This is a genomic window from Aggregatibacter sp., assembly GCF_057314075.1.
The window spans coordinates 114,302-171,972 of sequence record NZ_DBHLAR010000011.1; the positions used below are offsets into that span (position 1 = coordinate 114,302).

The following is a 57,671-nucleotide window of genomic DNA, read 5'->3' on the forward strand; positions in this document are numbered from 1 at the left end:
ACGAAACACCAAATGCGGTAGTGAGAAAACTGGGTTTCCAAGGCGAAGTACAAGCCAAACCGCAACCATTAACCGAAGCTGAATTCTATTGGCAACATAACAGTGATGCCATGGCAGTGGAAAAACTGGCCGAGGGTATTCGTAAATTTGCCGTTGACCAAGGCAAATTAGAAGAGATGTTACTGTCTAAATGGTAATGGTTTATTAGTTATGTATTAAGCAAAGTGCGGTGGACATTTTCCGTGTTTAAAAACGCTGAAAAATCTGACCGCACTTTTTTATGAGCACACCCTATTTTGTCAATTTATCTCAATCAGGAGGCACAATGTCAACTCGTCAACAACTCGCCAATGCCATTCGCTTTTTAAGTATGGATGCGGTGCAAAAAGCCAAATCCGGTCACCCGGGTGCACCGATGGGCATGGCGGATATCGCCGAAGTCTTATGGCGTGATTTTTTACATCACAACCCAATCAACCCGCAATGGGCTAACCGCGACCGTTTCGTATTATCTAACGGCCACGGTTCTATGCTGATTTACAGCTTGTTACATTTAAGCGGTTACGATGTATCCATTGAAGATTTAAAACAATTCCGTCAATTACATTCCAAAACACCGGGCCACCCAGAGTTTGGTTATACTCCGGGCGTTGAAACCACCACTGGTCCACTAGGTCAAGGTATCACCAATGCGGTGGGTATGGCGATTGCAGAGAAAACCCTTGCAGGCCAATTTAACCGTGACGGCCACAACATCGTGGATCATCACACTTATGTTTTCTTGGGTGATGGCTGTTTAATGGAAGGGATTTCCCACGAGGCTTGCTCTTTAGCGGGGACGTTAGGTTTAGGTAAATTAATTGCGTTCTATGATGACAATAACATTTCCATTGACGGCCATGTTGACGGTTGGTTTACCGATGATACACAAAAACGCTTTGAAGCTTACGGCTGGCAAGTAATTCCGGCAATCGACGGTCACAACCCGACACAAATTATTGAGGCGATTAAACAAGCGCAAGCGGAAACCAACAAACCGACCTTAATTATTTGTAAAACCATTATCGGTTTCGGTTCCCCGAATAAATCTAACTCTCACGATTGCCACGGCGCACCATTAGGTGATGAAGAAATCGCATTAACCCGTAAAGCACTAAACTGGAATTACGCCCCGTTTGAGATCCCGTCCGATATTTATGCACAATGGGATGCAAAAGCGAAAGGCGCGGAATTAGAAAAAGCATGGCATGAAAAATTCGCTGCCTATGCGAAAGCTTATCCGGAATTAGCCGCTGAATTTACCCGTCGTATCGAGAAAAAATTGCCGGCTGATTGGGCAAGAGAATCTCAAGCCTTCATTGACCATTTACAAGCGAATCCGGCAAGCATTGCCAGCCGTAAAGCATCACAAAATGCCATCGAAGCTTACGCGAAAGTGTTACCGGAATTACTCGGCGGTTCTGCCGACTTGGCAAGCTCCAACCTCACCCTTTGGTCCGGTTCTAAACCGATTCGCGCGACTCAAAACGTAGATGGCAACTACCTCAACTACGGCGTACGTGAGTTCGGTATGGCGGCAATCATGAACGGTATTGCGCTTCACGGCGGTTTCATTCCTTATGGCGCAACCTTCTTAATGTTTATGGAATATGCCCATAACGCGATTCGCATGGCGGCATTAATGAAACAACGCAGCTTATTCGTGTTCACACATGATTCCATCGGTTTAGGCGAAGACGGTCCAACCCACCAACCGGTTGAACAAACCTCCGCATTACGCTTAATCCCGAACTTGAACACATGGCGCCCTTGCGACCAAGTAGAATCTGCCATTGCTTGGAAAGCGGCGATTGAAAGAACCGATGGCCCAAGCGCATTAATTTTCACCCGTCAAAACTTGGCACAAATGGACCGCACTTCTGAGCAATTAGCTAACGTGGCGCGCGGTGCTTATGTATTAAAAGACTGCACTGGCACGCCGGATCTGATTTTCATTGCGACCGGCTCTGAAGTGGAATTGGCAGTGAAAGCCGCAGAACAATTAACCGCAGAAGGCAAAAAAATCCGTGTGGTTTCTATGCCAAGCACGAACGTGTTCGACAAACAAGACGAGGCTTATCGCGAAGCCGTATTGCCAAGTGCGGTGACTAAACGTGTGGCTGTTGAAGCAGGTATTGCCGACTTCTGGTACAAATACGTGGGTTTCAACGGTCGTATCGTTGGTATGCACAGTTTCGGTGAATCCGCACCGGCAGACCAATTGTTCAAACTCTTTGGTTTCACTGTCGATAACGTGGTGGCTAAAGCGAAAGAAATTCTTTAATTTCAGACCGCACTTTAAACAAAAAAACCACCTCTGTATAAGGTGGTTTTTTCTTATAATTCAAATCAATGAAATGAATGACCAGTCGTTTCTTTCAGAATTTTTATTCTAGCCAGGTTTTATGTCTTTAAAAGAATGATTAGACCTTTTTTGAGAGGTAATATGAGGCAAAAGAAATAAAGGGAGGAGGTATGATAAAACGTTGTGCTTGGTCGGAGGAGTTGCCAATTTATCGGGATTATCATGATAACGAGTGGGGCAATCCACAATTTGATGAGCAGAAATTATTTGAAAAGCTATGTTTGGAAGGTCAGCAAGCGGGGTTGTCTTGGATTACGATTTTGAAAAAGCGAGAAAATTATCGAAACGCTTTTTTTCAATTTGATCCGGAAAAAGTTGCCCAAATGACAGCTGAAGATATTGATCAATGTATGCAAAATCCGGGATTGATTCGTTACCGGGCAAAGCTAGAAGCCATTGTTAAAAATGCGCAGGCATTTCTTGCCATGAAAAAGTGCGGTGAGAATTTCAGTGATTTTATTTGGTCTTTTGTGAACCATCAGCCGCAAATGAATGATGTCCCCGATCTTTCGGTTGTTCCGGCGCAAACGCCGACGTCTATTGAAATGTCAAAAGCGTTAAAAAAACGCGGTTTTGTGTTTGTCGGTCCAACCACCTGTTATGCCTTTATGCAATCCATGGGATTGGTGAATGATCACTGGAATCAATGCCACTGTAAATCGCCGGATTAAACAGTGCGATCCCCCTTATTTTCCCGTATAATCACGCCATTATTTGGCTAGAAAAATGGTTGTCCAATGAAGAAAAATGCTTATACCTTAATTTCACTGTCAATTTTGACCGCACTTTATAGCGCAACAAGTGCCGCCGATTTAGCAAAACAATGTTTATCCGGCGTACCGCACTTTAGCGGTGAGGCGGTGTCCGAAAATCCAAATGATTTGCCGATTTACATCGAGGCAGACAGTGCGGAAATCAACCAATCTAACGGCGGTGTTTATAAAGGCAACGTAGATATCAAGCAAGGCGTTCGCCATTTGCAATCTGCGGAAGTGGAGATTCAACAGACAGGTACAGGCGATAACGTACAACGTTATGCGTTTGCGCGTGGCGGTTTTGATTACCGGGACAACCAAATTAATCTTTTGGGTGACGATGCGAAAGTGCATTTAAACAACAAAGATACGGATATTCAAAATGCCAATTATCAATTAGTGGATCGCCAAGGCCGTGGCGCGGCAGAAAGTGTAGAATTGCGTGATGACTATCGTGTGATGAAAAATGCCACCTTTACCTCTTGTTTGCCGGACGATAATTCTTGGTCTATTTACGCCAATGAAATGCGCCAACATGTAAAAGAAGAATATGCGGAAATGTGGCATGCCCGTTTACGCGTACATGGCGTGCCGGTATTTTATACACCGTATTTACAGCTTCCAATTGGCGATCGCCGTCGTTCCGGTTTACTTGTGCCGGTTGTGGGACATTCCAGCCGTGACGGTTATTTCTATGCCCAGCCGGTGTATTGGAATATTGCGCCGAATTTTGATGCCACGATTGCGCCAAAATATATGTCTCGCCGTGGTTGGCAAGTCAACGGTGAATTTCGTTATCTTAGTGCCTTGGGTGAAGGGCAAATTGCCGGTGAATATTTGAATGATGACCGCTTAAGTGATTACGTCAGCGATAATCGTAAACGTCATTTATTCCATTGGAAACACAATGCAGCGTTTGCACAGGATTGGCGCTTAGATATTGATTACACCAAAGTGAGTGATAAACGTTATTTTACCGATATTGATTCCAACTATGGTAGCAGCACCGACGGCTATACGAATCAAATCGCGCGTTTAGCCTATTATCAACCGAACTACAATATTGCCCTTTCCGCCAAACAATTTCAAATTTTTGATGAAGTAGATGTTGGGCCTTATCGTGCGTTACCGCAAATTGACTTCAATTATTACCAGAACGGTTTGCTTGACGATAAACTCGATTTTAAACTCTTTTCTCAAGCAGTACGCTTTGATAATGACAGTGCAAGCATGCCAAAAGCGTGGCGTTTCCACCTTGAGCCAAGTTTAAATAGTACGTTGTCAAATCGTTACGGTAGCGCAAATTTTGAAACTAAATTATATGCGACCCATTACCAACAAAAGCAGGGTAACGCAGCGGACGCCGAGGATGTTGAAGATCATGTGACTCGCGTGATCCCACAATTTAAAGCGGATTTCCAAACCGTATTGGCGAGCAATAAGAGTTTCTTAGACGGCTACACACAAACCCTTGAGCCGCGTGTGCAATATTTGTATCGCCCTTATAAAAACCAAAGCAATATCGGCTCGAAACAAAATTCAGAGTATCTTGGCTTTGGATACGATTCTTCATTATTGCAACAAGACTATTTCTCTTTGTTCCGCGACCGCCGTTATAGCGGTTTAGACCGTATCGCGTCGGTGAACCAAGTGACGGTTGGTGGAACAATGCGTTTCTTTGATGAAAACAAAGAAGAGCGTTTTAATGTTGCCGCCGGACAAACCTATTATTTAGAATCTTCACGCATTGACGATGATCCACGTAATAAAACCTCCGGCTTATCTTCTTCTTGGGCGGTTGAGTCTAACTGGAAGATTGATGAACAATGGCACTGGCGTGCGAGTTTTCAATACGACCAACAGTTAGAACAAATTTCTTTGGCAAATACCGGCATCGAATTTAATCCAACGAACCATAATGTTATTCAGTTAAATTATCGTTATGTAAGTCGAGAATATATCGATCAAAACTTAACATCCAATGCTCAAGGCTACAATCAAGACATTAATCAGTTAGGGATTCAATTCGGTTGGGAATTAACGGATAACTGGGCAATCGTTGGGCGTTATTACCAAGATCTTTCTTTGCAAAAACCGGTAGAACAATACCTTGGTCTGCAATATAACACGTGCTGTTGGAGTGTTGGTGTGGGAGCAAGACGTTATGTCACAAGCCGTCAAAATCAAAGAAACGATGATATTTTTTATGATAATGCCATCGGCGTGACCTTTGAATTACGTGGTTTCGGCAATGATCACCAAAGCGGTATCGAAAATATGATGAGACGCGGCAAATTGCCTTATCTACAAGCGTTCAGCTTATATTAACCGTATGAGATAAATAAAAAACGTGAGCCATAAGCTCACGTTTTTCATTTTTAGATGGTATTAAAGTGCGGTCGTTTTTCTCTGTGTTTTTACGTTGCCAGAGCGCTCTGTAATCGCCCTTTGTTCTGCGCTAAAACAGTTTCTGCCTGCGCTTTATCTAATCCGCTCAACAGTATCATAATCGCTAATTTTGCATTGCCATTGGTGGTGTGTAAGGTTTGTTCGGCGGTAGTTTGGTCGCAATCAGTGGCTTGCATGACGATACGAATGGCGCGCGCTTTGAGTTTTTGGTTAGTGGCTTGTACGTCCACCATGAGATTTTGATAGCACTTGCCGAGACGAATCATGGCAGCGGTGGTGAGCATATTCAGCACCATTTTTTGCGCTGTACCGGATTTTAAACGGCTGGAACCGGTGAGCGCTTCAGGACCGACCGCAGTGGTGATGGCAATGTCTGCGATCTCGCTCATGATAGCGTTTGGGTTGCTGACCAAAGAAACCGTGGTAGCGCCGAGCTGTTTGGCATACTGCAATCCGCCGATGACATAAGGTGTACGTCCACTGGCTGCAATCCCAACCAACACATCTTTGCGACTAAAATGAATGTGACGTAAATCCTGTTCACCTGCTTCGCGATTATCTTCTGCCCCTTCTACGGCGTTGCGTAAGGCGGTTTCGCCACCGGCAATTAATCCCACGACCATGCTTGATGGCACGCCAAACGTTGGCGGACATTCAGATGCATCGAGTACGCCAAGGCGGCCGCTGGTGCCGGCACCCATATAAACCAAGCGTCCGCCGGACTGAAATGCCGCTACGATGTGTTCTACTGCCTGTGCGATTCGTGGCAGATTTTTCTCCACGGCGAAGGCCACTTGTTTGTCTTCATGATTTAACAGCGTGACAACCTCTAACGATGACAAGGCATCAATGTGCAAGGTGTTTGGATTGCGTTGTTCGCTTAACATCGTTTCAAGCGTTTTTAATAAATTGTGTTCGCTCATGCCTGTTTCTCCGCAGGAAAAATTGCGCCTAAACTGACTGCCCGTTGGGCGCCTGTCACACTTGGCAAATTAGACGGTTGGTTGTGTAAACGACGATAGGCAAGCCAAGCAAAGGCAGCGGCTTCCACATAGTCTGCATCCAAGCCTTCATCATTGGTCGGGCGGCATTGCCATTGCGGTAATAGCGCTTGTAATCGCGCCATCAGCAAGCCGTTTTTTGTACCACCGCCGCAGACCAATACACGGCGTGGTAATGACGTTTCAAGTTGATTTAATGCGATTACAATGCTTTGTGCGGTAAATTCTAACAAGGTTGCTTGTACGTCTTGTGGTGGTATCTCGCCTAAAAGTGCGGTGGTTTTTTTTAATGTTTTTTCAAGCCAAGCAAGATTGAATAACTCACGCCCGGTACTTTTTGGCGGAGGTAGTTGGAAATAAGGATCTTTCAGCATCTCCGCCAATAATTCTGAACGCACTTTGCCACTACGCGCCCATTGCCCGTCAGTATCATAAGATTTTCCTAGATGGCGTTCGATCCAAGCGTCCATCAGCGCATTGCCTACGCCAGTGTCGTAGCCAATAATCGGTTGATGGGGAAAGAGGATGGAAATATTACTGATACCGCCAATATTCAGCACCACCGTCGCCCAGTTGTCATCATAAAACCACGCTTGATGAAACGCCGGCACTAACGGCGCGCCTTGCCCGCCAAATGCCATATCTTTACGACGGAAATCTCCAATAACATCAATACCGGTGAGGGCGGCAAGCAGATTCATGTCGCCTAATTGCATGGTGAACGGAAAATTACCTTGTGGCGCATGCCAAACAGTTTGTCCGTGGCAACCGATAGCGCGAATTTGCTGTGGTTGCAGTTGGTGACGGGTGAGAAAATGATTAACCGCCTCAGCGTAAAGTAAGGCTAAGCGCTGATCTAATTCGCCCAGCTGCTGCAAGGTGGCGCTGCCTTGAGAAATTAATTGCAATAAATCTTGCCGCAAATCTGCCGGCATCGGGGTGAATTGTGCTGCGATAAATTGCGTTTTTTCGCCAAATGTCATCAGCGCGATATCTACACCGTCCAAACTGGTGCCGGACATGATGCCGAGATAATATTCTTGTTGCATGGCGGCTTATCCTTAACTTAACTCGAAATGGCAAGAATGATATACTAGCGCGCAATTTTTAGCGAACAAAAGAGACATTTTTATGACAACTCAAGCACTCAGCGTCGTCATTTTGGCGGCCGGCAAAGGCACCCGCATGTATTCCGATTTACCCAAAGTCTTACATCCGATTGCGGGCAAACCGATGGTAAAACACGTTATCGATACGGCGAAACAACTTGGCGCGCGCAATATTCATTTGGTTTACGGACACGGTGGCGATTTGATGCAACAACGCTTAGCCAACGAACCTGTCAACTGGGTTTTGCAAACAGAACAGCTCGGCACAGGCCATGCCATGCAACAGGCCGCACCGTTTTTTGCGGATGATGAAAATATTTTGATGGTGTACGGCGATGGACCGATGATCACGCCTGAAACCTTGCAAAAGTTGATTAATGCCAAGCCTGAAAATGGCGTTGCTGTTTTAACGGTGGTATTGAATAACCCAACAGGATATGGCCGAATTTTACGTGAAAACGGTAAAGTCGTTGGCATTGTGGAGCAAAAAGATGCCTCACCGGAACAACGGGAGATTCGTGAGATCAATACGGGGGTTTTGGTTGCTGACGGCGCGAGTTTTAAAAAATGGCTTGCTCAGTTAGACAATAATAATGCGCAAGGCGAGTATTACATTACAGATGTCATTGGGCTAGCAAATCGTGATGGGCGTGCTGTTGTTGCAGTACAAGCTGAGGATTTTATGGAAGTTGAAGGTATTAATAACCGTCAACAATTAGCGCGCATGGAGCGTTATTTTCAGCGTAAACAAGCGGATAAACTGATGTTGGCAGGCGTGATGTTGTTAGATCCTGAGCGTTTTGATTTGCGTGGCAACTTGACTCACGGCAAAGATGTTGAAATTGATGTTAACGTGATTTTAAACGGCGAAGTGCGGTTGGGAAATCGGGTGAAAATCGGTGCCGGTTGTGTGCTGACAAACTGTGACATCGGCGATGACGTAGAAATTAAACCGTATTCCGTACTTGAAGATGCTACCGTGGGTGCCAAGGCGGCTATCGGTCCATTCTCCCGCTTGCGTCCGGGCGCAGAACTGGCAGAAAACACCCATGTGGGCAACTTTGTGGAAATTAAAAAAGCACAAATCGGCAAGGGATCCAAAGTGAACCACTTAACCTATGTGGGCGATGCGGAAATTGGTCAAAATTGTAATATCGGTGCAGGCGTGATTACCTGTAACTACGATGGTGCCAATAAATTTAAAACCACTATTGGTGATAACGTCTTTGTCGGCTCCGATAGCCAACTTATTGCGCCGGTGACGATTGAAAGCGGTGCAACAATTGGCGCTGGTTCCACCATCCGTTACGATGTTAAACGCGACGAACTGGTCACCACCCGTGTACCACAAAAACACGTACAAGACTGGGAAAGACCGAAGAAGAAATAGTTCGGTTTAATCTAAGTATTCACAAGAGCAATATGGCTGCGCTGTATTGCTCTTTTTTATTTATGGTATTTGAGGAATAAAGTGCGGTAGGTTTTTACGGTGTTTTTGTCAGCGAATGTACTGGGTAAAACATGCAACCTACACAAGAAAACCACCAGAATCGGTAGTTTTGATAAAAAAGTGCGGTTAAAAACGTTGATGTTTCCAACCGCACTTTACCCCGGGATGTGACCCATCGCATGACAGACATTCATTTGTCATGCACCGCTATTAAAACATTGGCAACCCATTGTTTTAGGCTGTCACCGAAATTCCCAGTAAAGAGTTTGTCTCTACTTTGACATGTCTTTAGTGTACAAAAATAAAATTTAAAAACAGGGAAGCCGATCACATTTTTGAACATTAACGTCTAAAAAAACATCATTAAATGCCTATTTTCCCTCGATTACAGCGTTCTTTTCGTACAAAATTTGACGGTCTTATTTAGGGTGTTATACTCCCGCCACCTTAATTACAGAGAAGAATAAAATTATGCTAAAAAAAGCAACATTGACAGGTTTACTGTTATTTGGCATGTTTTTCGGTGCGGGAAATTTAATTTTTCCGCCAAGTCTAGGTGCCTTGTCCGGAGAGAATTTTTGGCAAGCCATTAGTGGCTTTGTGTTGTCCGGCGTGGGCATTGCCATTCTCACCTTGGTGATCGGTGCACTTAACCCGAAAGGTTATGTGTATGAAATTTCCATAAAAATTGCCCCTTGGTTTGCTACCTTATATTTGGTTGCGCTTTACCTCTCTATTGGACCGTTCTTTGCGATTCCGCGTACGGCAACGGTGGCATACGAAGTGGGTGTGGCTCCTATGTTGCCGACATCATTTAGCGCTACCGGGTTGGTTATTTTTACGGTGATTTATTTTATTGCAGCCTATTTGATTGCGTTAAATCCATCCAACATTCTCGACAGTATCGGCCGTATTTTGACCCCAATTTTCGCCCTTCTTATTGTGTTGTTAGTCACATTAGGCTTCTTCCAATATGGCGATACCACACCGTCTTCTGCTCTTAGCGACTATGCGACTTCTGCGTTTGGGACCGGATTCATTGAAGGGTATAACACCCTTGATGCCTTGGCTTCTGTAGCATTTAGCGTGGTGGCGGTACAAACCTTGAAGCAGCTCGGTTTCCGAAATAAACAGGAATATGTTTCTACGGTGTGGCTAGTGAGTCTTGTGGTGGCTTTAGGTTTTAGTTTGCTGTATATCGGTTTGGCGTATTTGGGCAACCATTTCCCTGTGCCTGCGGATGTGATGGCATCTGATGCGAACAAAGGCGTGTATATTCTTTCTCAAGCAACACAAGCGATTTTCGGGGCTAACGCGCAAATTTTCTTGGCTGTGATGGTGACCATGACCTGTTTTACCACGACAGCCGGTTTAATTGTTGCCGTTTCCGAGTTTTTCCGTGAGCGTTTCCCTCAGTTGGGTTACAAAACCTATGCTACGCTGTTTACCTTGATTGGGTTCGGTATCGCAAATTTAGGCTTGGGCGCAATTATTCAATATTCTATTCCGGTGTTGTTGGTGCTCTATCCGATCACGATTGCCATTGTTCTGTTGATTATTGTGAATAAATTTGTGGCGTTATCTAAAATCGGCATGCAACTTACGATTGCGTTGGTGACGGCAATTTCTCTTGCCGGCGTCATTGCAGATCACTATCCATTGGCATGGTTAACAGATTTTCTTCATCATTTGCCGTTTGCGGAGTATTCCCTTTCTTGGCTTACGCCGGCACTGGTGGGGATTGGGCTTTCTCTGGTGTTACCGCAGCGACAACGCAGTGAAACTTTTGAAATGGACTAATAATAGTGACGGCGAATTAAAAAGATTCGCCGTCTTTTTCTGAAAAACGTTTTTAAAATCGACCGCACTTTGGGCAATAGACTGAAAGTGCGGTCTGTTTTTTCTGTGTTTTTATTTTGCTTTTACTGCTGCAAACGCCTGTTCCATGTCGGCGAGGATGTCATCAATATGTTCTAATCCGACGCTGATACGAATTAAGTCAGAGGTGACACCTGCGCGGTTGAGCTCTTCATCGCTTAATTGGCTATGCGTGGTGGTTGCCGGGTGGCAGGCAAGAGATTTTGCATCACCGATATTTACTAACCGTAAAATCATTTTGAGTGCATCGATAAATTGGGCACCGGCTTCGCGACTGCCTTTAATACCGAAGCTTAACAAGCCGGATGCGCGTCCACCGAAATCCCGTTGAATCAATGGATTACGAGGATCTTGTGGCAATGCAGGATAGTTAACCCAAGTGACTTGCGGGTGGTTTTGCAAATATTCAGCGACTTTTAAAGCATTCTCGCAGTGGCGTTCTAAGCGTACGGAGAGCGTTTCCAGCCCTTGTAATAATATGAAAGCACTCATTGGGCTGATGACGGCACCGGTATTGCGTAAGCCGACAACCCGCACGCAACCGATAAATGCCGCGGCACCGAGTGCGTCAGCATACACAACGCCATGATAGGATTCGTCCGGCTGGGTCAGCGTTGGGAAACGTTTCGCTTGGGCTTTCCAATCAAATTTACCGCCATCAATAATCGCGCCGCCTAAGGTGGTGCCATGACCGCCCACGTATTTGGTGAGGGAATGGACAACGATATCTGCCCCTAATTCTAATGGGCGACAAATCATTGGGGTCGCAACCGTATTATCTACCACTAACGGCACGCCTGCCTGATGGGCAAAATCTGCGAATTTCGGCAAATCTATAACATCAATGGTTGGGTTACAGATGCTTTCACAGAACACCAATTTGGTTTTGGTATCGGCGAGTTTCATAATCTCTTCCGGTTTGCTAGGATCCACAAAGCGGACTTCAACACCTTTGCGTTTTAGGGTTTGGGTGAAATAGGTGACAGTGCCGCCATAAATACGGTTAGAGGAAATAATGTTATCGCCGGCTTCAGTTAAAATTTCGAGCACATAGTTAATTGCCGCCATGCCGCTTGAAGTTGCTACTGCACCGATACCGCTTTCTAAGGCGGCCATACGCTGTTCTAACACATCGGTAGTTGGATTCATTAAACGGGTATAAATATTACCCGGCACTTTTAAGTTGAATAAGTCGGCACCGTGCTGAGAATTGTTAAACGCGTAACTGGTGGTTTGATAAATGGGCACGGCCACAGCATTGGTCGTCGGGTCTGCATGGAAGCCTTGGTGTAACGCAATCGTATCAAGTTTCATAAAACATCCTATTGTTAATATCTTGTTAAGTAACTCGCAAATACTAATCCTGTGGTGTGAATAAGTCCAACCGAATTTACGATACGGTTATTTTCTTCTCCGCACTCATTGGCATAGAAACTCTGTGCTATGATATCGCGCTCTCACGCCAATGTGTTTTAGATATGATGAAAAAGAGGGAAGGTAAAACGCTTTCTATGAAAAAGAAAAACCAAATTTTAGTGACATTATCCGTGGTGGCGCTGTTAGGTGGCTGCTCGGAAGATGAAGTGCAACGGGATGTGTACAACAGTCTGGACGATTGCATCGCGGACTGGATTAGACCGGAATTATGCGAACAGGATAAATCTCAAAGCGCAAACACGGACCCTGTGGCAAATAACAATGGCAGTGTGGCGAGCAGCGAAAATAACGCGGTTGCCGGCGACAATAATGCAACGCCAACGACCACAGCCAGCGGCGATGAAGGCCCTTCTATCGGCAGCGCCATTGCGGGGGCTGCAGCAGGTTATATGATCGCCAAAGCCATGAGTGGTTTTCTAGGCCCGAGTTACAATCCCAATAACCGTGCCGTTTCAACGCCAACAGGGCAAATTATTCGACCGCAAGGCAACCATTCTGTGGGCAAGCCGGTGTTGGTTAAGGGTGGTGCCGGCAGCGCAAACAGCAAACCGATTTCGCGCGGTGGGTTTAGTAGCAGTAACACCAGTAAAAGTGGCGGTGGTTAATCATGAAACGTATCACCGGTATTCCAACCCGTCCCGACATGGTGCAACAGCTACTTGAGGTGGGCTTTGATTATTACAATCTGCCTTCTACCGATGGCTCGCATTATTGGTCGGACAATGTTGCCTACGAATTTACGTTGGCGGAAATCGACAAAATCGAAGATGCTACTAACGAATTACATGCCATGTGTATGGATTTCGTTGCCGATGAAGTGAAACAAGGCGATTACGAGCATTATCGGTTTACCGATTTACAAAAAAATCTGATCGAACAATCTTGGCGTGAAAACGCACCACACTTATATGGCCGTTTTGATTTCGGTTATGACGGCGACAATCTCAAAATGTTTGAATATAACGCCGATACGCCGACCTCTTTGCTAGAGGCAGCAGTGGTGCAATGGCAGTGGTTGGAGCAAGTGGAAGGCTTACCGAATCGTGACCAATTCAACTGGATTCACGAAGAATTGATTACCCGTTTTTCCGTACTGCAACAGCAAAGCGGTAAAACCGGTTTTCATTTTGCCGCCATGGCAGATGCCGGACGGGAAGATTGGGGCAATTTGGATTATCTTGCCGATGTGGCGTATAACGCCGGCTGGCATATCCACCGCTTGACCATTGAAGACATTGGCTACGACAACGACACGCAACAATTTGTCGATCTCAACAATCAACCCATTGAAGCGTTGTTTAAATTGTATCCGTTAGAATGGATGACGACCACTGAATATGCCCCACATATGCTAAACAGCGCCACACAATTTTTTGAACCGGCATGGAAATTATTGCTGAGCAACAAAGCGCTGCTTGGAAAACTGTGGCAAAAACACCCGAACCACCCGTATTTATTGCCGACCTATTTTAATCGACATGACATAACGGATCGTAAATCCATTTGGATGAAAAAGCCGTTATTAGGGCGCGAAGGTGCCAACGTGTTTTATTATGAAAAAAGCAACGGCTTGGAGTTTGCCGCCAAAGGTAGTGAACATTCAAATTTCTATGCCAATGCCGGTTATATTTATCAACAGAAATTTGAGTTACCGAATTTTGATGGGATGTATCCGGTTATCGGTTCGTGGGTGGTAGGCGATGTGGCCTGCGGCATGGGCTTGCGGGAAGATTTCACCGCCGTCACCGGCAATGACAGCCATTTTATCCCCCATTATTTTGTGGAATAAAATGGCTTAGTCGTGTTTTACATACACGTCAAAACGGTGATTCTTCGTTTCGCGGGAAAAGTGCGGTGCTTTTTGTGCGAGAAAATCAGCGTAGTCGGGGCGCTTGACCACGACGCGCTGACGGGCGAGTTGAAGCGCAGGCGCAAGCAGTTCGTCCGCATCTAAATCGGCACCGACCAAATGTTGAAACACACGCATTTCTTTTTTCACCAAGGCGCTTTTGGCTTTGTGCGGGTACATGGGATCGAGATACACCACATCGGCGAAATCTGAGTCAGGATTTAGTTGATTGATATGTTGATAAGGCAACAGTTGCATGTTTTGTTGCATCCACGGGCCGATTTCTTCGTCGGCATAAGCGCGTTGCAAGCCATCTTGTAACAACAAACGCACCACCGGATGGCGTTCAACGAGTTTCACTTGGCAACCGAGCGCCGCCAATACAAAGGCATCACGCCCTAAGCCTGCCGTGGCGTCAATGACTGTCGGCAGCTTGTCTTGTTTAATGCCTACTGCTTTTGCCACTGCTTCGCCACGCCCGCCACCAAATTTACGGCGATGTGCCATGGTGCCGCCGACAAAATCCACAAATACCGCGCCTAATTTTGGCTCGTCTAATTTGCGTAATTCTAAGCGCGTCACGCCTTCCGCTTCCGTCCACACTAACGCCAACGGGCTGTTGGGATCATGTGTTAAGCCAGCTTCCGCAAAAAGTGCGGTAGAATTTTGCAGTGTTTGGGTTTCGCAGAGGAGTTGGATATTCATGTTTATCCCTTTCTCACCAACCAAACGCCCGCTTCCATGTGTTCCGTGTAAGGAAACTGATCGAACAAGGCGGCTTTTTCAATGTGGTGGGTTTGGCTGAGCGTTTTCAGGTTGTCGCACAACGTATGCGGGTTGCAGGAAATATACAAAATACGCTCATATTGTTGCACCAGTTTAACGGTCTCCGCATCTAAGCCGGCACGTGGCGGATCAACGAAAATGGTGTTGCATTCATAGGCTTTCAAATCAATGCCTTTTAAGCGATTAAATTCGCGCACGCCTTGCATGGCTTGCGTGAATTCTTCCGCTGACATTCGGATGATTTGTAAATTGTTTATCTGATTCGCTGCGATGTTAAATTGCGCGGCGGCTACCGAAGGCTTGGCAATTTCTGTGGCCAATACTTTGCGGAAATTTTGCGCTAGTGCGATAGAAAAATTGCCGTTGCCGCAATAGAGCTCTAATAAATCCCCATGGCTGTTACGCGTGCAATCCACCGCCCATTCCAACATTTTGCTGTTTACTGCCGCGTTTGGTTGCGTGAAGCTGTTTTCCACTTGGCGATAAATGTAGTCTTTACCGTGAACGTTTAGGATTTCATCTACATAATCCTGTTCCAGACAAATTTTCTGCTTGCTGGCACGTCCAACAATTTGCACATTAAAACCTTGCTGTTGGAGTTGTGAACGCAAGGTTCGCGCTGTGGTTTGCCAATCTTCATCCAAGGCTTTGTGATACAATAAACTGACGATAATCTGTTGGCTTTGTGTGCTTAAATAATCAATTTGAAACAGGCGGTGGTGTAATACCATTTGCTGTTTTAACAACGGTAACAACGCCGTCATCATGCGATTAATCAGTTCGCTGGCGATAGGAAAATTGTCCACCCGATAACGTTGTTTGCTCTGTTGATCGAACATGATGTGATAGAAATCATCGCCTTCGTGCCAAATTCGAAACTCTGCCCGCATGCGGAAATGCTGCTTTGGCGAGGAGAACACCTGTAAATCAGGTGCATTAAATGGCGATAAAAGTGCGGTCAGTTTTTGCTGCTTTTCTGCGAGCAATTCGGCGTAACGATCAACGGGTAAATTAAGCATAGCATTCATGGAATTGGCGGTCGTAAAAACAAAAGGCTCGGAATCCCAAGCCTTCTGATTGTTGTTTAAGTCATTAGTCTGCCGAGTAGTCGTCCAGATTATCCACACCAACCACGCCGGATAAGGTGTAAAGGCGTTTGTTGGTAGAGATGCGACTGCGGTATTTTTGCCAGGTTTTTTCGAAGAAGGTTTCCGCTGCACGTTCACCGCGGCAGAAAGCAACAAAGCTTTTTTCTTCCTTGGTTACCGGCTTACGTTCGCCTGAATCTAATGCGCGGAAGGCTTGTCCGTATTGTTCTAAAGTTTGTGCTTCTTTGATGGTGTAATCACCGTGACGGGCAAAACCACGTGGATAGTTTTTGTCGTCAAAAAAACGACGGGTTACGCTAAAACTCTCAGCCATATAATCCTCTAAAAATAGGTATCGAAAATAAAATCGGCAGGCATTAAACCAATTTTTGTTTATTTTTGCAATAAACCTTTTACGGTTTCGACATATTCGCTCACAAAAGTGTTTTCATCATGTGCCAAGCCTTCCATATTCACACGATATTTACCGTTTACATAGAAATCAGGTACGCCACGTACTTGGTATTTTTCGACTAAATGTTGTTGTTTGGTGACTAAACCGTTTACTGCAAAGCTGTCAATACCACCGTCGAATTGTTCGGCAGATACACCGTTATCAATAAAGATTTGGCGAATGTCGTTCATCGAGTTCAGCATATTGGTTTGTGCCGCTTTAAATAATGGCATTTTCACTTTTTCTTCTGCTTTAATTGCAATGGCAAGCGCCCAAGCACGCGTTAGATTTTCAGATTGGCGACCTAAAAAATCCACGTGATATTGTTTGAATAACGTGCCTTCCGGCAGGCTCTCACTAATTTTTTGTGGAATGTGAAATTGTGTTTCAAAGTGATAGCAATGTGGGCAATAAAAAGAGAAAAATTCTAATACTTCCGGTTGCGCGCTGTGTTGTTGCCCTTCTACCACAACATATTGTTTACCTTCCGTTAAGTTAGCCGCTTGAACAGAAACAGATAGCGCTGCTGTCAGCGCTAAAAATAACCATTTTTTCATTTGTTATCCTTAATAATCGATTTATTTAATAATACCGCGCGCTTTTAATAGCGCGGTTTTAAAGTCTTCTTCGTAATCTTTTTTAATGCCGGGAATCGGCTCGAATTTGTCTTTGCCGGCCATTTTTAAGTGATAAATAACGACTTCGTCAGGCAGTTCCGTAAGCGGTTTGTCAAACCCGGCTTCATCAGCGATTTTTTGTAAAATCTGCATTAATGAGAGATCGGCGTCTTTAGACCAATAAGGTTGTAAAAGTTCCAACATTTCATTCAGGCGATGACATTTCATTCGCATTTCCTTATTATTGAAAAATAATTAGGCGAGATCATACTGTAATTAACCTCGGAAGAAAATATGACAATTTCAATTAGTGCCGTCATTCTAGCCGGCGGACAAGCCAAGCGAATGGGGGGAGTGGATAAGGGATTGCAATTATTGCATAGTAAGCCGCTGTTTCAATTCATTTACGATCGCCTACATTCGCAGGTGGAACAGGTTTCGGTTAATGCTAATCGCAATCAGGCAATTTATGCAACAGCCGGGTTACCGGTATTTAGCGATAATATCGAAGGCTTTCAAGGGCCGTTAAGTGGGATTTTGGCCGCGTTGGAACGTGCTGACACGAATTTTGTGTTATTTGTCCCTTGCGATAGCCCCTTCTTCCCGGACAATTTACTGGAAAAATTGAAAAGTGCGGTGGATTTTCACGGCGTTTCTATTGCTTACGTGCATGATGGCGAACGTGAACATCCTACGTTTTGTTTAATGGCGCGCAGCCTAAAAGACAAGTTGGCGGCTTATTTAGCTTCAGGCGAACGCAGAATGTTGCAGTTTATGCGCCAAAACGGGGCGGTAAGTGTGGATTTCTCAGAAAATAAGGCGGCGTTTACCAATATCAACACATTGGATGAGTTGCAGCAGTGTAACGTGCAATAATCGTGAGCTATTTATTGCATGCTAGAGAAACAGTATAATGAGTGCTAGGCTTGAGTTAGTTTGTTTTCTTCCACCGAGATTCAAGGATTTTTATGATTAAAAAACTTTCCATTCTTTTTTTAGCCTCCTTGTTGAGTGCTTGTTCCCTTTCCTCGTATGTGCCTTTCATGGGCGACAAAAAAACGGTCATTGACTTAGATGAAGATAAAATCGACCAAAAATCTTACGCTACCGCGTATGAGGCTACCGTCGCGACCTACCAAGGGCGTGTGCACAGCGATTTTAATGTTAATTCTTTCGCCAGTGGTGCTAATGATTGGTATTTAGGCCGAATTCTTGTACCTGTTGAACAAATTAAAGAAAGATTGTATAGCCCACAGGGTCAGGATTCCGATGTTTATGCCTACTACAGTGGCGTTGTACATGCCTCTGCGTTGCAAAATAATTTCGGCAAACTAAATGCAAAATGCTGGAGTCACCTCGATGTGCCGAGTGTGACACAAGGTATTTATGACGCCATGTTAGATTTGAAAAAAGATAAAGTGCGGTCTGAAAATGACGAATATATCATGCAAGGTTCCGAGCAATTACTTAAGTTATGCACCGGAAAATAATTTACAAAACTGTCGGTATTTACCGGCAGTTTTTGTATTTTAAGTCCTAGCTGAAAGGTTTTTGTGGGGGGTAGGCACCCCATTGATACCCTCGTAGAAACAAGGAGACAGAATGTTTAATTTACCCGAAAGCAACATTCATTTAGCGGCTCAAGCTGACAATAAGCAACAAGCCATTACGCTGGCAGCCAATGCCCTTGAACAGGCCGGTTATGTGGAAAGCGGTTATTTACAAGGCATGTTAGGGCGCGAACAACAAACACCAACTTTTTTAGGCAATGGCATCGCCATTCCGCACGGCACGTTAGACACCCGTGGTATGGTAAAAAACACCGGCGTGCAGATTTTCCAATTTCCACAAGGGATTGAATGGGGCGAAGGTAACATCGCTTATGTGGTGATCGGCATTGCGGCACGTTCTGACGAGCATTTGGCATTATTACGCCAGCTAACTCACGTTCTCGGCGATGAAGACACGGCAGCCAAATTAGCCACGCTCACCGATGTGAAAAAATTCCGCGCCATTTTAATGGGCGAAGCGGACGAATTTAATGTGGCTGATGAAAACATCAGCTTGGATGTGGACACCAGCAGTTTGCTCACCTTAATCGCCATTAATGCCGGCAAATTAGAACAACAAAGTGCGGTCAATCATCAGTACGTTTCGGAAGTCATTGCCAATCCAGCATTGCCGTTGGCGCAAGGCCTATGGGTGACCGATGCCGCCGTAGGAAACCAGAAGAATGGGTTGGCGTTCAGTCGCGCAAAACAGCCGTTTAATGTGAATAATAAAATGGTGCATGGCGTGGTAACGGTGGCATATGCCAACGAGCAAATTGATGAAACGTTAGCTCGTCTGTTAGATGCCGAAGTACAGCAAATCTTGTTAAACGGTGGCAGCGATCAAATCGTGGCGGCATTAAATGGCAAGCGGATTCCGCAAGTCGCGACACAGACAACATCAACCATTTCTGTCATGCCATCTGTCACGGGAAGTCGTGTTGTCGGCACCTTTACCATTCGTAACGAACATGGCTTACACGCCCGTCCTAGTGCCATTTTAGTGAACGAAGTGAAAAAATTTACTTCTCAAATGACCGTGGAAAACCTCACGCGCGGCAGTGCGCTGGTGAGTGCTAAGAGCTTGATGAAAATTGTCGCTTTGGGCGTAACGCAGGGGCATCGTTTACGTTTTGTGGCAGAGGGCGAGGATGCGCAAGCCGTAGTGGAAGCTATTGGCAAGGTGATTGCGTCAGGACTTGGCGAAGCGATTTCTGCCGTGCCACCAAGTGAACCGGACACCATTGAAGTGATGGACCAAGTTGCACCAACCACTTCTGAGCCAACAACTTCTGCCCCAAGTGGTGAAAGTGCGGTGGAAAATCTGAGTGAATCTGTAGAAGGGGTTTTTGAAGTCAAAAATGAACATGGATTGCATGCGCGCCCGGCGGCGATCCTCGTCAGTGAAGTGAAAAAATATAACGCCAATGTTGCTGTACAAAATCTTGATCGCAATACGCCATTTGTCAGCGCAAAAAGCTTAATGAAAGTGGTGGCGTTAGGTGTAGTGAAAGGTCATCGTTTACGTTTTGTGGCCACCGGCGAGCAAGCACAACAAGCTATTGAGGGTATTGGTGCAGCAATTAACGCAGGATTAGGGGAATAATGATGGCAAAAGTCGCAACTATCACCTTAAACGCCGCATATGACTTGGTTGGGCGTTTAAAACGTATCGAATTGGGCGAAGTCAATACCGTGGAAACCCTTGGACTTTTCCCTGCGGGCAAAGGCATTAACGTGGCGAAAGTGTTAAAAGATTTAGGCGTTGATGTCACGGTGGGCGGTTTCCTTGGTGAAGATAACCAAGGGGACTTTGTTACGCTTTTCAACAAACTGGGATTACAAGACAAATTCCAGCGCGTGTCGGGCAGAACCCGTATCAATGTGAAAATTACCGAAACCGACGCGGATGTGACCGATCTCAATTTTTTAGGCTATGAAATCAGTGACAGCGCATGGCAACAATTTGTGGTGGATTCTCTCGCGTATTGTAAATCTTTCGACATCGTCGCTGTGTGCGGCAGTTTACCGCGTGGCGTGACGCCGGACTTGTTCGCCGATTGGCTAAAACAACTCCATCAGGCGGACATAAAAGTGGTGTTAGACAGCAGCAATACAGCGCTAGCCGCGGGGTTGAGCGCACGGCCTTGGCTGGTGAAACCGAATCATCGCGAATTAGAGGCCTGGGTGGGTTATACCTTAAATTCACTGGAAGAAATTGTGTCTGCCGCCAAGAAATTAAAAGCACAGGGCATTGCCAATGTGATTATTTCCATGGGCGCTCAAGGTTCCGTTTGGTTAAGTGACGAGGCTGTGATCCAAGCACAACCACCGAAATGTGAAAATGTGGTGAGTACTGTAGGTGCAGGCGATTCTATGGTGGCGGGCTTGATTTACGGCTTAATTAACGGTCTTCGACAAAAAGACACCCTTGCCTTTGCCAGTGCGGTGTCTGCTTTTGCCGTGTCGCAAAGTAACGTGGGCATTTCTGACCGCACGTTGCTTGAACCAATTTTAAACAATGTCAACATCACTGCCATTGAGGGATAATCTTATGCATATTTATTTGACTCCATCCGCGAATTTGGGTAACGCCAAAGCCTTTTTATTGCGCGAAATGCTAAGCAAGGCCGCGCAAGCACAACATCAAATCGTGGACAGTGCCGAGTCGGCAGATTTAATCATCGTTTTGGGGAATATTTTACCCAATAACGCTCAATTCAATGGCAAAAAAGTGTTTTTGGCAAACATTGACGAGCATTTCAACGCCCCTGAGAACTTGTTGGATACCGCCATTCAACAGGCGCAGGATTATGCTCCGCCTGCTGAAAGTGCGGTCGTTTCTAACAGTAAAATGAAAAATATTGTGGCGGTGACCGCTTGCCCGACAGGCGTTGCGCATACGTTCATGTCTGCCGAAGCCATCGAAACCTACGCCAAACAACAAGGCTGGCAGGTGAAAGTGGAAACCCGCGGACAAGTGGGGGCAGGCAATGAAATCACGGCGGAAGAAGTGGCGGCAGCTGATTTGGTGTTTGTGGCGGCGGATATTGACGTGCCGTTGGACAAATTCAAAGGCAAATTAATGTATCGCACCTCCACGGGGCTTGCGCTGAAGAAAACTGCGCAAGAATTCGATAAAGCCTTTAAAGAAGCCAAAATTTACGAAGGCGGCGCAACGTCCGCGGCGAAAGCCGAAGAGCACGGCGAGAAGAAAGGCGTCTATAAGCACCTGATGACAGGTGTATCGCACATGTTGCCGTTGGTGGTGGCGGGCGGTTTGCTTATCGCCATTTCCTTCATGTTCGGTATTGAAGCGTTCAAAGACGAAAACATCGCGGGTGGCTTGCCGAAAGCCTTAATGGATATTGGTGGCGGCGCGGCATTCCACTTAATGATCGCGGTGTTCGCCGGTTATGTGGCGTTCTCTATCGCCGACCGTCCGGGGCTTGCCGTGGGGTTAATCGGCGGGATGTTGGCGACGACCGCAGGCGCGGGGATTTTAGGCGGAATTATCGCCGGCTTCCTTGCAGGTTATGTGGTGAAAGGGCTTAATGATGTGATTAAATTACCACCAAGCCTAATGTCCCTTAAACCGATCTTAATTTTGCCGTTATTGGGGTCTTTCATTGTCGGCTTAGCCATGATTTATCTCATTAACCCGCCTGTCGCAAAAATCATGACGGCGTTGAGTGAGTGGCTAAAATCCATGGGCGATGTGAATGCCATGGTGCTTGGCGTGATTATCGGCACCATGATGTGTATCGACATGGGGGGGCCGGTAAACAAAGCGGCTTATACCTTCTCTGTGGGCATGATCGCCTCTCAGGTTTACACCCCAATGGCAGCGGCAATGGCAGCAGGCATGGTGCCACCAATCGGCATGGCTATCGCCACTTGGTTAGCGCGCAGTAAATTCACCTCCAATCAACGTGATGCGGGTAAAGCCTCTTTCGTACTTGGCTTCTGTTTTATCTCCGAAGGGGCATTGCCATTTGTGGCGGCAGATCCGCTGCGCGTGATTATCAGTAGCATCCTTGGTGGTGCCACTGCGGGGGCGATTTCCATGAGTTTAGGCATTACCTTGCAAGCGCCACACGGTGGTTTATTTGTGGTACCGTTTGTTTCTGAGCCGTTGATGTATCTTGCGGCTATCGCCATAGGTTCTGTCGTCACCGGTGTAATTTATGCGGTGATTAAACCGAAGGCGGAAGCATAAAGTTGAACAAAGTACGGTAGATTTTTACCGCATTTTTTATCTTATGAGGAAATCGTATGCCATTGAGTGAATCAGAAAAGCGCAGCCTTTTAGCTGAAAAAGGTATCGGCGCAACGATCTTAAAGCGTTTAGAAGAAATGGGATTAGATGATGTCAAAATACTGGCGGTGACGAGCCCTGATTTTATTCTTCAAAGAGGTGCCGAAATCACGGGGTCAACCTGTTGGCGAAATAGCCCACAAGCCAGAAAGGCCATTGAAACAGCAGTGAATTGGGCAAAAAGCAAGGTTTAGCCCTAAGGTAGTAACTTACTCTGATGGCGTGCGTCTCCTGATGCGTGCCAACCAGAGTAATGTATTACTCACGGTCGAGTCTCAAAAACGTTTTCAAAACCCACCGCACTTTTTATCCCTAATCCTGCTAATTCCTGCTATGATTTTCGCCGTTCATCAATATATTATTTCCTGAGGACCAATATGAAAAAATACGTTGCTTTAATCGCTCTCTGTTTCGCTTTTACCGCACAAGCCAACGACAGCATGGGGTTTGTGTCCACTGGTGGCGTGGAATACATCAAAAATGACAATATTGCCATGCAAAAAGAGAATCTGTTTATCAGCCTCGATAAAATTAAGGTGGACTACGAATATCAAAATCTCACCGACAAAGACATTACGGAAACTGTGCTATTCCCATTACCTGAGGTTTATCTTTATGATTACGGAGACTTTGCGGATACAGCAGGGTTAATTAATACCTTTAAAATCTACGCTAATGGTAAGGAAATTAAACCGCAAGTGCATGTGCGGGCGTTTCTTTATAAAACAGAAAAAGAAGGGACAGAGGAACAAAAATTGGTGCCTCATGATGTGACGGCGATTTTCAGAGATTGTGGTTTAACCGAGGAAGAATTGATGGAACCTTGGTTGCGCAAATCGGCATCGGCAGAGAATAAAATTTTGAAGTGTAAAGATCCTCGTTTAGCCAAATTTGAATTGGAAAAATATGAAGGTGAACTGTTTTGGGGCGGGCAAATTATTTATAGTTGGCAGCAAACCTTTAAAGCCTCCGACACGACTTACATCAGCCATGAATATGCCCCTTTGGTCGGTGGTGGCGTGTCTATCTCGTCTATATTAGAACTCGGTGAGGAGACACTGTTTACCGAGCAATATTGTATTGGTCCTGAATTTAAACATGCCATTAAAAAATTAATTCCTGAGGGCGGTGGTTCTTATCGTCAGTTGGGCTATATTTTAAAAACTGGGGCCAACTGGGCAAAACCAATCACCGATTTCACCTTAACCATTGAGCGACCAAAAGATCAGTTGGTGTCATTTTGCTGGAAAGGCAAAGGAGAAGTGAAGAAAGTCTTGCAAAACGACAAGGTGGTACAATTCCAAGTACAGGAAAAAGATTTCCTGCCACAACAGGATTTAGATGTGTTGTATGCACCGTAAAATAGTGAATGAGGAGTAAAAATATGCGCAAACTTATGGTGATGATGGCAATATTTTGGAGCATATTGAGCTATGGGAAAGAAGAGCGGGTTTATCCGCCTCAACCGCCTAAATTAGACTTTCCTATGCATTGGAGCGTCATTGCGTATAATCCGCATACCGGTGCCTTTGGTTACGGTGACAATAATATGAGCAAAGCGGCTGAAAGGGCTGCCTTGCAGGGATGTGTGCAGGCATCAAACGATGACAAAACCCAAGATTGCCGCGTTGTCGCTTCCGGCAATCATGTTTGTGTAGCACTCGCCGTCGGGCAGCAACCCAATATTTATGGCACGGCACAAGTCGGCTATCGAGACCCGGAAAAAGCGGAAGAGAAAGCTTTGTAGCAGTGTCATGTTCATGGGGAAAATTGTTCCGTGGTACTGTCTGCTTGTGGTAAATAAAAGGAGCAATCATGCCTCAACTCAATATAGAAAACGCGCAATTTCGACTGCATGAAAAACGTTTGCTAAATCTACCGCACTTTTGTGTCAAGACTCGGGATTATTGGGTCGTGGTGGGCAGTAACGGCAGCGGGAAAACGGCGTTTTCATTAGCGTTACAAGGGACATTGCCGCTTGAGGCGGGCGAATATCACTGTGATTTTGAACGCATTGGGTTGTTTTCTTTTGAACGGCAACAGCAAATTCTGGAACAAACTTTTAAAGATCGTAACAACGACACTGTGAGTCCAGACGATTTCGGCAAAACCGCACGTCAGACCATTTTGAACAGTAGTGATAAGGAAACCTTGTGTGACTCTTATGCGGCGCTGTTGCATATTACGTCGTTGTTGGATCGTCCGTTTATGTTGCTTTCTACCGGCGAGAGCCGCAAAGTGTTGTTGGCGCAGGCATTGGTTGCCGAACCGCAATTATTAATTTTAGATGAGCCTTTTGAAGGGCTAGATCAACAGTCTGTGTTGGATTGGCAACAATTGCTACAACAGCTCAATGAAAAAATGGCGTTGGTGTTGATCGTCAATCGCTTTTCCGACATTCCTTCTGCCGCTGATCATGTGGCGTTGTTAGATCACAACCAGTTAATTTTGCAGGGAGGGCGGACGGAGGTTGAGCAACAAAGTCTATTTCAACAAGTACAATATGCGGAACAAAACGTTGATGTGCCGTTGCCGGAAAGTGCTGTATCGCCGATTAAATTACCGCCGAATCAATCCCCTTTTAAACTAAAAAACGTTACTGTTCAATATGGTGAGAATGTCATTTTAAATCGGCTTGATTGGACAGTGGCGCCTGAGCAAAATTGGTGGATTAAAGGGCCGAATGGTGCGGGGAAATCTACGCTATTGTCGCTTATTTGCGGCGATCATCCGCAATCTTATGCTAATCATGTGGTTTTATTCGGTAAACAGCGGGGAAGTGGCGAAACCATTTGGGAGATTAAACGCAACATCGGTTATGTCAGCAGTCAGTTACACATGGATTATCGGGTCAACTGTTCTGCGTTAGAGGTGATTCTTTCGGGCTTTTTTGACAGCATCGGCGTATACCAAAGCGTTCCCGGCGCACTGCGGATCAAGGCGATGCAATGGCTTACGCGCTTGAATATGGAGGCGTTGGCAAATCGTCCGTTTCGTTCCCTTTCTTGGGGGCAACAGCGCCTGTTGTTGATTACCCGCGCGATGGTGAAACACCCGCCCATATTGATTTTAGATGAACCGTTGCAAGGCCTCGACGGCATGAATCGCAAACTGGTAAAGCACTTTATCGAACAACTGGTGAACAATAGTCAAACCCAACTGCTCTTCGTGTCCCACCAAGATCAGGACGCGCCGAATTGCATTACGCATGTGTTTGAATTTATCCCGCAAGGCGATGGATACGTTTATAAACAAAGTGCGGTGTGATTTTTAATTATTTTGACGAAGAACAACTATGGATATCGCATTCATTCTCGGCACGAAAATCGTTGAACTGACCCTTATTGTGTTGATGGGCTATGGGTTGGTGAAAAGCAAATTGCTTAAATCGGAAGACAGTAAGCCGCTGTCTATTATCGGGTTATATATCATCAGCCCCGCCGTCATGATTGAAGCTTTTCAGATTTCGTATACGCCGGAAATTCTAGAGGGATTAATGCTGTCTTTTGGGATGGCGGTGTTTTTACATGGTATGCTGGTGATTATCGGTGCAGTGTTAAAAAGTACACTGAAATTGGACCCTATCGAGCATGCGGCATCGATTTATGCCAATTCAGGCAATCTGATTATTCCCCTAGTGATGGGATTATTCGGTAAAGAGTGGGTGGTTTACGCCAGTTGTTTTATCATCGTGCAAACGTTTATGTTTTGGACACATTGTCGCCTGATTATTGCCGGAAAGGGCAATTTAACGCTGAAAATGGTGCTAAAAAATATCAATATTTGGTCGATCATGATTGGTTTAGTGATGTTTGCTTTGCAAATTAAACTGCCTGATACCATCAATGGTACGTTATCTTCCGTCGGGATGTTTATTGGGCCGAATGCCATGTTGATTGCCGGTATGCTGATTGCTTCTATTCCACTGCGGGATCTTTTCTCCTCTAAACGTATTTATTTGGTGACCTTCCTGCGCTTGTTGGTGATCCCATTGTTTTTAATGGTCATCATCAAACTTTGTGGTTTTTCCGGTTGGGTGCAAAACGGTGAAACGATCGCTTTGATTAGTTTCCTTGCAACAACAAGCCCAGCGGCTTCGACGGTCACCCAAATGGCGTTAATTTTTGGTAATAATCCACAAAAAGCCAGTGCCATTTATGGGGTTACTACCCTTCTTTGCATGTTTAGTATGCCCTTCATTATCGCACTGTATCAGTTGTGGTAAAAAGTGCAGTGGATTTTGAGGATGTTTAAAAACACGCTGAAAAACGACCGCACTTGTGTAAATGCGCAATTTTTAATTGTGAAACTGGAAAATTAGCTGTTATAATTCTGCGTTCGAAAAAGGATCCCTATTTTTTAAAGTTACATAATGGATAAATTTTTATGGCATTAGAGATTGAGAAAAAGAAAAATGAATCTGAGGCTTCCGTTGAAAAGTCTAAAGGATTAAACATTTTTTTATGGTTGTTAACCGTTGCAATCATTGCGGCGAGTGCATTTGGTAATATCTATTTCCAAGATCAATATTCCACCCCAATTCGCGTTGTTGCGGTTATCGTGTTGTTGTTGATCTCTTTAGGGGTTGCAGCGACAACCAATCAAGGCAGAAAAGCCCTTGGTTTCTTTCAAGATGCCCGTACTGAATTACGTCGAATTGTTTGGCCAAGCCGTCCGGAAGCAACGCAAACAACTTTTATCGTTGTTGGTGTGACCGTATTTGTGTCTTTAATTCTTTGGGGCTTGGATTCAATCATCGTTAGCATCATTACCTTCTTAACCGACTGGAGATTCTAAAATGACCGAAACCGCAAATAAAAAACGTTGGTATGTGTTGCAAGCGTTCTCCGGTTTTGAAGCGCGCGTAGCGACCACATTGCGTGAATACATCAAACTTCACAATATGGAAGAACAGTTTGGTGAAGTATTAGTGCCGACAGAAGAAGTTGTCGAAAATGTGGCAGGTAAACGTCGCAAAAGTGAACGTAAATATTTCCCGGGTTATGTGTTAGTACAAATGGAAATGAACGATGACACGTGGCACTTGGTGCGTAGCGTGCCACGCGTGATGGGTTTCATCGGTGGTACACCGGATAAACCGGCACCAATTAGCAATCGTGAAGCGGATATTATTTTAAATCGCTTAGAGCAAAATAGTGATAAACCGAAACCAAGAACGACTTTCCAACCGGGCGAAGAAGTCCGCGTCACCGAAGGACCATTTATGGATTTCAACGGTACAGTCGAAGAAATCGACTACGAAAAAGGCCGCTTGAAAGTCTCTGTATCTATCTTTGGTCGTGCGACACCGGTTGAGCTTGAATTTGGTCAAGTGGAAAAGAATAGCTAGTTAAAAATGTTCAAAATTTTGACCGCACTTTAAATCAACTAGGATAAAGTGCGGTCACTTTCTCAAGTATTTTACTTGAAAAACCGGTTGCGTTTGATTAGAATGCAGCCCTTTTTAACAACAGGGGAGCTAGCAATAGCGTTATCACCCATTTAGAGGAAACTAAAATGGCAAAAAAAGTCCAAGCCTACGTTAAGTTGCAAGTCGCAGCGGGTATGGCAAACCCATCACCACCAGTTGGTCCGGCATTAGGTCAACAAGGTGTGAATATCATGGAATTCTGTAAAGCGTTCAACGCTCGTACTGAGAGCTTAGAAAAAGGTTTACCAATTCCGGTTGTTATTACTGTCTATGCAGACCGTTCATTTACGTTCGTTACAAAAACCCCACCGGCAGCAGTTTTATTGAAAAAAGCAGCAGGTATCAAATCTGGTTCCGGTAAACCGAACAAAGATAAAGTGGGTAAAGTCACTTTAGATCAAGTTCGTCAAATCGCTGAAACGAAAGCAGCAGATATGACTGGTGCGACGATCGAAACCAAAATGAAATCAATTGCTGGTACTGCTCGCTCAATGGGCTTAGTGGTGGAGGAATAATACGATGGCTAAATTGACTAAAAAAATGAAAGCAATCAAAGCTGGCGTAGATTCTACTAAAGCATACGAAATCAACGAAGCAATCGCGGTGTTAAAACAATTCGCAACGGCTAAATTCGTTGAAAGTGTTGATGTTGCAGTAAACTTAGGTATCGATCCTCGTAAATCTGACCAAAACGTTCGTGGTGCAACTGTGTTACCACATGGTACAGGTCGTGAAGTTCGCGTGGCTGTGTTCACCCAAGGTGCGAATGCCGAAGCAGCTAAAGCAGCAGGCGCTGATTTAGTCGGTATGGAAGACTTAGCAGAGCAAGTTAAAAAAGGCGAAATGAACTTTGACGTTGTAATCGCTTCTCCTGATGCAATGCGTGTTGTTGGTCAATTAGGTCAAGTATTAGGCCCACGTGGTTTAATGCCAAACCCGAAAGTGGGTACTGTGACACCAAACGTTGCGGATGCTGTTAAAAATGCGAAATCCGGTCAGGTTCGTTACCGTAATGATAAAAACGGTATTATTCACACCACTATCGGTAAAGCAAACTTCTCTGAAGCGCAATTAAAAGAAAACCTTCAAGCGTTGTTAGCCGCTTTAACTAAAGCAAAACCTGCAACTTCTAAAGGTATCTTCATTAAGAAAGTCAGTCTTTCTACGACAATGGGTGCTGGTGTAGCTATCGACCAAGCTTCACTGTAATTCATCAAAGTAAAATGAAATATGACCGCACTTTTGTTAGTGCGGTTATTTTTTCCGGTGTTTATCATTGTTGAGTGGTGATTTTTTGTCATCGAGCATTTACAAACGATATTTCGACCGTTATAATCTTTGACCTTTTTAGATCGTAATTTATTTGCGGTTTAGTATTTCTGGTTGGTGCTTGACCTCATTCAAGCCCCGTCCAAGACCGTAGGGGAGCAATCTTAATCATCCTACGTAGATGGTGAACAGAATAAGAATTTTCTTGCTTCTGTGCACCGAATTCGTCCTAATAGTTGTTTTATTAGGTATTTAAATTCCGAGCAATCGGAGTGTATTCAGGAGCTAACAGCCAATGGCATTAAATCTTCAAGACAAACAAGCAATTGTTGCCGAAGTAAATGAAGCAGCCAAAGGTGCCCTTTCTGCTGTGATCGCGGATTCCCGTGGTGTAACAGTAGACAAAATGACCGAATTGCGTAAATCTGCACGCGAAGCCGGTGTTTCTATGCGCGTTGTTCGTAATACTTTATTACGTCGTGCGGTAGAAGGCACTGAATTCGAATGTTTGAAAGACACATTTACCGGTCCAACACTTATCGCATTCTCTACTGAACATCCAGGTGCTGCAGCACGTTTGTTCAAAGAATTTGCGAAAGCAAACGATAAGTTTGAACTTAAAGGTGCAGCCTTTGAAGGTAAGATCCAAGATGTTGAATTCTTAGCAACATTACCGACTTACGACGAAGCAATTGCACGTTTAATGGGCACAATGAAAGAAGCTGCGGCAGGCAAACTTGTTCGCACTCTTGCGGCATTACGCGACAAATTACAAGAAGCAGCTTAATCATTAAGCGTTTCTTACTTCATCTAACTTTATTTATTTTAGGAATTGATTGTTATGTCATTAACTAACGAACAAATCATTGAAGCGATTGCTTCAAAAACTGTAACTGAAATCGTTGAATTAATCGCAGCGATGGAAGAAAAATTCGGTGTTTCAGCAGCGGCAGCAGTAGCAGCAGCGCCAGCAGGTGGTGCAGCAGCGGCAGCAGAAGAAAAAACTGAATTCGATGTAGTGCTTGCTGAAGCGGGTGCTAACAAAGTAGCTGTAATCAAAGCAGTACGTGGTGCAACCGGTTTAGGCTTGAAAGAAGCTAAAGACTTAGTTGAATCTGCACCTGCTGTATTGAAAGAAGGTATCGCTAAAGCAGAAGCAGAAGCACTTAAGAAAGAATTAGAAGAAGCTGGCGCGAAAGTAGAAATCAAATAATTTTGATTTTATTTTGTCCTGTTTCTCAGGCTAAATGGCTGGTGGGTGACCATCAGCCATTTTGTGCTATCAAAAACAGAAGTAAATTTGCCGTTTAATTACTTTTGTTTCCTCAGATTAAATTCAGCATTTTAATTTGAGTCACCCACTCAAGAAGTAAGGTTCATAGTGCGGTCATCTAAAACGGTATCTAATATGTTATCACCAATTTTTGCCCAAATTATTGTGTGTTGATTGTGGGTCACTGAACAGCAAACAGAGGAACCCTATGGTTTACTCCTATACCGAGAAAAAACGAATTCGTAAAGACTTCGGCAAACGTCCGCAAGTTTTAAATATTCCTTATTTATTAACAATCCAGCTTGATTCTTTTGAGAAATTTATTCAACGAGATCCGGATGGTCAGCAAGGCTTAGAGGCCGCTTTCCGTTCAGTATTCCCTATTGTCAGTACCAATGGAAATACCGAATTACAATATGTTAGCTATCAATTAGGCGAGCCGGTATTTGATGTGCGTGAATGTCAAATCCGTGGCACCACCTATGCAGCACCATTACGCGTGAAATTACGCTTAGTAAGTTATGACAAAGACGCTGCACCGGGTACGATCAAAGATATTAAAGAACAAGAAGTTTACATGGGGGAAATCCCCTTAATGACCGATAACGGTACTTTTGTGATTAACGGTACTGAACGTGTTATCGTGTCTCAATTACACCGTAGTCCGGGCGTATTCTTTGATAGTGACAAAGGTAAAACGCACTCTTCAGGTAAAGTGCTATATAACGCACGTATTATTCCTTACCGTGGTTCATGGTTGGATTTTGAATTTGATCCAAAAGATAACTTATATGCGCGTATTGACCGTCGTCGTAAATTACCGGCAACCATTATCTTGCGTGCGTTAGGTTACACCACTGAACAAATCCTAGATCTTTTCTTTGATAAAGTTGTCTTTGAAATTAAAGATAATAAATTGCTGATGAATTTAATGCCTGAACGTTTACGTGGTGAAACGGCAGCATTTGATATTGAAGCTAATGGCAAAGTGTATGTTGAACGTGGTCGTCGCATCACTGCTCGTCATATTAAATCCTTAGAAAAAGACAAAGTTAGTCAAGTTGAAGTACCGACTGAATATATTGTTGGCAAAGTTGCAGCAAAAGATTATGTGGATCTTGAAACCGGTGAATTGGTTTGCCCTGCCAATATGGAGCTTTCCCTTGAGTTATTGGCTAAATTGGCACAAGCCGGTTATACACAAATTGAGACTTTGTTTACGAATGATCTTGATTATGGTCCGTATATTTCTGAAACCCTACGTGTTGACCCTTCTTATGACCGTTTGAGTGCGCTAGTCGAAATCTATCGCATGATGCGTCCGGGGGAGCCGCCGACAAAAGAAGCAGCTGAAGCGTTATTTGATAATCTATTCTTCTCTTCCGACCGTTATGATTTATCTGCGGTAGGTCGTATGAAATTCAACCGCTCTTTAGGCATTGAAGAAACTACCGGCAGTGGCACATTAAGTAACGAAGATATCGTTAATGTCATGAAGAAACTGATCGAAATTCGTAACGGTCGTGGTGAAGTGGATGATATCGACCACTTGGGTAACCGTCGTATTCGTTCAGTGGGTGAAATGGCAGAGAACCAATTCCGTATTGGTTTAGTGCGTGTTGAACGTGCGGTGAAAGAGCGCTTGTCTTTAGGTGACCTGGAAGCGGTTACACCACAAGATTTAATTAATGCGAAACCGATTTCTGCTGCGGTAAAAGAATTCTTTGGTTCATCTCAATTATCCCAATTTATGGACCAAAACAACCCGTTATCAGAAGTCACACACAAACGTCGTATTTCTGCATTGGGTCCGGGCGGTTTAACTCGTGAACGTGCCGGCTTTGAGGTGCGTGACGTACATGCAACTCACTATGGTCGTGTGTGTCCGATTGAAACCCCTGAAGGTCCGAACATCGGTTTGATTAACTCGCTTTCCGTTTATGCACGTACTAACGACTACGGTTTCTTAGAAACGCCATATCGTAAAGTCGTCAATGGCCAAGTGACTGAAGAAATCGAATACCTTTCTGCGATTGAAGAAGGTAAATACGTTATTGCACAGGCGAACTCAAACCTTGATGAAAATTTCCGTTTTACTGATGCGTTTGTTACTTGTCGTGGTGAACATGGTGAATCAGGTCTGTATAAACCTGAAGAAATTCACTATATGGACGTTTCTACCCAACAAGTGGTTTCTGTGGCTGCAGCTTTGATTCCATTCTTGGAGCACGACGATGCGAACCGTGCCTTGATGGGTGCGAACATGCAACGTCAAGCAGTACCAACATTACGCGCAGACAAACCATTGGTCGGTACTGGTATTGAGAAAGCGGTAGCGCTTGACTCCGGTGTTGCGGTTGTTGCAAAACGCGGTGGTACGATTCAATACGTGGACGCTTCCCGTATCGTGGTGAAAGTCAATGAAGACGAAACCGTTGCGGGCGAAGCCGGTATTGATATTTATAACTTAATCAAATATACCCGTTCTAACCAAAACACCTGTATCAACCAAATTCCTTGTGTGGAACTAGGTGAGCCGGTTGAGCGTGGTGAAATTTTGGCGGATGGTCCTTCTACCGATTTAGGTGAATTGGCGCTCGGTCAAAATATTCGCGTGGCGTTCATGCCATGGAACGGTTATAACTTCGAAGACTCCATGTTAGTTTCCGAACGTGTAGTACAACAAGATCGTTTCACCACTATTCACATTCAAGAGCTTTCTTGCGTGGCACGTGATACCAAATTAGGTGCGGAAGAAATTACCGCAGATATTCCTAACGTCGGTGAGGCAGCATTAAGTAAATTGGACGAATCCGGTATTGTGTATATCGGTGCAGAAGTGAAGGGCGGCGATATTCTGGTCGGTAAAGTGACACCAAAAGGTGAAACCCAATTAACTCCGGAAGAAAAATTATTACGCGCGATCTTTGGTGAAAAAGCGTCTGATGTGAAAGACTCTTCTTTACGTGTACCAAACAGCGTTTCCGGTACTGTTATTGACGTACAAGTGTTTACCCGTGATGGTGTAGAAAAAGACAAACGTGCGTTAGAAATCGAAGAAATGCAATTAAAACAAGCGAAAAAAGACTTGAGCGAAGAGTTTGAGATCTTGGAAGCCGGCTTGTTTATGCGTGTCCGCAACCTATTGTTATCTGGTGGTTTCGATGCGAAATCCTTAGATAAATTAGACCGCACTAAATGGTTGGAACAAACCTTAGATAACGAGGAAAAACAACACCAATTAGAGCAGTTAGCGGAACAACACGAAGAATTGCGCAAAGAATTTGAACGTAAATTGGAAGTTCAACGCAACAAGATTATCCAAGGCGACGATTTAGCACCGGGCGTGTTGAAAGTCGTTAAAGTGTACTTGGCGGTGAAACGTCAAATTCAACCGGGTGATAAAATGGCGGGTCGTCACGGTAACAAAGGGGTTATCTCCAAAATTAACCCTGTGGAAGACATGCCATACGATGAAAACGGTCAACCTGTTGAAATCGTATTGAACCCGCTGGGCGTTCCGTCCCGTATGAATATCGGTCAAATCTTAGAAACTCACTTAGGTTTGGCGGCGAAAGGCATCGGCGATCAAATTAACGCGATGATTAAACAACAACAATCTATCGCGAAATTGCGTGAATACATGCAAAAAGCCTATGACCTTGGCGGCGGTTCACAAAAAGTGGATCTCAGCACCTTTACTGACGAAGAAGTGATGCGTTTAGCACAAAACTTGCGTAAAGGCTTGCCGATTGCGACACCGGTATTTGATGGTGCCCATGAAAAAGAAATTAAAGGCTTATTAGAGCTTGGTGGTTTACCGACTTCCGGTCAAATTACCCTTTATGATGGTCGTACAGGTGAGAAATTTGAGCGTCCGGTAACAGTAGGTTACATGTATATGCTCAAATTGAACCACTTGGTTGATGACAAAATGCACGCGCGTTCAACCGGTTCTTATAGTCTTGTTACTCAACAACCGTTGGGTGGTAAGGCACAATTCGGTGGTCAACGTTTCGGTGAGATGGAGGTGTGGGCACTTGAAGCTTATGGTGCGGCTTATACCTTACAAGAAATGTTAACCGTGAAATCCGATGACGTGAACGGTCGTACGAAGATGTATAAAAACATCGTCAGCGGCAACCAACAAATGGATCCGGGCACACCGGAATCTTTCAACGTAATTATGAAAGAAATCCGTTCACTTGGTATCAACATCGACTTGGACGAAGAATAAGTCAGGGTATTGACCCCTATTGAGCCCAAGTGCGGTCGATTTTAAAAACGTTTTGAAAAACGACCGCACTTGAATAAGTTTAACTCCGACAGGAGCAAATCTGTGAAAGACTTAGTTAAGTTTTTAAAAGCACAATCAAAAACCGCTGAAGATTTTGATGTGATTAAAATCGGTTTAGCCTCACCTGACATGATCCGTTCTTGGTCATACGGTGAAGTTAAAAAACCTGAAACAATCAACTATCGTACCTTTAAACCGGAACGTGACGGTCTTTTCTGTGCCCGTATTTTCGGACCGGTAAAAGATTACGAATGTTTGTGCGGCAAGTACAAACGTTTAAAACACCGTGGTGTGATTTGTGAAAAATGTGGCGTTGAAGTCACCCAAACTAAAGTTCGTCGTGAACGTATGGGGCATATCGAATTGGCCTCACCGGTAGCGCACATTTGGTTCTTAAAATCCCTGCCGTCCCGTATCGGTTTATTGTTAGACATGCCGTTGCGTGATATTGAACGCGTGCTTTATTTTGAATCTTACATTGTGATCGAACCGGGTATGACCGATCTTGAGCGAGGTCAGTTGTTAACCGAAGAACAATATCTTGACGCGGAAGATCGTTGGCAAGATGAGTTCGATGCCAAAATGGGTGCGGAAGCTATTCAAGCCTTATTGCGCGGTATCGATTTGGAAGCGGAATGCGAAAATTTACGCGAAGAATTACAAGAAACTAATTCCGAAACCAAACGTAAGAAAATCACTAAACGCTTAAAATTATTGGAAGCCTTCTTACAATCCGGCAACAAACCGGAATGGATGGTGATGACCGTATTACCGGTGCTTCCACCGGATTTACGTCCGTTAGTGCCGTTAGACGGCGGTCGTTTTGCGACTTCCGACTTGAACGATTTATACCGTCGTGTCATCAACCGTAACAACCGCTTAAAACGTTTATTGGATTTAATCGCACCGGATATTATCGTGCGTAACGAAAAACGTATGTTACAAGAATCCGTTGATGCGTTGTTAGACAACGGTCGTCGCGGTCGTGCAATCACCGGTTCTAACCGTCGTCCGTTAAAATCATTAGCGGATATGATTAAAGGTAAACAAGGTCGTTTCCGTCAAAACTTGTTGGGTAAACGTGTTGACTACTCCGGTCGTTCTGTAATTACCGTAGGTCCATACTTACGCTTACACCAATGTGGTTTGCCGAAGAAAATGGCATTGGAATTATTCCGTCCGTTTATCTATGCGAAATTAGAAAGCCGTGGTTATGCAACGACAATTAAAGCCGCGAAGAAAATGGTGGAGCGTGAAGACGCCATCGTTTGGGATATCTTGGCTGAAGTCATTCGTGAGCACCCGATTCTATTGAACCGTGCGCCAACATTGCACCGTTTGGGTATCCAAGCATTTGAGCCGATCTTAATCGAAGGTAAAGCGATTCAATTACACCCACTTGTTTGTGCGGCGTTCAACGCGGACTTCGATGGTGACCAAATGGCGGTACACGTACCGTTAACCTTGGAAGCGCAATTAGAAGCGCGTGCGTTAATGATGTCTACGAACAACATCCTTTCTCCGGCAAACGGTGATCCGATTATCGTTCCATCACAAGACGTGGTGTTGGGTCTTTACTACATGACTCGTGAAAAAGTGAACGGTAAAGGTGAAGGCATGTTATTGCAAGACCCACGCGAAGCAGAAAAAGCCTATCGCACCGGTCAAGCAGAATTGCATTCTCGCGTGAAAGTACGTATTACCGAATATGTGAAAAATGAAGCGGGTGAGTTTGAATCAAAAACCACATTAACAGATACGACTATCGGTCGTGCGATTTTATGGATGATTGCACCGAAAGGTATGCCATTTAGCTTGTTTAACCAAACACTCGGTAAAAAAGCGATTTCTAAGTTAATTAACGAAAGCTATCGTCGTTTAGGTTTGAAAGCCAGTGTTATGTTTGCTGACCACATTATGTATACCGGTTTTGCTTATGCTGCACGTTCTGGTTCTTCCGTTGGTATTGACGATATGGTCATTCCGGCGAAGAAATATGAAATTATTTCTGCAGCGGAAGAAGAAGTGGCTGAAATTCAGGAACAATTCCAATCCGGTCTTGTGACCGCCGGCGAACGTTATAACAAAGTAATCGATATTTGGGCTGCTGCCAACGAGCGTGTTGCTAAAGCCATGATGGAAAACCTTTCTACGGAAGAAGTGATTAACCGTGAAGGGAAACCGGAAAAACAAGCGTCCTTCAACAGCATCTTTATGATGGCGGATTCCGGTGCACGTGGTTCTGCAGCACAGATTCGTCAGTTAGCGGGTATGCGTGGCTTGATGGCACGTCCGGATGGTTCCATTATCGAAACCCCGATTACGGCAAACTTCCGTGAAGGTTTGAACGTTTTGCAATACTTTATTTCTACCCACGGTGCGCGTAAAGGTTTGGCGGATACCGCGTTGAAAACAGCGAACTCCGGTTACTTAACTCGTCGTTTGGTTGACGTCGCACAAGACCTCGTTATCGTAGAAGATGACTGTGGTACACACGAAGGTATCGTGATGACCCCGTTAATTGAGGGTGGCGATGAAAAAGTGCCTCTACGCGAACAAGTTTTAGGTCGTGTTGCGGCAGAAGACATCTTAAAACCAGGTACAGAAGAAGTATTAATTCCACGCAATACCTTATTAGATGAAAAATTGTGTGACGTATTAGATGCAAATTCTGTGGACAGCGTGAAGGTACGTTCTGTTGTAACCTGTAATACCGACTTTGGTGTGTGTGCAAAATGTTACGGTCGTGACTTAGCGCGCGGTCACTTGATTAACCAAGGTGAAGCCGTGGGCGTTATTGCGGCACAATCTATCGGTGAGCCGGGAACACAGTTAACCATGCGTACGTTCCACATCGGTGGTGCGGCATCTGCAGCAGCCAAAGAGTCTAGCGTACAAGTGAAAAACAACGGTACATTGCGTTTGGCCAATGCGAAATTCGTGACCAATAACGAAGGTAAATTAGTATTAACTTCTCGTAACACGGAATTAACCGTTGTGGATACCTTCGGTCGTACCAAAGAGCACTATAAAGTGCCTTACGGTGCTATTTTGAACAAAGGCGATCAGCAAGAGGTGAATGCCGGTGAAACCATTGCGAACTGGGATCCGCATACTATGCCGGTTATCTCTGAAGTGAGCGGTTTCGTAAAATTCGTGGATATCGTGGATGGTTTAACTGTTACTCGTCAAACCGACGAATTAACCGGTCTTTCTTCTATCGTGGTGCAAGACGTGGGTGAACGTGCAACAGCAGGTAAAGACTTACGTCCGGCGATTAAACTGGTTGATAACAAAGGTAACGATATTTTCGTGCCGGGTACCGATGTTGTAGCGCAATACTTCTTACCAAGTAAAGCTATCGTGACCCTAGATGACGGCGCAGAAGTGCATATCGGTGATCCGTTAGCACGTATTCCGCAAGAATCTGTGGGAACGAAAGATATTACCGGTGGTCTTCCTCGCGTGGCAGACTTGTTTGAAGCGCGTAAACCGAAAGAGCCTGCGATTTTAGCGGAAATCTCCGGTATCGTGTCCTTCGGTAAAGAAACCAAAGGTAAACGTCGCTTGTTGATTACCCCGGCAGAAGGCGAAGTGTACGAAGAAATGATTCCAAAATGGCGTCAATTGAACGTATTCGAAGGTGAAATGGTAGAACGCGGTGATTTAATCTCCGATGGCGCAGAAACGCCACATGACATCTTACGTTTACGCGGTGTACACGCGGTAACCGAATATATCGTTAACGAAGTCCAAGAAGTTTACCGCTTACAAGGGGTAAAAATTAACGATAAACACATCGAAGTTATCGTTCGCCAAATGTTGCGTAAAGCGATTGTTACCAAAGCTTATGACTCAGAATTCCTTGAAGGGGAACAAGTGGAAGTAGCTCGCGTGAAAATCGTTAACCGTAAACGTGAAGCGGAAGGCAAGCCACCGGTGGAATTTGAACGTGAATTATTGGGTATTACCAAAGCGTCCTTGGCAACTGAGTCCTTCATCTCTGCGGCATCCTTCCAAGAAACCACTCGTGTGTTAACGGAAGCAGCAGTAGCAGGTAAACGCGATGAATTACGCGGCTTGAAAGAAAACGTCATCGTGGGTCGTCTGATCCCGGCCGGTACCGGTTTTGCGTATCACCAAAATCGTCATAAAAATGCGTCAGTTATCGCAGATGAAGATGTGCCGGTAAGACTATCGGCGATGGATGAAGAAGAGATTGCTTCTGAATTCGTCATGACCTCTGAAGATGCCGAGGCCAGTTTAGCTGAAATGTTAAATATGGTAGAAGAAGACGATCACGTAGAATAATATTTCTGCAAGAAGAAACCCGAGCAAAGTCTCGGGTTTTTTTATGGGGATCATTCGCTAAATGAACAAATACCTTTTATAATGACCGCACTTTTTTCTTCTCAGAACCACAAAGTGCGGTAGAAAATGGACGTGTTTTCCGCGTATTGCAGCAGGTGTTAAAAATGAAACGAATTGAGCCTGACAAACGAGGCTTTTGGCTTTTTACGCAAGCGTCATCGATTCATTGGGTGGATGGCAAACTTCCTTTTGGTCGTGCCGATAAGTTAGGATTAACCGGACTTCACGCCATGCGTATTGGCGAGTGGGCAGGACAACCCCTGTATTTGGTGGAATCCCAAATGAATGATGGGCGTGCGTATTTTTCCTTGCGTGATCAGCTATCATTGCCGTTGGAACAATTTAATTTGCTCAGCCGTGGCGTGGAACTCAATCATTTTTACCAAACGCATCAATTTTGCGGCAAGTGCGGTGGAAAAATGGAACAAATGTCGGATGAATGGGCGGTACAATGCCAAGCTTGCGGCTTTCGGACTTATCCTGTCATTTGCCCATCCATTATTGTTGCCGTTCGGCGTGGTTCACAAATTTTGTTAGCAAATCATAGTCGCCATAAAGGCGGTATGTACACAACGCTGGCAGGCTTTGTGGAAGTGGGGGAAACCTTTGAGGAAGCCGTGCAGCGAGAAGTTTACGAAGAAACCCATATTCATGTGCAAAATTTGCGCTACTTTGGTAGCCAACCTTGGGCATTTCCCAATTCGCAAATGGTCGGGTTTTTAGCCGATTACGCCGGCGGTGAGATTCAAATTCAGCCGGAAGAAATTCATGACGCGCAATGGTTTGCTTATGACAAGCCGTTACCTGAGCTGCCACCCCATGGCACGATTGCGCGCAAACTCATTGAAGCGACACTGGCATTGTGTCAACAACATCATAATCACGAGAGATTTTATGACCACATTAAAAAATGACCGCTATTTAAGAGCCCTTTTACGTCAACCTGTGGATATGACGCCGATTTGGATGATGCGCCAAGCCGGGCGGTATTTGCCGGAATACAAAGCCACTCGTACGCAAGCCGGTGATTTTATGTCCTTGTGTCGCAATGCAGATTTAGCCTGTGAAGTGACATTACAACCGTTGCGCCGTTATGCATTAGATGCGGCAATTTTATTTTCCGATATTTTAACGATTCCCGATGCCATGGGGCTTGGCTTAAGTTTTGGCGCCGGTGAAGGGCCGAAATTTGAACGGGTTATCGACAGCAAAAGTGCGGTGGAAAATTTACCTATTCCGGATCCGGAGCAAGAACTGCAATATGTGATGAATGCGGTGCGTACGATTCGCCGTGAACTCAATGGTGAAGTGCCTCTTATCGGCTTTTCCGGGAGTCCGTGGACATTGGCTACTTACATGGTGGAAGGCGGTTCTTCTAAAGCCTTTACGAAAATTAAAAAAATGCTGTATAGCGAACCACACTTATTGCACGCCTTGTTAGATAAACTGGCTGACAGCGTGATTCTTTATTTAAATGCGCAAATTAAAGCTGGTGCGCAGGCGGTTATGGTGTTTGATACGTGGGGCGGCGTGTTGGCGCATCGTGAGTATCCGGCGTTTTCTTTGCGTTATATGCACAAAATCGTGGACGGTTTGATTCGTGAACATGAAGGACGCCGTGTGCCGGTTACCTTATTTACCAAAGGCGGTGGATTATGGTTAGAAGCCATGGCTGACACAGGCTGTGATGCCGTGGGATTAGATTGGACGGTGGATATTGCGGAGGCACGTCGTCGCGTTGGGCATAAAGTGGCATTGCAAGGCAACATGGATCCAAGCGTGCTCTATGCGCCAGCCGGTCGAATTGAAGAGGAAGTGCGGTCGATTTTGGCAGCGTTTGGTGAAGGGAGCGGCCATGTATTTAATCTTGGGCATGGCATTCATCAGGACGTGCCGGAAGAAAGCCCGAAAGTGTTGGTGGATGCGGTACACCAGCTATCCAAGCCTTATCATCTCTAAAGTGCGGTAAAAATAATATGCGAAATCCGATTCATAAACGTTTAGAAAATCTCGCCACTTGGCAGCATTTAACTTTTATGGCGTGCCTATGCGAACGAATGTATCCCAACTATCATTTGTTTTGCCAAATCACAGAACAACCACAAAACGCCAAGGTGTATCACAATATTTTGAATTTGGTGTGGGAATATTTAACGGTTAAAGAGGCCAACATTAATTTTGAAAATCAGTTAGAAAAACTGGAAAACATTATTCCGGATGTGAATGACTATGATTTTTACGGTGTTGTGCCGGCATTAGATGCTTGTGAAGGGCTGGCGGAAGTGTTGCATACCATCATTGCCGGCGCGTCATTGGAGCAAGCGGTGAAAGTGAGTCAACTGTCATTGGGAACGGTGGCTGATTTATTAGTCGAGCAAAATGGGCGTGAATTATCCGAAGTAGAATTAAAGGAAACGGAAGAAATTCAGCAGGAATTAGACGTGCAATGGCAAATTTATCGTACATTAAAAGAGGCAGAAAAATACAGCATTGAATTGATTTCTGACTTGAAAAATGAGTTACGTGAGGTGGGGATCTCAAATATTTGTATAAAAATTAATCAATAGTGTGATTTTTTCCACAAATTTTAAAAATCCTGCTTTGTTTTCAAGGCAACTTAGATTAAGCTTTGCCTGCACTCACTGCAGTGATTCTGGTTTATTGAATAAGGTATCTTAAAATACTTATTCAGCCACTGTTAAATTTCTTAAAAAGAAGGTACTAATCCATGAACAAAACAGACTTAATTGATGCTATTGCAAGCGCCGCTGAATTAAATAAAAAACAAGCTAAAGCAGCTTTAGAAGCAACTTTAGACGCAATTACCGGTAGTTTGAAAAAAGGTGAAGCTGTACAATTAATCGGTTTCGGTACATTTAAAGTAAACGCGCGTAAAGCTCGTACTGGTCGTAACCCACAAACCGGTGCAGAAATTAAAATTGCTGCTTCTAAAGTGCCAGCATTCGTTTCTGGTAAAGCATTAAAAGATGCTGTTAAATAATTAGTTCTGATATTTAATTCTCAAGCCCTGTTTCCTGTAAACAGGGTTTTTTGTTGCCTATCTTTTTATTTACATCCTTCCTAAATCGCTATAAACTTTCGAACCGAAATTTAACTGGAACTATTTTGGCTTGGAAATGACTAAACGACACATTCAGCCTCGCAATACCCAACAACGTCGTCATGGCATCATGCAATTATTGCTGGAGCGTGGGGAAGTTAGCGTTGATCAGCTTGTTCAGTTGTTTGATACTTCGGAAGTCACGATTCGTAAAGACTTAACGGTATTAGAAAATAACGGTTTCTTAGTGCGTCGTTACGGTGGTGCGATCTTAATGCCGCAAGAACTCATTGAGGACGAACAGGAAGATTTTCTTTCGGAACGAAAGTTGGCCATTGCTAAACGGGCAGCCGAACGCATTTTAGATCACAACCGTATTATTATTGATAGCGGGACGACCACGGCGGCATTGATTAAACAGTTGAACAACAAGCAAGGGTTGGTGGTGATGACCAATTCTATGTATGTAGCGAACGAGCTGCGTTCCCTCGAAAATGAGCCAACGTTATTAATGACCGGTGGCACATGGGATAAGGCTTCTGAGTCTTTTCAAGGCAAAGTGGCGGAGCAAGTATTGCGTTCCTATAACTTCGACCAGCTGTTTATCGGTGCCGATGGAATTGATTTTGATCGGGGAACAACCACATTCAACGAATTGGTTGGCTTAAGCCAAGTGATGGCCGATGTGGCGCGCGAAGTGATTGTGATGGTGGAATCTCAAAAGATTGGGCGAAAGATGCCTAACGTTGAATTGGTGTGGCAGCAAATTGATGTATTGATTACCGATAATTTGTTGTCGGAAGACAGTAAGAAACGCATTGAAGCCCATGGTGTAGACGTCATTTGTGCTTAAAAATGCGGTTATTTTAAATAATGTTTTTTTAGCTTATTTCAGGAGAGCAAAAAGTTATGTGTGGAATTGTTGGTGCCGTCGCACAACGTGATGTGGCAGAAATTTTAATTAATGGATTACATCGCCTTGAATACCGTGGTTATGACTCCGCAGGATTGGCAGTAGTCAATTTACAACATGAATTACAACGTGTACGTTGCTTAGGCAAAGTGAAAGCGTTGAATGAGGCAGTGGAAAAATCACCGCTTATCGGTGGCACCGGCATTGCGCATACTCGCTGGGCCACTCACGGCGCACCTTCCGAAGATAACGCCCATCCGCACGTTTCCGGTAATTTTGCGGTGGTGCATAACGGCATTATCGAAAACTATGAAGAATTGCGTGCGTTATTGAAAGCGCGTGGTTATGTGTTTACCTCCCAAACAGATACGGAAGTCATTGCGCATTTGGTGGAATGGGAAATGCGCAGCACAGGCAGTTTATTGGAAGCCGTGCAGAACGTCGTAAAACAATTAACCGGTGCCTATGGCATGGTCGTGATGGATCGTATGCATCCGGAACATCTTGTGGCAGCGCGCTCCGGCAGCCCATTGGTGATCGGTTTGGGCATCGGCGAAAACTTCCTGGCTTCTGACCAACTTGCTTTGTTAAGCGTTACCCGCCGTTTTATTTTCTTAGAAGAGGGCGACATTGCAGAAATTACTCGCCGTTCCGTGGATATTTACGATCGTGATGGTCATAAAGTCGAGCGTGAGGCGCATGATTCCAATTTAGAAAACGATGCGGCGGAAAAAGGCAAACACCGCCACTTCATGCAAAAAGAAATTTACGAACAACCAACCGCACTTATCAACACGATGGAAGGTCGTGTAACCCACAATAACGTGGTGGTGGAAGCGATCGGTAACGGCGCGAAAGATATTCTCGAAAAAGTGGAACACATTCAAATCGTGGCTTGTGGTACATCTTACAATTCCGGTATGGTGTCTCGTTATTGGTTTGAAAGCGTGGCCGGCGTGAGTTGTGATGTGGAAATTGCCTCTGAATTTCGTTACCGCAAATTTGTAGTACGCCCAAACAGTTTATTGATTACGATTTCCCAATCCGGTGAAACGGCGGATACCCTAGCCGCCTTACGTTTAGCGAAAGAAAAAGGCTATATGGCAGCGATGACGATTTGTAACGTAGCCGGCTCGTCCCTCGTGCGCGAATCGGATCTGGCATTCATGACCCGCGCCGGCGTGGAAATCGGGGTAGCCTCCACCAAAGCCTTTACAACGCAATTAGCCGCATTGTTAATGTTAGTCGTGGCGGTTGGTAAAGCCAAACAGACCCTTTCCACTGAGAAAGAACAGGAAATTGTGAAAGCATTGCAAGCGTTGCCGGCGGAGATTGAAAAGGCTTTAGCATTCGATAAACACATTGAAACCTTGGCGGAAGATTTTGCCGAAAAGAACCATGCGTTATTTTTAGGTCGCGGCGAGTTCTACCCCATTGCGATGGAGGCCTCGTTAAAGTTAAAAGAAATTTCCTACATTCATGCAGAAGCCTATGCCGCCGGTGAGCTAAAACACGGTCCGTTAGCCTTAATTGATGCCGATATGCCGGTGATTGTGGTCGCACCAAACAATGAATTGCTGGAAAAAATCAAATCCAACATAGAAGAAGTGCGCGCCCGTGGCGGTCAATTGTATGTGTTTGCCGATAAAGAGGCTGGTTTTAGTGAGGCGGAAGGCATGAAAATCATCACTATGCCAACGGTAAATGATATTACCGCACCGATTTATTACACCGTGCCGATGCAGCTGTTGGCTTATCACATTGCCCTGATTAAAGGCACCGATGTGGATCAGCCTCGTAACTTGGCGAAAGCGGTTACCGTGGAATAATCTCTCAAAACGCCTGAAATTCTGACCGCACTTTGAATGATAAAATCAAAGTGCGGTCTTTTTTTCCTCAAATTTTAAATAATCCGATACCGTAAGAATCGATAAGATTTGCGGGCTTTGGGGAATATCCACATGATGGCGGCTTTCAATAAACCAATGCGTTTCCAAGCCGGAAAGTCGAACATATATTTTGCTGAAATCAGTTGCAAATTATTTGCCCAAGGCTCCATTTCATGATCATTATCGCAACCATAATCAAACTGTGCCCGCATATGTTTTATTACGTCATGATGTTTTTTCGAATTGCGGCTCATCCAAGTGCTACCGATATCAAAAGCGATTTCACCACCGCTAAAACGGGCGGCTAAATCTTTAAATAGTTTTTTTACTAGTGCTTCATTGAAATACATCAATACGCCTTCAATAACAAATAAAAACGAAGCATACGGGTATCGTGTTTTTAATCCGTCCATCCAATCCGTTTCAAAAGCTGAAGCGGGCAATAAAATTTCGTTTTCCGCCGGAGGCATCATTTGCTTGCGTAATGCAATGACATCAGGCAAATCCAGTTCATAGAAAGGAATGTTTTTGCCGATATCACCAACACGTTCGCATCGTGCATCTAACCCGCAGCCGATTATAACAATAATCGGTTGTTGATGGTGTTGAATAAAGTCTTTAGTCACGTTATCCAGATATGTAGCGCGAATTGCTGAACCGACGGAACTGTGCACAGCAGTATCAAATTTACTGAAATCATAATCGATTTGCGGTACTAGACGCAGAGCCGATTCATCATGAATAATCGGATTGGGTTTTAATGATTCTTGATAGCGCATATATAGCGGAATAAGCAGGGTTTCACTGACCGCATCTTGAATTTGAAACATAGTTACTCCTTATGTTTATCCTGCTTGTTTGCAGTGAAATAAAGCTATGGCGCGCAGTACGACGTAAACTGCCGTCGAGGGAAAGTTGTTTCTCTTTAATAGTTGTGATTATAGGTGAGAATTATTCTTAATTAAAGACTGGGTAATGAAGGGTGAAAAACATTAAAAAAAATGACCGCACTTTTTAAGTGAATATTGTCAGTGAATATTAAAAAGTGCGGTGCTTTTTTCGGAGGAATTTTATTTCTTAAATGCGCCTAAAATTCCTCGCATAATTTGTTTGGTGATTTGGCTGCGGATGTTGCGTCCTACGGCTTTGGCGACACCGCTGACTAATTCTTCCGTCACGGTTAATTGCTCACCGCGTTTTTTCGTACCGAAAATCATACGGCTAAGGCTACCCATAATGCCGTTTTCTTCTTCCTGCTTGGCTTGTTCTGCTTGTTTTTGCGCCACAGCGGCTAAATCCGCTTGTTGGTTTAACACTTCAAAAGCAGATTCGTTATCCACGTAATCTTTATAGAAAGCGTATAAATCGTCGTCTTTCACCCAAGCGGTGCGCTGTTCGGCAGTAATTGGCGCGAGTTGGCTTTTCGGTGGGAAAATGTAAGCAATCTCCACCGGTGTTGGCATGCCTTTTTCATCTAAGAACGAGACTAATGCCTGGCCTACGCCGAGTGTTGAAATGGTTTCAACCACATTAATGTTCGGGTTAGAACGGAAGGTTTCCGCGGCTGATTTCACGGCCTTTTGATCGCGCGGTGTAAAGGCGCGCAAGGCGTGTTGTACGCGGTTGCCTAATTGACCGAGCACGGTGTCCGGTAAATCCAATGGGTTTTGGGTCACGAAATAAATGCCCACGCCTTTGGAACGAATCAAACGCACAACCTGTTCCACTTTATCCACTAATACACTTGGTGCGCCGTCAAACAGTAAATGTGCTTCATCAAAGAACATCACAAACTTTGGTTTATCAGGGTCGCCCACTTCCGGCAATTGTTCAAACAATTCCGCCATTAACCAAAGCAAGAACGCGCTGTACATGCGTGGGGAGTTAATTAATTTTTCCGAATTAAGCACATTGATGACGCCGCGTCCGTCACGGGTTTGTAGCCAGTCATCTAAGTTAAGCGCCGGTTCGCCGAATAAATTTGCCGCGCCTTCGTTTTCTAAGGTTAATAAGGCACGTTGAATGGCGCCTACGCTGGCGGCGGACACGTTGCCATATTCCACTTGGAAGGTTCTGGCATTTTCTGCCACATATTTCAGCATGGCACGCAAGTCTTTTAGGTCGATAAGCAATAAGCCTTTGTCATCCGCAACGCGGAACACAAGATTGAGCAAGCCTTCTTGCGTCGCGTTGAGGTTTAATAAACGGGAGAGCAACAACGGCCCCATTTCGGAAATGGTGGTACGGAGCGGAATGCCGGTTTCGCCGAACACATCCCAGAAGGAGACTGGGTAGCCGCTTAAATAGCTTTCACCGCCTAAATTGAATTGTTCAATACGCTCAGCAATTTTGCCTTGCATCGCACCCGGCTGTACTAAACCAGAAAGGTCGCCTTTCACATCCACTAAAAACACCGGCACGCCATCGTCACTAAAGGCTTCCGCCATTTTGCGTAATGTGACGGTTTTTCCTGTACCGGTGGCACCGGCAATTAAACCGTGGCGGTTGGCCATTTTCGCGGTAATACCAAGTTGTTGGTTTTGGCTGGTTTGGGCAAGTAAATATTGCATATTTTCATTCCTAATTGATTGCGTATTAAGCGAGGCATGATATTTAAAAAACACAGTGCGGTCAAAAATTTCAGTATTTTTACGTTATAATCTGCCACATTTTATTAGTTTATTAATTTATTAGTGCGATTTGGAGTGAGGTATGTCAAAAGCAGAAGTTTTAATCATAAAAATTGGGGAAGTTGCACAATTGACCTTTGCCGATGGATCGCAATATGAAAGTGCGATTCGTAAGCAGCCGGTCGCGTCGGTGAAAATTCATGCGTTGGGGGCGGAAGGCAATGATGTTGGGTTAAAAGCGCATCATGGCGGGCCGGATAAAGCCTTATTTTTTATGTCTGACGTGTCTTTTCCGGCATTAAATGCCTTGTTAGGCGAAAATTTTACTTACGATAATACGGCAATTTATGGCGAAAATTTTGTGGTATCGGGATTTAGTGAAGATTCTGTGTGCGTGGGCGATCGATTTAAAATCGGTTCGGTGCTATTGGAAGTATCTCAACCGCGTAAACCTTGCGAACGGTTGTCGAAAAATACCGAAAATGAAAATACGCAGAAAATTGTGCATCAATCAGGTTGGACGGGCTGGTATGTCCGCGTAATTGAAACCGGTGAGATTCACAAGGGCGATGAGATAATTTTGCAACAGCGTCCGTATCCGCAATTTACCATTCGTTATTTAAATCGTTTATTATCCGATAAACCGAGCATGGCGGAATTGGAACAAGCCCTCGCTATTGAAGAATTAGCCCCGGCATTTAAGCGTTCGTTAAATTCAAAACTGATGAAATTACAAGAAAAACAGAGCTAAATATGACCGCACTTTTAGATTCAGCTTGCCCTTGTCAATCGAATAAATCTTACGAGGATTGTTGTGGGCGTTTTCATACACATGCGCAATTTCCGGAAACCGCCGAGCAACTCATGCGTTCCCGTTATGCCGCTTATGTACTGAAAAATGTGCCTTATATTGTGGACACTACCGTACCGAGTCAACAGGCGTTACTCAACGTACAAGCCATTCAAGCTTGGGCAGAAAATACCCAATGGCTTGGTTTGCAGATTTTAAAGACAGAGACGTTGAGCAAGTTCCAAAGTGTGGTGGAATTTAACGCCGTTTTTCAAGGGGAGGAAGGGGAGCAGACGCATCATGAACGGTCGATTTTTGTGAAAATTGATGATCGTTGGTATTTTGTCGATCCAACGGTGCCGCTACCGACGATGAAACAACCTTGCGTGTGCGGTTCCGGCAAAAAATTTAAGCATTGTTGCGGAGGCTTTTTATGATTGACTGGAAAACGTTTGGTACGATCTTTTGGCAGCGTTTTAATCAGAATAAATTAACCCAAGCCGCCGGTTATTTAACTTACAGCACCATGCTTGCCATTGTGCCGTTAATTATGGTGGTGTTTTCTATTTTCTCGGCATTTCCGGTGTTTAATGAAGTAACGGGAGCATTGAAAGCGTTTATTTTCACCAATTTTGCCCCGTCGGCAAGCGACATGGTGGGACAGTACATTGATGAATTTGTGAATAATTCCAAAAAAATGAGTGCGGTGGGGATTATCAGCTTGATTGTCGTGGCACTGATGTTGATTAATTCCATCGATCGCACATTAAACAGTATTTGGCATGACACCGAAACGCGACCAATTTTTACGTCTTTTGCGATTTATTGGTTGATTCTGACGCTTGGCCCGCTGTTAGTGGGTGTCAGTATCGCTGCCAGCACTTATGTTAAAACCATGTTTGAGAGCGCAGCCAGTTTTTCTTTTGGACTGAAACTGTTAAGTTTTGTGCCGTTTTTATCCACGTGGTTTATTTTCACGATGATTTATATGGTGGTGCCGAATAAAAAAGTCAGCATCAAACATTCTGCTGCCGGTGCGCTGATTGCCGCGGTGTTTTTCACCTTGGGTAAGCAGGCGTTTGCTTGGTATATCGTGACGTTTCCCTCTTATCAGTTAATTTATGGTGCGATGGCCACCCTGCCAATTATGTTGCTGTGGATTCAGTTAAGCTGGACGGTCGTGTTGCTCGGCGCGCAATTAGCCGCCGTGTTGGCGGAAGTGCGGTCGAAAAAAATGATGAATTTAGAACAAAGTGAGGAAACAAAATGATCGCATTAATTCAGCGCGTCTCCAGTGCAAAAGTGGACGTTGACGGTGAAATCGTTGGGCAAATTGGCAAAGGTCTGCTGGTGCTGTTAGGCGTGGAAAAGGATGATGACCGACAAAAGGCAGATAAGTTGGCAGAGAAAGTCCTGAATTATCGTGTTTTCAGCGATGCAGATGACAAGATGAATTTGAACGTGCAACAAGTGGCTGGCGAAGTCTTGGTGGTGTCGCAATTTACCTTGGTGGCGGATACCCAAAAAGGGCTTCGCCCGAGTTTTTCCAAAGGCGCAACACCATCGTTAGCAAACGAACTTTATGAATATTTTACACAAAAGTGCGGTGAAAAAGTGAAAGTGGAATGCGGCCGATTTGCAGCGGATATGCAAGTGAGTCTAGTAAATGAGGGGCCGGTCACATTTTGGCTAAATAGTTAGAACTTGAGAAAATCTTTTTGAGTTTTTTGTAGAAGCAATGTTTTTTTTCTGTTAAATTTAAATTCCTTTTGTGATTGATAGAAATTTTTATCCTTCGCATAAATTTATTTTATATCAAATCATTAGTAATGATTTTGTATAAATAATCATCATAAAGAGGTTATTCTATGAATTTTAATACCTATGAAACTCTTGCCTTAGCTGGCTTTGTACTTTTGCTAGGATACTTTTTAGTAAAACGTATCTCTCTATTAAAAAATTACAATATCCCGGAACCTGTTGTTGGTGGTTTTCTTGTCGCGATCATCTTAACGATGTTATATCAAGGTTGGGGTATTTCTTTTACCTTTGATACAAACTTACAAACATCAATGATGTTAGTCTTTTTCTCTTCTATCGGTTTAAGCGCTAACTTTGCCCGTTTGATTAAAGGTGGAAAACCCTTAATTATTTTTGTAGTTGCCGCTGGGATTTTGATTGCATTACAAAACATGGTGGGGGTTGCCGGTTCTTTGCTGCTTGGTATTGATCCTGCTTACGGTTTGATTGCCGGCTCGGTTACCTTAACCGGCGGTCATGGTACAGGTGCGGCTTGGGCAAAAACCTTTACTGAAGCATTTGGGTTACAAGGTGCGACTGAGCTGGCTATGGCCTGTGCAACCTTCGGTTTGGTCTCCGGTGGTATTATCGGTGGACCGGTCGCGCGTCATTTATTGAAAAAAATGCACCGTGATGAAAGTCCGGAAAATGAAGACAATAGCGACATTCAAGAAGCGTTTGAACACCCGACTTTCCAACGTAAAATTAATACCCGTTCATTAATTGAAACCATCACTATGTTGGCGTGTTGTTTGCTTATTGGCCAATTCTTAGATGCGCAAACAAAAGGCACCGCACTTGCATTACCAACCTTTGTATGGTGCTTATTCACCGGGGTAGTCATTCGTAACACATTAACCCATATCTTTAAATTTAATGTGGCGGATGCGGCTGTTGATGTGTTAGGTAACGTTGGATTGTCTCTGTTCTTGGCTATCGCATTAATGTCTTTGAAATTATGGCAATTAGCCGGCTTGGCATTACCGGTAATGGTAATCTTAGCAGTTCAAGTTGTTTTAATGGCAGCATTTGCAATCTATGTGACTTATCGCATGATGGGCAAAGACTATGACGCGGTTGTGTTAAGTGCCGGTCACTGTGGTTTCGGTCTTGGTGCGACACCAACTGCTGTTGCCAATATGCAAGCAATTACGAGCCGTTTTGGGCCATCACACAAAGCATTCTTAATCGTGCCAATGGTTGGTGCATTCTTTATTGACCTGGTGAATGCCGCCTTATTGAAAGGCTTTATGGTTGTGGTGACATTCCTACATTAATTGCTAGGTATTTCGTCATAAAAAAGAACCCTATTGAGAAATCAATAGGGTTTTTCTTTGATGGAAATTTTTTAAGTGCGGTCTATTTGAGCGCAATTTTAGTTATTTTTAAGCAGAATATACCCTTTGCCTCTGACGGTTTTAAACCAAGGTAATCCATTTTCTCGGCTAGGCAATTTTTTGCGTAAATTGGACATATGCATATCAATGGCTCGGTCAAAAGGTGTTAATAACTTATTAAGGATTGCCACGCTTAATTCCTCACGTGTAATCAGTATGTTTGGGCGTTTGATGAATTGGAGAAGCAAAGCAAATTCAGTGTGGGTTAATTCAATAGGGGAACCGCCAAAAAAGACCTGCTGGGTCTCCGGATGAAGGGTCAATAAATCAAATTTAATTTGCTCTGATGTTGCTGAATGTGATTCGATAACATTGTCTTGTTGCCCACTCCGACGCAAAAGCATTTTTATTCTGATAATCAGCTCATGAGCGTTAAAGGGTTTTACCAAATAATCATCTGCACCCAGCTCTAAGTACAGGATCCGACTCATTGCATCATTTGGGGCGTTTAAGATGATAATCGGTGTGGAATAATGTTTCCGGATTTGTTTGAGAGTTGCGATGCCGTTCCATGTGGGAGCAATAACATCTAATAAGATAAGATCGTAAGACAGATCAAGTTGCTGTGCTATTTGATCTGTCTTTGCGATAGTGACCCGGAAACCTTCCAATGTCAGGAAGTTGGCGAGCAATTCAGATAATTCAGTATCATCATCGACAAGTAAGATTTTGGGCATAAAGAAAACCGTGTTTATGTCAATCTATATGATGAAACTTTAAGACTATTACCAGAATTTCCACCAGCTCTTTGAGGGAGCACTTGGTCCGTTGATAATCGTATTATTGACTTCTGCTTGACCGCTATTTGGTAATGCTTTATCTAAATCGACGTTAGTCACAATACCACGTTGGTCAAAGTTGACGACCAATGTATGTTGATCCGGTGTTTCGTAGGCTTTTTGTTGTAGGAAAACGTAGTACCAAGTTTGGTTGCTGTATGGATCGATGAGAACCGGCGTGCCTAACAAATACTGAACTTGCTGTGCTGTCATACCGGTCTTAACTTGAGCCACAGTTTCTGCTTGCAAGTAGTTGCCTTGTGGCACATCAATACGATAAACAATTTTGTTAACGCTCGAACAGGCGGTTACGCTAAGTGCCAAAATGAGTGTGGTTAGAACAGATTTGAATTGCATTTTTGCTTTTTATCCTCTGTAAATAGTTGCAATGATCATACTGAAAGTTTAGTGCATTGCCAAATTAATTCAATGCTTTTAACCGGCGCTGTAATTGATCCCGTAAATTCGGTGGAAGCCCTTTGATGGTTAAAGTATCGGTTGCCTCATCCCAAATGATTCGCTGATCAATTAATTCGGCATCAAAACTAATGGTAACGCCTTTGCCGGAGCCGGAAAATTTGGTCAACGATTTAAGTGCGGTACGTACCGGTGGAATATTTTCTTCCAGGCCGTAGTTTTGTTCTTGGGTAAACGCCATAAAAGGTTGCTGGTTTAGAGTCGGCAGCTCATTGGAAAGTTCCGCTAATTCAATTTCTTCTCCGCTGTTTAATTGACCTTTGCAATATTCAAATACTTGTTTTTTCACCGCTTGCGTTTGTTCTCGGTTTAATTCGCCTTGAACACAATAATCATCAACGGCTTGCAATAAGCATTGGTTTTGTACTTGCGGATTTAATCCTTCCTCTGCACCAAGAAAATCCATGAAAAAGTCAGCAATTTTTCGTCCAACTCGGCCTTTAATGAAGGTTAAATAGCGGTTTGAGTTGGCATTTAGTTGTAAATCTGTCAAGTTAATCCGAGCAGCGATATCGAATTGGGTAATATCAAGATATTCTGTACGTTGAATTTCTAACTGTTCGTTAACTAACATACTGATTCTACTGTCTAGCAACGCGATAAATAAATAGTCGGTGGCTAAAAAGTTGTACTGGCATAACACTAATGTACCGTTATCGGCAAAGTTATATTTACTCAGCTCGTTTATCAGTAAATGTGTGGATTCATGACTAAAAGGAAGAAAGTCCAATTCATTTTCCAGTAAACGATTCAAATGTTGTGCAAAAATAGATGAATCCTGAAAGACACCATAGCCTTTTGCTTTATTTTGATAGCCTTGATGAAGTTGTAACATCATTTGTTCCACTTCAGGCGTGATAGCGAGTAGTTGTTCTCGCAAAACAGCGGTTAATTGAGGAGAATTTTCAGCTTCTTCATTAGATTTAACAAGTTGATGAAGAATGATTTGTTTAACGGTAATGCTCATAAATTTGCCTCTAAGAAATTTCCGCTATTATAACCGCACTTTTTAACAGAACTAACAAAATATGTTAGGATTAGGGCAATTATCAGTTAATATAAGCGGCATTTTAAACCGGTAAATTATTCATTATGGCAATCCAATCTAAATATCAAGATAAACAAATCGATGCGATCTTAAATGACATGATTGCAGTGCTTGAGAAACATCAGGCTCCTCTAGACTTATCCTTAATTGTTCTCGGTAACATGACCACAAATTTACTTACCGGTAGCGTGGGTAAACAGCAACAACAAGTTTTAGCACAAGCATTTTCTGATGCCTTACTCAACTCTATTAAAACGGCAAAATAATTAGCGTATGTGGACATCTAAAAGCAGACAATATCGTGAAGAAACCTCACAGAAAATTTCTTGGGGTCACTGGTTTGCTTTTTTTAATATTCTTTGGGCTGTTTTTATTGGTGCCCGTTATGCGTTTATCATTGATTGGCCGGATACGTTATTCGGCAAAATTTACTTCTTTATCAGCTTACTTGGGCATTTTAGTTTTATTGTTTTCGCCTTTTATTTGCTAGTCATTTTTCCGCTCAGTTTCATTGTTAAAAACCACCGCACTTTTCGTGGACTGACGGTCATTCTTGCAACGATTGGCAACACTTTGTTGTTGGTGGATAGCGAAGTATTCTTGCGTTTTAACTTGCACTTGTCGTCATTAGTCTGGAATCTCTTAGTTAACCCGGAGAACGGAGAGTTATCGCGCAACTGGCAAATTTTCTTTGTGCCGATGCCATTGATTTTATTGGTGCAAATGTTGTTTTCCCGCTGGTCTTGGCAAAAACTTCGTAGTTTAGAACGCCAAAAATGGTTAAAAGCAGTGGGCCTCTTTTTTGTTTGTGCCTTTAGTGCAACACATCTAATTTATGCATGGGCCGATGCCTATTTATACCGCCCAATTACTATGCAACGTTCTAATTTTCCGTTGTCTTATCCGATGACGGCACGTTCTTTTTTAGAGAAACACGGTTTCTTAGATAAAGCAGAATATGCACAACGTCTTGCACAAGAAGGGCGATTAGATGCCTTGGCCATTGACTATCCAAAAAATCCGTTAGTCTTTGCTGAGCAACAGGAAAATACCAATATCCTCTTAATCACGCTGTCAGGCTTGCGCCATGATGTGGTTGATGCGGAAAAAATGCCGAATTTGGCACAATTTGCAGAGAATTCGACCCAATTTATCAATCATTACAGCAGCGGCAATAACAATAATACAGGGCTAGTCGGGTTGTTTTATGGTCTAAATGGCAGTTATACCGACAGCTTGCTCAGCAATAAAACGCCTTCTGTGTTAGTGGAACGTTTAACACAACAACAATATACGCAAGGCGTGTTTTCTTCTCAAAAGATGGATGCGGGTATTTTCCGTCGAGCCATTTATCCAAAAATGAAGCTTGTTGCAGAGAATGGTAATCAGGACGCGATTCGTTCCTTCACGCGTTGGTTGGATAACGCAAAAACGCAGAATAAACCGTTTGGGGGATATTTAAGCTTGAATATCGAACCAAATCTTACGCAAGAGAAATATGAGAAGCAGCTGGCAGATATTGATGCGTCATTAGGGCGGTTGTTGCCCGAATTAGATTTGCCAAATACTCTTGTGATTATTACCGCTGAGCATGGCTATACGTTCAAAAAATTATCGGAAAAAGAAGAAACAAATTATTTTTCGCGTGATGAAGTGCAAGTACCAATGATTGTTCATTGGAATGGTTTGGCGGTTGGCAAAGTCTCTAAGTTAACCTCGCATCTGGATTTACTGCCGGCCGTGATGAAGCATATTTTTAAGGTAAAAAATCCGATTGCCGATTATGCTCAAGGACGAGATTTATTTGATCTTACTTCTAGTGCGGATTGGGTTTTGGTTTCTAATTATCGTTGGAATGTGATCGTTCAACCGGATGGTACGCAATATCATATTGATAACCGCGGAAATTATGAAAAATACGACCGCACTTATCAAAAAATGTCGTCCGAAAGACCGCCTTTAGGATTGTTTTTAGAAGCCTTTAGTCAGGAGCGTTCTTTTTTAGAAAAATGATGAAATAGTCGCTAACCGATAGCTAAAATCAATTATATTTTTATAGCAGCGAGTTTTATACTAGCGCGCAATTCTATCAGGACAAATAAGATGTTATTAATTAAAAATCTGAGAATTTTTCATAACATTGTTCGTTATTTCAATGCATTATCATTGAACCTCTTTCTATTTTCAATTAATAATCCATCCTCTTTCATGAGGATTTTTTTCTATTTGCTCCCTGCCCATTTCCAAAACTTACTCATTACGGAGTCGTTATGACCAAAAATCACGTTCGTAGTTTTAAAACCTATATTCGGGATGAAATCATTAAAAAAGGGGGCTGGGTAAATGCTCATGCCCACGCGGATCGTGCTTTTACTATGACGCCGGAAAAAATTGGTATTTACCAAAGTTGTAATTTACAACAAAAATGGGACTTGGTAGATGAGGTAAAACGTACGTCTTCAGTGGATGATTACTATGCCCGTTTTTGCCAATCTATTGAATTAATGATTTCTCAAGGAGTAACGGCTTTCGGAACCTTTGTTGATATCGATCCTGTGTGTGAAGATCGGGCGATTATCGCAGCACATAAAGCACGTGAAGTGTATAAACATGACATCGTATTGAAATTTGCTAACCAAACCTTAAAAGGGGTTATTGAGCCAACAGCACGTAAATGGTTTGATATTGGTTCGGAAATGGTTGATATGATAGGTGGTTTGCCGTATCGCGACGAGCTAGACTATGGTCGCGGTTTGGAAGCGATGGATATTTTGTTGGATAAGGCCAAATCTTTAGGGATTATGTGCCATGTGCATGTGGACCAATTTAACTCTCCAACCGAAATTGAAACCGAACAACTATGTGATAAAACCATTGAGCACGGGATGCAAGGGCGTGTTGTGGCGATTCACGGGATTTCTATCGGTTCACATTCCAAAGAGTATCGCTATCGTTTATACGAAAAAATGCGCCAAGCACAAATGATGATGATTGCTTGTCCGATGGCGTGGATTGATAGTAACCGTAAAGAAGAACTTATGCCTTTCCATAATGCGTTAACCCCAGCCGATGAAATGATTCCGGAAGGCATTACGGTGGCGATTGGTACAGATAATATTTGTGATTATATGGTGCCGTTGT

Annotated in this window: 53 protein-coding genes (2 of these 53 running past the window's edge); 40 read left to right on the forward strand and 13 right to left on the reverse strand. The window is 44.0% G+C overall.

What is annotated here, in order from left to right; genetic code table 11:
• The 4 genes from tal to lptD form a co-directional block, all read left to right on the forward strand.
• Nucleotides 1-197, forward strand: partial view of a transaldolase gene (gene tal, locus ACO5E4_RS08035; protein WP_032998029.1) — the 3' end only. The gene continues 757 nt to the left of window position 1, outside the view; only the last 197 of its 954 coding nucleotides appear in the window; its start codon lies beyond the left edge, outside the window; the stop codon is at nucleotides 195-197.
• Between the two features lie 128 nt (nucleotides 198-325).
• Nucleotides 326-2,323, forward strand: coding sequence for a transketolase (gene tkt / locus ACO5E4_RS08040; protein ID WP_485862671.1), 1,998 nt, complete (start codon nucleotides 326-328; stop codon nucleotides 2,321-2,323).
• A 191-nt stretch (nucleotides 2,324-2,514) separates the two neighbouring features.
• Complete coding sequence (locus tag ACO5E4_RS08045) at nucleotides 2,515-3,075, forward strand: DNA-3-methyladenine glycosylase I (RefSeq protein WP_485862672.1); 561 nt, start codon at nucleotides 2,515-2,517, stop codon at nucleotides 3,073-3,075.
• Nucleotides 3,076-3,141: 66 nt separating this feature from the next.
• A complete protein-coding gene (lptD, locus tag ACO5E4_RS08050) occupies nucleotides 3,142-5,487 on the forward strand; it encodes an LPS assembly protein LptD (protein WP_485862673.1) in 2,346 nt (781 codons plus the stop codon).
• Between the two features lie 89 nt (nucleotides 5,488-5,576).
• On the opposite strand, the gene murQ is transcribed toward lptD, so the two are convergent.
• Both murQ and ACO5E4_RS08060 read right to left on the reverse strand, forming a co-directional pair.
• Entirely contained in the window at nucleotides 5,577-6,491 is a 915-nt protein-coding gene (murQ, locus tag ACO5E4_RS08055) for an N-acetylmuramic acid 6-phosphate etherase (RefSeq protein WP_485862674.1), read from the reverse strand.
• Nucleotides 6,488-7,618, reverse strand: a complete 1,131-nt coding sequence (locus ACO5E4_RS08060) for an anhydro-N-acetylmuramic acid kinase (RefSeq protein WP_485862675.1) — start codon at nucleotides 7,616-7,618, stop codon at nucleotides 6,488-6,490. The genes murQ and ACO5E4_RS08060 overlap by 4 nt, the downstream gene beginning before the upstream one ends.
• Nucleotides 7,619-7,700: 82 nt before the next feature.
• On the opposite strand from ACO5E4_RS08060, the gene glmU reads away from it, so the two are divergent.
• Together glmU and brnQ are read left to right on the forward strand one after the other, a co-directional pair.
• Nucleotides 7,701-9,068: a bifunctional UDP-N-acetylglucosamine diphosphorylase/glucosamine-1-phosphate N-acetyltransferase GlmU gene (glmU, locus tag ACO5E4_RS08065; RefSeq protein ID WP_485862676.1), complete on the forward strand. Its 1,368-nt coding sequence runs from the start codon at nucleotides 7,701-7,703 to the stop codon at nucleotides 9,066-9,068.
• A 531-nt stretch (nucleotides 9,069-9,599) separates the two neighbouring features.
• The gene (brnQ, locus tag ACO5E4_RS08070; RefSeq protein ID WP_485862677.1) at nucleotides 9,600-10,928 is read left to right on the forward strand and encodes a branched-chain amino acid transport system II carrier protein; all 1,329 of its coding nucleotides are present in this window, start codon (nucleotides 9,600-9,602) and stop codon (nucleotides 10,926-10,928) included.
• A 111-nt stretch (nucleotides 10,929-11,039) separates the two neighbouring features.
• Here brnQ and ACO5E4_RS08075 read toward each other — a convergent pair whose 3' ends face one another.
• A complete protein-coding gene (locus ACO5E4_RS08075; protein ID WP_485862678.1) occupies nucleotides 11,040-12,320 on the reverse strand; it encodes an O-acetylhomoserine aminocarboxypropyltransferase/cysteine synthase family protein in 1,281 nt (426 codons plus the stop codon).
• Nucleotides 12,321-12,517: 197 nt separating this feature from the next.
• Here ACO5E4_RS08075 and ACO5E4_RS08080 point away from each other — a divergent pair, with 197 nt between their 5' ends.
• Nucleotides 12,518-13,048 carry a DUF1190 domain-containing protein gene (locus ACO5E4_RS08080; RefSeq protein ID WP_485862679.1) on the forward strand — a complete coding sequence of 177 codons (531 nt, stop codon included), beginning with the start codon at nucleotides 12,518-12,520 and terminating at the stop codon, nucleotides 13,046-13,048.
• 2 nt (nucleotides 13,049-13,050) lie between these two features.
• Nucleotides 13,051-14,232 (forward strand): glutathionylspermidine synthase family protein, encoded by a 1,182-nt coding sequence (locus ACO5E4_RS08085; protein WP_485862680.1) that lies wholly within the window; start codon nucleotides 13,051-13,053, stop codon nucleotides 14,230-14,232.
• Nucleotides 14,233-14,238: 6 nt separating this feature from the next.
• On the opposite strand, the gene ACO5E4_RS08090 is transcribed toward ACO5E4_RS08085, so the two are convergent.
• The 5 genes from ACO5E4_RS08090 to ACO5E4_RS08110 all read right to left on the reverse strand — a co-directional run bounded on the left by ACO5E4_RS08090 (nucleotide 14,239) and on the right by ACO5E4_RS08110 (nucleotide 17,465).
• The gene (locus ACO5E4_RS08090; protein ID WP_485862681.1) at nucleotides 14,239-14,997 is read right to left on the reverse strand and encodes a class I SAM-dependent methyltransferase; all 759 of its coding nucleotides are present in this window, start codon (nucleotides 14,995-14,997) and stop codon (nucleotides 14,239-14,241) included.
• A 2-nt stretch (nucleotides 14,998-14,999) separates the two neighbouring features.
• The gene (trmA, locus tag ACO5E4_RS08095; protein ID WP_485862682.1) at nucleotides 15,000-16,097 is read right to left on the reverse strand and encodes a tRNA (uridine(54)-C5)-methyltransferase TrmA; all 1,098 of its coding nucleotides are present in this window, start codon (nucleotides 16,095-16,097) and stop codon (nucleotides 15,000-15,002) included.
• A gap of 73 nt (nucleotides 16,098-16,170) precedes the next feature.
• A complete protein-coding gene (locus ACO5E4_RS08100; RefSeq protein WP_314955807.1) occupies nucleotides 16,171-16,500 on the reverse strand; it encodes a MaoP family protein in 330 nt (109 codons plus the stop codon).
• A 59-nt stretch (nucleotides 16,501-16,559) separates the two neighbouring features.
• A complete protein-coding gene (gene dsbA / locus ACO5E4_RS08105; RefSeq protein WP_454904648.1) occupies nucleotides 16,560-17,177 on the reverse strand; it encodes a thiol:disulfide interchange protein DsbA in 618 nt (205 codons plus the stop codon).
• 21 nt (nucleotides 17,178-17,198) lie between these two features.
• Nucleotides 17,199-17,465: a YihD family protein gene (locus tag ACO5E4_RS08110; protein WP_485862683.1), complete on the reverse strand. Its 267-nt coding sequence runs from the start codon at nucleotides 17,463-17,465 to the stop codon at nucleotides 17,199-17,201.
• 66 nt (nucleotides 17,466-17,531) lie between these two features.
• On the opposite strand from ACO5E4_RS08110, the gene mobA reads away from it, so the two are divergent.
• The 24 genes from mobA (at nucleotide 17,532) to glmS (ending at nucleotide 45,549) form a co-directional block, all read left to right on the forward strand.
• Complete coding sequence (mobA, locus tag ACO5E4_RS08115) at nucleotides 17,532-18,113, forward strand: molybdenum cofactor guanylyltransferase MobA (protein WP_485862684.1); 582 nt, start codon at nucleotides 17,532-17,534, stop codon at nucleotides 18,111-18,113.
• Nucleotides 18,114-18,205: 92 nt separating this feature from the next.
• Nucleotides 18,206-18,727, forward strand: coding sequence for a hypothetical protein (locus ACO5E4_RS08120; RefSeq protein ID WP_485862685.1), 522 nt, complete (start codon nucleotides 18,206-18,208; stop codon nucleotides 18,725-18,727).
• Between the two features lie 112 nt (nucleotides 18,728-18,839).
• Nucleotides 18,840-20,393, forward strand: a complete 1,554-nt coding sequence (gene fruB / locus ACO5E4_RS08125) for a fused PTS fructose transporter subunit IIA/HPr protein (protein WP_485862686.1) — start codon at nucleotides 18,840-18,842, stop codon at nucleotides 20,391-20,393.
• Nucleotides 20,394-20,395: 2 nt separating this feature from the next.
• Nucleotides 20,396-21,337 carry a 1-phosphofructokinase gene (gene fruK, locus ACO5E4_RS08130; RefSeq protein ID WP_485862743.1) on the forward strand — a complete coding sequence of 314 codons (942 nt, stop codon included), beginning with the start codon at nucleotides 20,396-20,398 and terminating at the stop codon, nucleotides 21,335-21,337.
• Nucleotides 21,338-21,341: 4 nt separating this feature from the next.
• A complete protein-coding gene (locus ACO5E4_RS08135; RefSeq protein ID WP_485862687.1) occupies nucleotides 21,342-23,006 on the forward strand; it encodes a fructose-specific PTS transporter subunit EIIC in 1,665 nt (554 codons plus the stop codon).
• Between the two features lie 56 nt (nucleotides 23,007-23,062).
• Nucleotides 23,063-23,299, forward strand: coding sequence for a recombinase RecA (locus ACO5E4_RS08140; protein ID WP_485862688.1), 237 nt, complete (start codon nucleotides 23,063-23,065; stop codon nucleotides 23,297-23,299).
• A 183-nt stretch (nucleotides 23,300-23,482) separates the two neighbouring features.
• Nucleotides 23,483-24,466, forward strand: a complete 984-nt coding sequence (locus tag ACO5E4_RS08145) for a DUF4424 family protein (protein ID WP_485862689.1) — start codon at nucleotides 23,483-23,485, stop codon at nucleotides 24,464-24,466.
• A 23-nt stretch (nucleotides 24,467-24,489) separates the two neighbouring features.
• On the forward strand, nucleotides 24,490-24,852 hold the full coding sequence (locus tag ACO5E4_RS08150) for a DUF4189 domain-containing protein (RefSeq protein WP_485862690.1): 363 nt from the start codon (nucleotides 24,490-24,492) through the stop codon (nucleotides 24,850-24,852).
• Nucleotides 24,853-24,920: 68 nt separating this feature from the next.
• Nucleotides 24,921-26,372, forward strand: a complete 1,452-nt coding sequence (gene modF / locus ACO5E4_RS08155; RefSeq protein ID WP_485862691.1) for a molybdate ABC transporter ATP-binding protein ModF — start codon at nucleotides 24,921-24,923, stop codon at nucleotides 26,370-26,372.
• A 28-nt stretch (nucleotides 26,373-26,400) separates the two neighbouring features.
• The gene (locus tag ACO5E4_RS08160) at nucleotides 26,401-27,330 is read left to right on the forward strand and encodes an AEC family transporter (protein ID WP_485862692.1); all 930 of its coding nucleotides are present in this window, start codon (nucleotides 26,401-26,403) and stop codon (nucleotides 27,328-27,330) included.
• Nucleotides 27,331-27,491: 161 nt separating this feature from the next.
• Nucleotides 27,492-27,902 (forward strand): preprotein translocase subunit SecE, encoded by a 411-nt coding sequence (gene secE / locus ACO5E4_RS08165; RefSeq protein ID WP_006719687.1) that lies wholly within the window; start codon nucleotides 27,492-27,494, stop codon nucleotides 27,900-27,902.
• 1 nt (nucleotide 27,903) lies between these two features.
• Nucleotides 27,904-28,455, forward strand: coding sequence for a transcription termination/antitermination protein NusG (gene nusG, locus ACO5E4_RS08170; protein ID WP_314955772.1), 552 nt, complete (start codon nucleotides 27,904-27,906; stop codon nucleotides 28,453-28,455).
• A gap of 167 nt (nucleotides 28,456-28,622) precedes the next feature.
• Nucleotides 28,623-29,051 carry a 50S ribosomal protein L11 gene (rplK, locus tag ACO5E4_RS08175; RefSeq protein ID WP_005630840.1) on the forward strand — a complete coding sequence of 143 codons (429 nt, stop codon included), beginning with the start codon at nucleotides 28,623-28,625 and terminating at the stop codon, nucleotides 29,049-29,051.
• Nucleotides 29,052-29,055: 4 nt separating this feature from the next.
• Entirely contained in the window at nucleotides 29,056-29,745 is a 690-nt protein-coding gene (gene rplA, locus ACO5E4_RS08180) for a 50S ribosomal protein L1 (RefSeq protein ID WP_485862693.1), read from the forward strand.
• 355 nt (nucleotides 29,746-30,100) lie between these two features.
• On the forward strand, nucleotides 30,101-30,592 hold the full coding sequence (gene rplJ, locus ACO5E4_RS08185) for a 50S ribosomal protein L10 (protein ID WP_021616062.1): 492 nt from the start codon (nucleotides 30,101-30,103) through the stop codon (nucleotides 30,590-30,592).
• Between the two features lie 54 nt (nucleotides 30,593-30,646).
• Nucleotides 30,647-31,018: a 50S ribosomal protein L7/L12 gene (rplL, locus tag ACO5E4_RS08190; RefSeq protein WP_485862694.1), complete on the forward strand. Its 372-nt coding sequence runs from the start codon at nucleotides 30,647-30,649 to the stop codon at nucleotides 31,016-31,018.
• A 268-nt stretch (nucleotides 31,019-31,286) separates the two neighbouring features.
• Nucleotides 31,287-35,315 (forward strand): DNA-directed RNA polymerase subunit beta, encoded by a 4,029-nt coding sequence (gene rpoB / locus ACO5E4_RS08195; RefSeq protein ID WP_485862695.1) that lies wholly within the window; start codon nucleotides 31,287-31,289, stop codon nucleotides 35,313-35,315.
• 102 nt (nucleotides 35,316-35,417) lie between these two features.
• Nucleotides 35,418-39,686 (forward strand): DNA-directed RNA polymerase subunit beta', encoded by a 4,269-nt coding sequence (gene rpoC, locus ACO5E4_RS08200; protein ID WP_485862696.1) that lies wholly within the window; start codon nucleotides 35,418-35,420, stop codon nucleotides 39,684-39,686.
• Nucleotides 39,687-39,850: 164 nt separating this feature from the next.
• A complete protein-coding gene (gene nudC / locus ACO5E4_RS08205; protein ID WP_485862697.1) occupies nucleotides 39,851-40,660 on the forward strand; it encodes an NAD(+) diphosphatase in 810 nt (269 codons plus the stop codon).
• Entirely contained in the window at nucleotides 40,641-41,705 is a 1,065-nt protein-coding gene (gene hemE / locus ACO5E4_RS08210) for a uroporphyrinogen decarboxylase (RefSeq protein WP_485862698.1), read from the forward strand. The genes nudC and hemE overlap by 20 nt, the downstream gene beginning before the upstream one ends.
• A 17-nt stretch (nucleotides 41,706-41,722) precedes the next feature.
• Nucleotides 41,723-42,313: a YjaG family protein gene (locus ACO5E4_RS08215; RefSeq protein WP_454905335.1), complete on the forward strand. Its 591-nt coding sequence runs from the start codon at nucleotides 41,723-41,725 to the stop codon at nucleotides 42,311-42,313.
• Between the two features lie 161 nt (nucleotides 42,314-42,474).
• Nucleotides 42,475-42,747 (forward strand): HU family DNA-binding protein, encoded by a 273-nt coding sequence (locus tag ACO5E4_RS08220; protein WP_006719659.1) that lies wholly within the window; start codon nucleotides 42,475-42,477, stop codon nucleotides 42,745-42,747.
• 136 nt (nucleotides 42,748-42,883) lie between these two features.
• Nucleotides 42,884-43,660 carry a DeoR/GlpR family DNA-binding transcription regulator gene (locus tag ACO5E4_RS08225; protein WP_033002526.1) on the forward strand — a complete coding sequence of 259 codons (777 nt, stop codon included), beginning with the start codon at nucleotides 42,884-42,886 and terminating at the stop codon, nucleotides 43,658-43,660.
• 56 nt (nucleotides 43,661-43,716) lie between these two features.
• The gene (glmS, locus tag ACO5E4_RS08230; protein ID WP_485862699.1) at nucleotides 43,717-45,549 is read left to right on the forward strand and encodes a glutamine--fructose-6-phosphate transaminase (isomerizing); all 1,833 of its coding nucleotides are present in this window, start codon (nucleotides 43,717-43,719) and stop codon (nucleotides 45,547-45,549) included.
• Nucleotides 45,550-45,623: 74 nt separating this feature from the next.
• Here glmS and ACO5E4_RS08235 read toward each other — a convergent pair whose 3' ends face one another.
• Together ACO5E4_RS08235 and ACO5E4_RS08240 are read right to left on the reverse strand one after the other, a co-directional pair.
• Entirely contained in the window at nucleotides 45,624-46,439 is an 816-nt protein-coding gene (locus tag ACO5E4_RS08235; RefSeq protein WP_485862700.1) for a class I SAM-dependent methyltransferase, read from the reverse strand.
• Between the two features lie 240 nt (nucleotides 46,440-46,679).
• On the reverse strand, nucleotides 46,680-48,179 hold the full coding sequence (locus ACO5E4_RS08240; RefSeq protein ID WP_485862701.1) for a helicase HerA-like C-terminal domain-containing protein: 1,500 nt from the start codon (nucleotides 48,177-48,179) through the stop codon (nucleotides 46,680-46,682).
• Nucleotides 48,180-48,321: 142 nt separating this feature from the next.
• On the opposite strand from ACO5E4_RS08240, the gene ACO5E4_RS08245 reads away from it, so the two are divergent.
• From ACO5E4_RS08245 to gltS, 5 genes are all read left to right on the forward strand, one after another.
• Nucleotides 48,322-48,990, forward strand: coding sequence for an MOSC domain-containing protein (locus ACO5E4_RS08245; protein ID WP_485862702.1), 669 nt, complete (start codon nucleotides 48,322-48,324; stop codon nucleotides 48,988-48,990).
• Between the two features lie 2 nt (nucleotides 48,991-48,992).
• On the forward strand, nucleotides 48,993-49,466 hold the full coding sequence (locus tag ACO5E4_RS08250) for a YchJ family protein (RefSeq protein ID WP_485862703.1): 474 nt from the start codon (nucleotides 48,993-48,995) through the stop codon (nucleotides 49,464-49,466).
• On the forward strand, nucleotides 49,463-50,299 hold the full coding sequence (locus ACO5E4_RS08255; RefSeq protein ID WP_485862704.1) for a virulence factor BrkB family protein: 837 nt from the start codon (nucleotides 49,463-49,465) through the stop codon (nucleotides 50,297-50,299). Before ACO5E4_RS08250 ends, ACO5E4_RS08255 begins: the two co-directional genes overlap by 4 nt.
• Nucleotides 50,296-50,730, forward strand: a complete 435-nt coding sequence (gene dtd, locus ACO5E4_RS08260) for a D-aminoacyl-tRNA deacylase (protein ID WP_454904946.1) — start codon at nucleotides 50,296-50,298, stop codon at nucleotides 50,728-50,730. The genes ACO5E4_RS08255 and dtd overlap by 4 nt, the downstream gene beginning before the upstream one ends.
• Nucleotides 50,731-50,897: 167 nt before the next feature.
• Nucleotides 50,898-52,106, forward strand: a complete 1,209-nt coding sequence (gene gltS / locus ACO5E4_RS08265; RefSeq protein WP_454904944.1) for a sodium/glutamate symporter — start codon at nucleotides 50,898-50,900, stop codon at nucleotides 52,104-52,106.
• A gap of 98 nt (nucleotides 52,107-52,204) precedes the next feature.
• On the opposite strand, the gene ACO5E4_RS08270 is transcribed toward gltS, so the two are convergent.
• From ACO5E4_RS08270 to yejK, 3 genes are all read right to left on the reverse strand, one after another.
• On the reverse strand, nucleotides 52,205-52,903 hold the full coding sequence (locus ACO5E4_RS08270) for a response regulator (protein ID WP_485862705.1): 699 nt from the start codon (nucleotides 52,901-52,903) through the stop codon (nucleotides 52,205-52,207).
• Between the two features lie 48 nt (nucleotides 52,904-52,951).
• The gene (gene bamE / locus ACO5E4_RS08275) at nucleotides 52,952-53,362 is read right to left on the reverse strand and encodes an outer membrane protein assembly factor BamE (RefSeq protein ID WP_485862706.1); all 411 of its coding nucleotides are present in this window, start codon (nucleotides 53,360-53,362) and stop codon (nucleotides 52,952-52,954) included.
• 64 nt (nucleotides 53,363-53,426) lie between these two features.
• On the reverse strand, nucleotides 53,427-54,449 hold the full coding sequence (yejK, locus tag ACO5E4_RS08280) for a nucleoid-associated protein YejK (protein WP_485862707.1): 1,023 nt from the start codon (nucleotides 54,447-54,449) through the stop codon (nucleotides 53,427-53,429).
• A 125-nt stretch (nucleotides 54,450-54,574) separates the two neighbouring features.
• Between yejK and ACO5E4_RS08285 the strand changes: the two genes are divergently transcribed.
• From ACO5E4_RS08285 to ACO5E4_RS08295, 3 genes are all read left to right on the forward strand, one after another.
• On the forward strand, nucleotides 54,575-54,796 hold the full coding sequence (locus tag ACO5E4_RS08285) for a YejL family protein (protein ID WP_109128789.1): 222 nt from the start codon (nucleotides 54,575-54,577) through the stop codon (nucleotides 54,794-54,796).
• Between the two features lie 7 nt (nucleotides 54,797-54,803).
• Nucleotides 54,804-56,543: a DUF3413 domain-containing protein gene (locus ACO5E4_RS08290; RefSeq protein WP_485862708.1), complete on the forward strand. Its 1,740-nt coding sequence runs from the start codon at nucleotides 54,804-54,806 to the stop codon at nucleotides 56,541-56,543.
• 257 nt (nucleotides 56,544-56,800) lie between these two features.
• Nucleotides 56,801-57,671: the 5' portion of an amidohydrolase family protein gene (locus ACO5E4_RS08295; protein WP_006719629.1), read on the forward strand. The gene runs 119 nt beyond the window's last position; only the first 871 of its 990 coding nucleotides appear in the window; the start codon lies at nucleotides 56,801-56,803; its stop codon lies off the right edge, out of view.

What these genes read in the sequence shown, in the direction of transcription:
- brnQ (WP_485862677.1), top strand. Translation starts at nt 9,600, where the DNA reads ATGCTAAAAAAAGCAACATTGACAGGTTTACTGTTATTTGGCATGTTT.
- ACO5E4_RS08215 (WP_454905335.1), top strand. Translation starts at nt 41,723, where the DNA reads ATGCGAAATCCGATTCATAAACGTTTAGAAAATCTCGCCACTTGGCAG.
- ACO5E4_RS08120 (WP_485862685.1), top strand. Translation starts at nt 18,206, where the DNA reads ATGATTAAAAAACTTTCCATTCTTTTTTTAGCCTCCTTGTTGAGTGCT.
- ACO5E4_RS08045 (WP_485862672.1), top strand. Translation starts at nt 2,515, where the DNA reads ATGATAAAACGTTGTGCTTGGTCGGAGGAGTTGCCAATTTATCGGGAT.
- ACO5E4_RS08150 (WP_485862690.1), top strand. Translation starts at nt 24,490, where the DNA reads ATGCGCAAACTTATGGTGATGATGGCAATATTTTGGAGCATATTGAGC.
- tkt (WP_485862671.1), top strand. Translation starts at nt 326, where the DNA reads ATGTCAACTCGTCAACAACTCGCCAATGCCATTCGCTTTTTAAGTATG.
- ACO5E4_RS08140 (WP_485862688.1), top strand. Translation starts at nt 23,063, where the DNA reads ATGCCATTGAGTGAATCAGAAAAGCGCAGCCTTTTAGCTGAAAAAGGT.
- gltS (WP_454904944.1), top strand. Translation starts at nt 50,898, where the DNA reads ATGAATTTTAATACCTATGAAACTCTTGCCTTAGCTGGCTTTGTACTT.
- modF (WP_485862691.1), top strand. Translation starts at nt 24,921, where the DNA reads ATGCCTCAACTCAATATAGAAAACGCGCAATTTCGACTGCATGAAAAA.
- rplL (WP_485862694.1), top strand. Translation starts at nt 30,647, where the DNA reads ATGTCATTAACTAACGAACAAATCATTGAAGCGATTGCTTCAAAAACT.
- mobA (WP_485862684.1), top strand. Translation starts at nt 17,532, where the DNA reads ATGACAATTTCAATTAGTGCCGTCATTCTAGCCGGCGGACAAGCCAAG.
- dsbA (WP_454904648.1), bottom strand. Translation starts at nt 17,177, where the DNA reads ATGAAAAAATGGTTATTTTTAGCGCTGACAGCAGCGCTATCTGTTTCT.
- rplA (WP_485862693.1), top strand. Translation starts at nt 29,056, where the DNA reads ATGGCTAAATTGACTAAAAAAATGAAAGCAATCAAAGCTGGCGTAGAT.
- yejK (WP_485862707.1), bottom strand. Translation starts at nt 54,449, where the DNA reads ATGAGCATTACCGTTAAACAAATCATTCTTCATCAACTTGTTAAATCT.
- ACO5E4_RS08075 (WP_485862678.1), bottom strand. Translation starts at nt 12,320, where the DNA reads ATGAAACTTGATACGATTGCGTTACACCAAGGCTTCCATGCAGACCCG.
- dtd (WP_454904946.1), top strand. Translation starts at nt 50,296, where the DNA reads ATGATCGCATTAATTCAGCGCGTCTCCAGTGCAAAAGTGGACGTTGAC.
- nudC (WP_485862697.1), top strand. Translation starts at nt 39,851, where the DNA reads ATGAAACGAATTGAGCCTGACAAACGAGGCTTTTGGCTTTTTACGCAA.
- ACO5E4_RS08145 (WP_485862689.1), top strand. Translation starts at nt 23,483, where the DNA reads ATGAAAAAATACGTTGCTTTAATCGCTCTCTGTTTCGCTTTTACCGCA.
- ACO5E4_RS08090 (WP_485862681.1), bottom strand. Translation starts at nt 14,997, where the DNA reads ATGAATATCCAACTCCTCTGCGAAACCCAAACACTGCAAAATTCTACC.
- ACO5E4_RS08240 (WP_485862701.1), bottom strand. Translation starts at nt 48,179, where the DNA reads ATGCAATATTTACTTGCCCAAACCAGCCAAAACCAACAACTTGGTATT.
- bamE (WP_485862706.1), bottom strand. Translation starts at nt 53,362, where the DNA reads ATGCAATTCAAATCTGTTCTAACCACACTCATTTTGGCACTTAGCGTA.
- rplK (WP_005630840.1), top strand. Translation starts at nt 28,623, where the DNA reads ATGGCAAAAAAAGTCCAAGCCTACGTTAAGTTGCAAGTCGCAGCGGGT.
- glmS (WP_485862699.1), top strand. Translation starts at nt 43,717, where the DNA reads ATGTGTGGAATTGTTGGTGCCGTCGCACAACGTGATGTGGCAGAAATT.
- ACO5E4_RS08085 (WP_485862680.1), top strand. Translation starts at nt 13,051, where the DNA reads ATGAAACGTATCACCGGTATTCCAACCCGTCCCGACATGGTGCAACAG.
- ACO5E4_RS08225 (WP_033002526.1), top strand. Translation starts at nt 42,884, where the DNA reads ATGACTAAACGACACATTCAGCCTCGCAATACCCAACAACGTCGTCAT.
- murQ (WP_485862674.1), bottom strand. Translation starts at nt 6,491, where the DNA reads ATGAGCGAACACAATTTATTAAAAACGCTTGAAACGATGTTAAGCGAA.
- ACO5E4_RS08060 (WP_485862675.1), bottom strand. Translation starts at nt 7,618, where the DNA reads ATGCAACAAGAATATTATCTCGGCATCATGTCCGGCACCAGTTTGGAC.
- nusG (WP_314955772.1), top strand. Translation starts at nt 27,904, where the DNA reads ATGACCGAAACCGCAAATAAAAAACGTTGGTATGTGTTGCAAGCGTTC.
- rpoB (WP_485862695.1), top strand. Translation starts at nt 31,287, where the DNA reads ATGGTTTACTCCTATACCGAGAAAAAACGAATTCGTAAAGACTTCGGC.
- ACO5E4_RS08160 (WP_485862692.1), top strand. Translation starts at nt 26,401, where the DNA reads ATGGATATCGCATTCATTCTCGGCACGAAAATCGTTGAACTGACCCTT.
- trmA (WP_485862682.1), bottom strand. Translation starts at nt 16,097, where the DNA reads ATGCTTAATTTACCCGTTGATCGTTACGCCGAATTGCTCGCAGAAAAG.
- ACO5E4_RS08270 (WP_485862705.1), bottom strand. Translation starts at nt 52,903, where the DNA reads ATGCCCAAAATCTTACTTGTCGATGATGATACTGAATTATCTGAATTG.
- ACO5E4_RS08100 (WP_314955807.1), bottom strand. Translation starts at nt 16,500, where the DNA reads ATGGCTGAGAGTTTTAGCGTAACCCGTCGTTTTTTTGACGACAAAAAC.
- fruK (WP_485862743.1), top strand. Translation starts at nt 20,396, where the DNA reads ATGGCAAAAGTCGCAACTATCACCTTAAACGCCGCATATGACTTGGTT.
- glmU (WP_485862676.1), top strand. Translation starts at nt 7,701, where the DNA reads ATGACAACTCAAGCACTCAGCGTCGTCATTTTGGCGGCCGGCAAAGGC.
- ACO5E4_RS08290 (WP_485862708.1), top strand. Translation starts at nt 54,804, where the DNA reads ATGTGGACATCTAAAAGCAGACAATATCGTGAAGAAACCTCACAGAAA.
- ACO5E4_RS08285 (WP_109128789.1), top strand. Translation starts at nt 54,575, where the DNA reads ATGGCAATCCAATCTAAATATCAAGATAAACAAATCGATGCGATCTTA.
- ACO5E4_RS08250 (WP_485862703.1), top strand. Translation starts at nt 48,993, where the DNA reads ATGACCGCACTTTTAGATTCAGCTTGCCCTTGTCAATCGAATAAATCT.
- ACO5E4_RS08135 (WP_485862687.1), top strand. Translation starts at nt 21,342, where the DNA reads ATGCATATTTATTTGACTCCATCCGCGAATTTGGGTAACGCCAAAGCC.
- ACO5E4_RS08080 (WP_485862679.1), top strand. Translation starts at nt 12,518, where the DNA reads ATGAAAAAGAAAAACCAAATTTTAGTGACATTATCCGTGGTGGCGCTG.
- secE (WP_006719687.1), top strand. Translation starts at nt 27,492, where the DNA reads ATGGCATTAGAGATTGAGAAAAAGAAAAATGAATCTGAGGCTTCCGTT.
- rplJ (WP_021616062.1), top strand. Translation starts at nt 30,101, where the DNA reads ATGGCATTAAATCTTCAAGACAAACAAGCAATTGTTGCCGAAGTAAAT.
- ACO5E4_RS08245 (WP_485862702.1), top strand. Translation starts at nt 48,322, where the DNA reads ATGTCAAAAGCAGAAGTTTTAATCATAAAAATTGGGGAAGTTGCACAA.
- ACO5E4_RS08235 (WP_485862700.1), bottom strand. Translation starts at nt 46,439, where the DNA reads ATGTTTCAAATTCAAGATGCGGTCAGTGAAACCCTGCTTATTCCGCTA.
- lptD (WP_485862673.1), top strand. Translation starts at nt 3,142, where the DNA reads ATGAAGAAAAATGCTTATACCTTAATTTCACTGTCAATTTTGACCGCA.
- fruB (WP_485862686.1), top strand. Translation starts at nt 18,840, where the DNA reads ATGTTTAATTTACCCGAAAGCAACATTCATTTAGCGGCTCAAGCTGAC.
- ACO5E4_RS08255 (WP_485862704.1), top strand. Translation starts at nt 49,463, where the DNA reads ATGATTGACTGGAAAACGTTTGGTACGATCTTTTGGCAGCGTTTTAAT.
- ACO5E4_RS08220 (WP_006719659.1), top strand. Translation starts at nt 42,475, where the DNA reads ATGAACAAAACAGACTTAATTGATGCTATTGCAAGCGCCGCTGAATTA.
- ACO5E4_RS08110 (WP_485862683.1), bottom strand. Translation starts at nt 17,465, where the DNA reads ATGAAATGTCATCGCCTGAATGAAATGTTGGAACTTTTACAACCTTAT.
- hemE (WP_485862698.1), top strand. Translation starts at nt 40,641, where the DNA reads ATGACCACATTAAAAAATGACCGCTATTTAAGAGCCCTTTTACGTCAA.